The sequence below is a fragment of the Micromonospora sp. NPDC048894 genome (assembly GCF_040649765.1).
Taxonomy (GTDB): Bacteria; Actinomycetota; Actinomycetes; order Mycobacteriales; family Micromonosporaceae; genus Micromonospora; species Micromonospora antibiotica.
On record NZ_JBEZFY010000003.1, the window covers coordinates 525,737 to 583,407 of the forward strand.

Below are 57,671 nucleotides of genomic sequence, written 5' to 3' on the forward strand. Positions count from 1 at the left end.
TCGGGCTGGCCCGGGCGGCCCGGGAGTTCTTCCTGGAGCGGCTCGACCGCAAGATCACCTACACCGACTACGCGACGCAGCGGGAGGCCCCGGTCACCCACCTGCAGCTGGCCGAGGCGACCATGAAGATCGACGAGGCCGAGTTCCACGCCCAGCGGATCACCGACCTGGTCGACACCAAGGGCGTCAGCGGTGAGCCGTGGACGCTGGAGGAGCGGGCCCGGACCCGGGCCGACATCGGGGCGATCTGCCAGCTCGGGCGGGCCGCCGTCGACCTGCTCGGGATGGCCAGCGGTGGCTCGTCGATCCTGCGCCAGGCCCCGATGCAGCGGGTGGTCCGGGACATGTACGCGGTCAACCTGCACGCGCTGATGGTCCCGTCGACGAACCTCGAACTCTACGGTCGGGTGCTGTGCGGGCTGGAGCCCAACTCGCCGTACATCTGAGTGCCGCCCGCCGGGCACGGCGGACGGTGGGACGAAGAAACGGACCCGCGGCACCGGTCGGTGCCGCGGGTCCGCCCGCATGTGCGGGTCGTCACATGTCGGGGCCACCTGCGCCGAGCACCGGACGGACCTCGACGAGGCCGAAGTTGGCCTCCGGGATCCGGGCGGCGTGCCCGACCGCCTGCTCGATGGTGTCGCACTCGATCAGGTAGATCCCGGCGACGTACTCCTTGACCTCGGGGAACGGGCCGTCGGTGGTGGTGACCTTGCCGTCGCTGACCAGGACCTTCTTGGCCTGACCCTGGTCGGCGAGGGCCTCGGAGACGATCAGCTCGCCCGACTCGGCCAGATCCTCCACCAGCGACATGTGCGCCTTGAAACCCAGCTCCCGCTCGGTGTCGGACATGTTCTGCCAGGCGTCCCGGGTCTGCTGGTTGTGGCTGATCATGATCAGGTACTTCATGGGTGCCTCCTGAAGGCTCGAACTATTTGCTTACCCGTATGTCGAAACCAACGAGCCAGCTTCGACATCCAGGCAGAAGCGCACGTGACGTGCGCCGATGTCGAGGAGGGCACATGAGCACCGGTACCACACCGAGTTCGGACGAGGCGCTTGACGCGTCCGCGGACCGGCCGGATCCCCGTCGGTGGAAGGCGCTGGCGCTGCTCGGCTTCGTCCAGTTCATGTTCGTCATCGACATGACCGTGGTCAGCGTCGCGCTGCCGCGCATCCAGGGCGAACTCGACATGTCCCGGACCGGGCTGGCCTGGGTCGTCAACGGCTACGTGCTGATGGCCGGCGGTCTGCTGCTGTTCGGCGGCCGGCTCGCCGACCTGTTCGGTCGGCGGCGGATCTTCGTCACCGGCGTGGTCATCTTCGCCATCGCCTCGGTCATCTCCGGGGCCGCGATGAACCCCGAGATGCTCATCTACAGCCGCTTCCTCCAGGGCGTCGGTGAGGCGCTGGCCGCCCCGGCCGCGCTGGGCATCGTCTTCCTGCTCTTCTCGGCCCCGGCCGACCGGGTCAAGGCGGTCGGCATCTGGGGTGGCCTGTCGGGCCTGGCCGGCACGCTCGGCCCGGTCGTCGGTGGGCTCATCGTCGCCGACGCCAGCTGGCGCTGGATCTTCTACGTCAACGTCCCGGTCGCGGTGATCGCGCTGGCCCTGGTGGGCCGGCTGGTCGGCGAGACCCGGATGGAGCGCACCGGGCAGAAGTTCAACTTCGCCGGCGTGCTGACGGCCACGGCGGGTCTGGTGGCCATCGTCTACGGCCTGCTCCAGGCCGCCGAGCGGTCCTGGCTGTCGACGCAGGTGCTGCTGCCGCTCTTCGGCGGTCTGGCGCTGATCGGGCTGATGCTGCTGATCGAGTCGCGGGCCGCCGCACCGCTGATCCCGCTGCGGTTCTTCACCAACCGCACCCGCGCGGTGGGTTACCTGGTCGGTCTGACCCTCTCCTGCGCCTTCTTCGGGTTCACCTTCCTGACCACCCTCTTCGAGCAGCAGGTGCTCGGCTACTCGCCGCTCAAGGGCGGCCTCTCCTTCATCCCGGTGGGTCTGGGCATCGCCTTCGGCGTCGGGCTGTCCACCGGCATGATCCCGAAGTTCGGCGTCAAGCCGGTGATCATCGTGGGTCTGCTCGGGGTCACCGGCGGCCTGTTGCTGCTCAGCGGGATCTCCGTCGACACCCACTACGCCAGCGGCATCCTGCCCGGCATGCTGGTGCTGGGCGTCTTCTTCGGCCTGGCGATGCCCGGCACCGCCAACACCGCGCTCTACAAGGTGGGCACCCAGGACACCGGGCTCGCCTCCGCCATGCAGAACGTGATGCAGCAGGTCGGTGGCGCGCTCGGCCTGTCGGTCCTGGTGGCGCTGGCCCTGCGGTTGGGCGGGGACCGGCTCGCCGAGGGGGTGAACGCGAGGGTCGCGGCCACCGAGGGGTACGTGCTGTCCTACCGGGTCTCCGCGGTGCTGCTCCTGGTCGTCGCCCTCGTCGTGCTCCTGCTGCTGGAGAAGATCGGCATCCAGGGCGACTGGGCCACCCCCGACGACAAGACGCCGTCCGACAAGACCACCGCCGACGCCCCGTTGGCCGGTACCGGCGACGCCGACACCCCGTCGGGTGCCCCGGCCGCCGCCGACGACCGGACCGGTGCTCCACCCGCACGTTGACCGGTCGGCGTCCGGGTGGTTGCCGCCGCCCGGACGCCGTTCCCGCCCCGCACTGACCCACCCCCCCGGGTCGGTGCGGGACGGGCCGGCCGGCCCTTCCCCCGGGCCGGCCGGCAGCCCGGGACCGGCCGCACCGGTCCCGGTGTGCCACCCGGACCGTCCCCCCGGTCCGGGCCGGAGAACCTGCCGTCCCCCCGGCAGGCGTCAGCCCCGCCGGATCCCCCTTCCGGCGGGGCTGACTCGGCCCACGCGACCACCGGCGCCCGCGCGGCGCGGCGGCCGGTGTGCGGCGGTCAGTGTGCGGCGGTCTGCGGCACGGCCACCTCGGCCGGCTCCGTGCTCCGGCGACGCCGCCCGTTGAGCAGCGCCCCGATGAACGTGTAACGGACCAGGTAGCGGTAGCTGAGCAGGGTGAGGGGATAGGTGACCAGCAGGATGGCCGGGAACTTGACGAACCACGGCACCGCCACCTGCGACACCGCCGCCTGTAGCGCCATCACCAGCGGGAGGTGGACGACATAGACCCAGTACGACGCGTCGGCCACGTACCGGATCGACGGGTTCGGCCGGGACAGGTGCCGCATGGCCGCCCCGATCAGGCCCATCGTCCACGCCCACACGGCCAGCGTGTAGACGACCGCGTAGCCGATCTTGTGCCAGCCCAGCGACTCGGGTTCGGTGTCCGGGGTGAGCCCCACCATGGCCAGCGCGATCGCGGTGAGCACGACCGCCGCCACCAGGTTACGGGGGTACCGCCGCTCCCACACCCGGATCACGTCCACCTGGCGGTTGAGCAGCCAGCCGAAGCCGAACGCGCACCCGTAGGCGACCAGGCCCACCGGGTTGGGGATCAGCCCGTTCTCGGCCGGCGGCACCCCGTACCAGAGCAGCCAGTCCTGCTTGAGCAGGAAGGCGACGCAGAGCGGGGCGCCGACGACCAGCGGGGTGAGGTCACGGGCGACGACGTTCCGGACGATCGGGTCGACCAGTCCGCTGCGCCGGCTGCCGTCGGGGTCGAGCAGGTTGACCACCGCGCGGACGACCAGTGCCAGCACGTAGAGGACCAGCAGCCAGTAGAGGAACCACAGGTGGGTCAGCGGGAAGGTGTGCAGGGTCATCGGGGTGGCCCCGGGCACCTCCTCACCGGCCAGGTTCGCCGCGATGATGATCGCCACCACGGTGGAGACCATCACCACCGGCCAGAAGATCGCCAGTGGGGCGAGGATGCGCACGGCCCGGTTGCGGACGAACCCGGCGGTGCCGCGCCGGTGCAGCAGCAGCCGGGCGAAGAAGCCGGCGATCAGGAAGAACAGCGTCATCCGGAACACGTGGATGACGAAGTAGGTGCCGTTCATCACCGGGCTCGTCGACACGTCCCCCACCACCCAGGTGCGGGGCTCCAGGAAGGACAGTGTCGTGTGCAGCACGACGCCGAGGAGCAGGGCTCCCGCGCGTACCGCGTCGAGGGCGTGCAGTCGTTCGGAGGCGCTCGTGGCGGCGCCGGGGACAGGGGTCGAGGGGATGGCCATGTTCTGCTCTCCACTACCCGCGGTCTCGGGTCCGTCCCGATTCCGCGCGTTCGTCGGGCGTCGGGAATAGGCGGCGCCGGTAGCCCCGGAAGAGGCGGTGCGTGCTCCGGGCCGACCGGCCGGACAGCACTGAGGGAGTTGCTGTCGACCGCTACGGGGAGGCTATAAAACATAGACAATCATGGTCATCCGCGCTTGCGTCAAAATTGTTTCATCTTTCGGTTGCCGGCATCGGCCTTTCGGCCTTTCCGGCTAATTCGTCGTTTCTGCGTCTCGGTCGGGAGCGAATTCGGGAGCCCGTGGGCCGCCGGACTCACCGACCGGTCAGGCCCGTTGGGTCGCGCGTAGCCGCAGGAACCGCTGCTCCGGGACGCTGAGCGTCGCCTGGGCGGCCAGCAGGTAGTGCCGCCGGGCCTCCGCCCGGTCACCGAGCAGGTCGAGCAGATGGGCCCGCACGACGTGCACCCGGTGGTTACCGGCCAGCACCGGATCGGTCTGGGCGGCGGTCAGCTCCGCGAGCGCGGCCTCCGGCCCGTCCACCATGGCGACCGCCACGATCCGGTTCAGGGCGACCATCGGACCGGGCGCGATGCGCCGCAACAGGTTGTAGAGCCCGAGGATCTGGGGCCAGTCGGTGTCCTCGGCACGGGCCGCCTCGTCGTGCACCGCCGCGATCGCCGCCTGCACCTGGTACGGCCCGACCGGCGCAGTCGCCAGGGTGCGGGTGATCAACGCGACGCCCTCCGCGATGGCCCGCCCGTCCCACCGGGACCGGTCCTGCTCGGCCAGCGGAATGAGCGCCCCGTCCGGGCCGGTGCGGGCCGGCCGTCGGGCGTCGGTGAGCAGCATCAGCGCCAGCAGCCCGGTGACCTCCGGTTCGTCGGGCAGGCGCTCGTGCAGTTGCCGGGTCAGCCGGATCGCCTCGGCGGTCAGCTCGATCCGGTTGAGCGCCGGCCCCGAACTGGCCGTGTAACCCTCGTTGAAGATCAGGTAGAGGACCTCCATCACGGCGGCCACCCGGGCCGGCCGATCCTCGGGCGCCGGCATCCGGAACTCGGCGCCACTGGCCCGGATGCGCTGCTTGGCCCGGCTGATCCGTTGGGCGACGGTGGACTCCGGCACCAGGAACGCCCGGGCGATCTCGGCGGTGCTGAGCCCGCCGACCGCCCGCAGGGTGAGCGCCACCTGGGAAACCCGGGTGAGCGCCGGATGGCAGCAGAGCATCAGCAGGGTCAGCGTGTCGTCCACGGCGGAGACCCGACCGGGCTCCGGGGCGGTCAGGGCGGCCACCGCACGTTCCCGGCGGCGGCGGGCGGCGTCGTTGCGCCACAACTCCGTCCAGCGGCGGGAGGCGACCGTGGTCAGCCAGCCCCGGGGGTTGGCCGGCAACCCTTCCTCCGGCCACTGCACGGCCGCCGCGAGCAGGGCCTCCTGCACGGCGTCCTCACAGGTGTCGAAGCCGCCGTGCAGGCGTACCAGGGTGGAGAGCACCTGCGGCGCGTGCTCGCGCAGCAGGTCCTCGACGTCGGTGGTGACGGTCACGCGTCCGGCCGGGCGGCGTCGAGGACCGGGCGCACCTCGACCAGGCCGAGTTGCGCCTCCGGCACCCGGGCCGCGTGCGCCACCGCCTGCTCGATGGTGTCGCACTCCACCAGGTAGAAGCCGGCGAGATACTCCTTCACCTCGGGAAACGGGCCGTCGGTGGCGATGGTGCGGCCCCGGTCGACCCGGACCCGACGGGCCGTCGCCGGATCGGCCAGCGCTTCGGAGACGATCAGTTCACCGGCGGCGGCGAGGTCTTCGACGAGGGCGGCGTGGGCCTTGACGCCCAGTTGCCGTTCGGTGTCGGACATGTCCTGCCACGCGTCACGAGCCTGCTCGTTGTGGCTGATCAGGATCAGATATTTCACCGCACCTCCAAGGTCGGAGATGATTGTCCCACCGGTAGGTCACAACCAGCACCGTCGCTACGACACAATACAGACGTGCAGCTCAGCGTGGGTAGGTCGACGCGGCCACAGGGTGCCGCGTCGTTTTCGTCGGTGGGGTCGGCGACATCGGGTCGGCTGGTCGGCGAGGGCAGCCGAAAAGGAATTCGTCCTCTCGACTTCAGGCGTTTCCCCGTCGGTCATCCCCGGGCGGCGACGAAATCCAGGATCGACGCTCCGACATAGTCGATCATCTCGTCGGTGAGTGCCGGATAGACCCCCACCCAGAGGGTCTGCTCGGTGACGATGTCGCTGTTGGTCAGCTCGCCGACCACCCGGTAATGCTGGTTCAGGTAGGCCGGGTGCCGGGTCAGGTTGCCGGCGAACAGCTGCCGGGTGCCGATCCGCCGGTCCTCCAGGAACGCCACCAGCTCGGAGCGGGTGAACGGCGCCGCCGGGTCGACGGTGATGACGAACCCGAACCAACTCGGCTCGCTGTTCGGGGTGGCCTCGGGCAGCAGCAGGTGCGGCACCCCGTCGAGGCGCTCGCGCAGCCGACGCCAGTTGCGCCGCCGCAGCGCGGTGAACTCGTCCAGCTTGGCCAACTGGGTCAACCCCAACGCGGCCTGCAGGTCGGTCGCCTTCAGGTTGTAGCCGACGTGCGAGTAGATGTACTTGTGGTCGTAGCCCTGGGGGAGCGTGCCGAGCTGGTACTTGAACCGCTTCAGGCAGGTGTTCGACTCGCCCGGCGGACACCAGCAGTCCCGACCCCAGTCGCGCAGCGACTCGACGATCCGGGCCAACGCCAGGTTCGAGGTGAGCACGCAGCCACCCTCACCCATGGTCAGGTGGTGGGCCGGATAGAAACTCACCGTGGACAGGTCGCCGAACGTGCCGGTCAGCGCACCGTCGTAGGTGGAGCCCACCGCGTCACAGTTGTCCTCGACGAAGAACAGGTCGTGCGCGTCCGCCAGCTCCGCCATCTCCCGGGCCGGATACGGGTTGCCCAGCGTGTGGGCCAGGATGATCGCCCGGGTCTTCGGGCCGATCGCCGCGGCCACCCGCTCCACGCTGGTGTTGTAGGTGCCCAGATCGATGTCGACGAAGACCGGCACCAACCCGTTCTGCAGGATCGGGTTGACCGTGGTGGGGAACCCGGCGGCCACCGTGACCACCTCGTCGCCGGGGCGCAGCTGCCGGTCCTCCAGCAGGTCGGAGGTGAGCGCGCTCACCGCCAGCAGGTTCGCCGACGAGCCGGAGTTGGTCAGGTGCGCCTTGCGGCGGTGCATCTTGCGGGCGAACTCCGACTCGAACCTGCGGGCCAGCGGGCCGGCCGCGATCCGCATGTCCAGCGCGGCCTCCACCAGCGCCACCCGGTCCTCGGCGTCGAGCAGCGCCCCGGAGGGCCAGATCTCGGTCACCCCCGGGATGAAGGGCTGGTTGGGCTGTGCGTCCTGGTGGAACTTACGGACCTCGTCGAGCAGCAGCGCTCTACGGTCACTCATGCCCGGACTCCTTCTCGTGATCGCGACAGGTGTGCGTACCGGTGGTGGGGCCGCGCCGGTCGCCGGTCGGGCCGGATGCCGGCGGGACCCGGCGGCCGTCGGCGCTCACCGCGGCCACCGGACGGCCGACCCGCCGGCCGGCGCGGCATCGGCGGTCTCCCGCCGGGCCAACCGCGTGAGCGCCCGGACGGTCTCGGCCGGGGACGGCTGTGCCGCGACCTCGTCGGCCACCGCACCGGCCGCGACCGCGAACCGGGACTGGCCCAGCACCAGCCCCGCCGCGTCGGCCACCCCGCGCGGGGTCGCCACGTCCAACCGGACGGCCAACCCCACCCCGGCGGCGGCGATCGCCTCCGCGTTGTCCAACGCGTCGTCGAACTTGGGCAGCACGAGCTGCGGACAACCCGCGGCCAGCGCGGTCAGGGCGGAACCCTGTCCGCCGTGGTGGATCAGCAACCGGCAGGTCGCCACCAGCTCCGACAGCGGAATCCGGCCCGCGTACCGGACCGCCGACGGCAGCGGTGGCAGCTGACGGGCGGCCTCGTCGTCGATGGCCAGGACCAGTTCGGCGTCGAGGGTCGCCAGCTCCTCGACCAGCCCGGTGAGCAGACCACCCATCCCGGCGTCGGTCAGGTGCGGCAGGACGGTCCCCATGGTCAGCCCGATCCGGGGCCGCGGCGGCGGGTCGAGCAGCCACTCCGGCACCCGGGCGGCACCGTTGTACGGCACCGGCCGCAACCCCAGGTGGGCCCGGGCGTGCGGCAGCCGCAGGCTCGGCGGCCACGGGTCGAGCACCAGATCGGCCCGGGGCAGCCGGGTCAACCCGAGCCGGTGCAGGTCACCCCGGAGCACCGTCTCGGCGGCGGCCCGGTACTCGACGAGTTCCGCGACACCCCAGTGCAGCTCGACGTACGGGACACCGGCGGCGCGGGCGGCCACCGGGCCGGCGTACTCGGAGCGCTCGGCGAGCACCAGGTCCGGTCGCCAGGACCGGACGGTCGCCAGGGTACCGGCGAGGTTCCGCGACGCCATTGTCGCGAAGACCTCGCCGTGTCCGTAGGGGTCGTCCTCGATGCCGTGCGGCGAATCCGGCCGCACCAGCTCGCGGATGTCCATCCCCGGCCCGGCGGAGACCGCCGGCAGACCCGCCTGGGTCACGGTCGGCACGAAGTGCTCGGTGCAGGCGACCAGCACCTCGTGCCCCGCCGCCCGCAGCGCCCAGGCGAGCGGCACCAACGGGAATAGGTGGCCGTGCATCGGTGCGCTGGTGATCAGCACGCGCATCTGCGGCTCCGACGGCTCAGGGCGCCGCCGGAACTGCGCGGCGACGGATACCGGTAGTGACCATTACCAGTAGATCGTGGCAGAGGCCGGGAGGCCGGACACCTCCCAGCGTGCCGTCGTACCCCGCCGCCCGTACGACCACTGTGGACCGGCGGTGGTCAGCCGGCCGGGCGGACCGTCACCACGCTCGGCAGCCCGTTGTCGGCCGCCGCCTCCAGCGGGGCGACCCGGGTGCCGGTCACCGCGATACCGTCCATCCGCACCACCGGGGCGAACCAGGCCAGTTCGGTGAGCCGGGCCACCGCCTGCTGGAACAACCCCGCCTGGGTGGTCGGCTCCGGCTCGGCGACCGCCCGCTGCAGCAACTGCTTCAACTGCGCGTCGTCGGTGGCATACGGGTTGAACGGGTTGGCCACCGGCCGCATGAAGTCCAGTGAGGACAGGTAGGTCGGCAGGTTGCCGTAGCCGAACGCGGTGACCGGGAACTTGCGCGACATCACGTGCTCCAGCCACTGCGGCACCTGGGTGTCGGTGGTCAGCTCGACGGTCACCCCGATCTTCTTCCACTGCCCGGCCACCACCTGCGCGACGGCGGCGATGCCGGGGGTGTGCGCCTCGGCCTTCACGGTGAAGCCGTTCGGGTAACCCGCCTCGGTGAGCAGCGCCTTGGCCCGGTCCGGGTCGTACGGGTAGCGGTCGTCCAGGGCCGCCTGGTAGCCGTCGAAGCCGGGGGCGGCGATCTGGCTGGTCGGGTGCGCGAACTCGCCGAAGATGGTCTTGGCGATCGTGGCCCGGTCGATGGCGTGGTTCAACGCCTGGCGTACCCGCACGTCGCGCAGCGGCGCGGCGACGGTGCCGTCGCGGTCGGCGAGCACCATGCCGAGCACCGCCACGCTCGCCGTGATGTGCTTGAGCCCGGCGGCGACGACGGCCGGACCGGCGTCGGCGTTGAGCGCGGCGTAGTCGATCTGCCCCGCCTGGATGGCCTGCACGGTGGCGTTCGCGTCCGGCAGCACCCGGACCACGACCTTCTTCCAGTGCTGCCCCTCCTTGTTCCAGTACCGGGGGTTGGGCAGGTAGGTGTAGTGGTCGCCGGCCACCGTGCCGGCCGGGTCGAGCTGGTACGGGCCGGCCCCGAAGGTGCGCTGGGCGAGCTGGCCCGGATCGGTCAGCCCGGCGGGGGAGACCACCGAGCCGGACAGGATCGCCTGGCTGAACAGCTGCCGCATCACCGGGTTCGGGGCGCTGTTGGTGACCACCACCGTGGCGGCGTCGGGTGCGGTGACGCTGGTGATGGTGGCCGCCCAGGTCTTCGCCTTCGGGCTGACCGTCCGCATGTACTCCAGCGACTTGACCACCGCCGGGGCGTCCAGCGGGGTGCCGTCGGCGAAGGTCAGCCCCGGGCGCAGCTTGAGCTGGAAGACCTTGTTCTGCCGGTCGACGTAGCCGAACGACTCGGCCAGCTCCCCGGTGAACGTCCGGTCGGCGTTCATCCGGATCAGTGGGGCGTACGCCAGCGCCACCGTCGGAATGTTGTTCAGGTCGATGTTGGCCTTGTAGGGGTCCAGCGTCGGCGGGGCCGCCACCGCCATGGTCAGGACGGCGTCGTCGGCGCCGCCCCCCGGCTCGGCGGTGCCGGAACAGGCGGTCAGCGAGCCGACCGTGAGCAGCGCGGCGGCGACCAGGACTCGTACCTGGTGGACGCTTCGGCGCGGACGATGCGCGAACATGGCCATCCTTTCCCGGCGGACGCCGGTGTCGAGGGGGAGCAGGGTGTGTGGTCAGGAGGTCGGGTGCCGGTCGGCTGCCGGGTCGACCCCGAGGTCGGGGGCCGGACCGGCCGGGGGCGGCTGCCGGGCGAAGGCGGCCAGCGCGGCGCGGGCCCGGACGGGGTCCGGCACCGGCACGGCGGCCAACAGCGCACGGGTGTACGGGTGCGTGGGCCGCCGGTACACGGTCTCGGCGTCACCGGCCTCGACCACCCGTCCCCGGTGCAGCACCACCATCCGGTGCGACAGGTGCCGCACCACCGCCAGGTCGTGGGCGATGAACAGGTGACCGAAACCGAGCTCGGCCTGCAGATCGGCGAGCAGGTTGATGATCTGGGCGCGGACGGACAGGTCCAGCGCGGACACCGGCTCGTCGGTGACCAGCAGGCGGGGGCTGCCGACCAGGGCCCGCGCCAGGGCGATGCGCTGCCGCTGCCCACCGGAGAACTGCCCCGGATAGCGGTGCGCCGCCTCGGCCGGCAGGCCCACCCGGTGCAGCGCCTCGGCGACCAGCACCCGCCGCCGCGCCGGGTCGACGCCCCGCCGGTTGAGCAGCGGCTCGACCAGGCTGTCGCCGATCCGGCGGGCCGGGTTGAGCGAGCTGAACGGGTCCTGGAACACCAGCTGCACGTCGCCGCTGAGCGCCCGGCGCTGCCGCCGGCCGGCACGGGTGACGTCCACCCCGTCGATGAGGATCCGGCCGTCGGTCACCGGCGTCAGGCCCAGGACCGCGCGGGCGATCGTCGACTTGCCCGAACCGGACTCACCGACCAGCCCGACCGTCTCACCGGCGGCCACGGTCAGGCTCACCCCGTCCACCACCCGCGTCGCCGACCGTCGGTGTCCGAGGTCGACCACCAGGTCGTGCACCGCGAGCAACGGCCGCCCGCTCACGCCGCCGCCCGGTCCTCGTCCGGCCGTACGCAGCGTACGGCGTGGGCCGGGCCGAGCCGGTCCAGCGGCACCGGGGCGTGCCGGCAGGACTCGGTGGCCAGCGGGCAGCGCGGCGCGAACCGGCACCCCGTCGGCCACTGCCCGGGGGCGGGCACCGTGCCGGTGATCGTGGGCAGCCGGCCCGCCCGGGACGCCCGGTGCGGATCGGCCGCCAGCAACCCCCGGGTGTACGGGTGCCGGGGGCGGGCGAACAGCTCGGTCACCGGGCAGGACTCGACGACCTGACCGGCGTACATCACCACCGCCCGGTCACAGAGCGCCGCGACCACCCCCAGGTCGTGGGTCACCAGCAGCACGGCCAACCGCCGTTCCCGGCTGGTCCGGGCGAGCAGGGCCAGGATCTCGGCCTGCCGGGTCACGTCCAACGCGGTGGTCGGCTCGTCGGCGATCAGCAGCTCCGGGTCCCCGGCCAACGCGAACGCGATCGCCACCCGCTGGGCCATCCCGCCGGACAACTGGTGCGGATACCGTCGCGCGGCGGTATCCGGTTCGGGTAGGCCGACGTCGCGCAGCAGCGCCAGCACCCGGGCCCGGGCCGGTCGTCGACCCAGCCCGGTGTGCCGGCGGACCGCCTCGGCGAGTTGCACGCCGACGCGCAGGGTCGGGTCCAGGCTCACCATCGGGTCCTGCGCGACGTAGCCGATCCGGCGGCCCCGCACCGTGCGCCACTGCCGGTCGCCGGCCCTGACCAGGTCGAGGCCGGCGAAGTGGCAGCTGCCGGTGAGCTGCCCGTCACCCGGGGGCAGCCCGAGGATGCTCAGCGCGGTGACCGTCTTGCCGCAGCCCGACTCGCCGACCAGTCCGACGATCTCCCCCGGACCGACGTCGAGGTCGACGTCGCTGACCACGGTGGTGCCGGTCCGCGCCCCCCGGCCGGGACCACCCGGGAGCTGGACCGACAGGCGGCGTACCGACAGCAACGTGTCGGCGTGGCCCGGCCGGCCGGCCGGCGGCGGTTCGACGGGGTGGGCGGGCGCGGACCCCACGGGGTGGGGCGGTGCGGACCCCGTGGGGTGGGTTCCGCGCCGGCCGGACCGCCGGCGTCGGCGGGCCAGTTTCGTCGTCGCCCAGGCGGCGGTCGCGCCGTCGCGGGCGGCGTCGCCGAGCAGCACGAAGGAGAGCACGGTCAACGCGACCGCCAGCCCCGGCGGAACCAGGGCCCACGGGTGGCGGACGATGACCATCCGGGCCTCGTCGATCATGCCGCCCCAGCTCGGCTCCGGCGGTGGGGGCCCGAACCCGAGGAAGGCCAGGCTCGCCTGCATCACCAGGGCGATCGCCGCGACCAGGGACGCCTGGACGATGACCAGGCCGCGCAGCCGGGGCAGCACGTGGCGGCGCAGGATCTGCGGCGTGGAGAGCCCGGCCAGCCGGGCCGCCGCGATGAACAGCTCCTCCCGGGTCGACCGGGTGGCGGCCCGGACCACCCGGATCAGGCCGGAGGAGAGCAGCAACCCGAAGGTCAGCATGGCGGTCGTGACGTCGCCCGGGAAGACGGCCACCACCACCAGCAGGATCACGATGGCCGGCAACGAGAACAGCAGGTCGGCCAGCCGGCCGACCAGCGCGTCGACGACCCCGCCGAGGTAGCCGGCGAGCAGGCCCAGACCCACCCCGACCACGGTGGCCGTCAGCACCGCCACCAGCACCCCCCACAGCGTGCCCGCCGCGCCGTACGCGAGCCGGCTGAGCAGGTCCTGGCCGAGGCGGTCGGTGCCCAGCGGGTGGGCGGCCGACGGCCCCCCCAGGGCGGCCGGCAGGTCCTGGTCGACCGGGTCCCGGCCGGTGACCAGCTCAGGGTGCAGGGCGCAGGCCAGCACCAGCAGCAGCCACAGCACGGCGAGCAGCACCAGCGGGCGGCGCGACACCCGCACCGCCACCGCCGCCGGCCGGCTCACCGGGCCCCCACCCGGGGGTCCAACCACGCCTGGGCGAGGTCGGCGAGCAGGCCGATCACCACGACGATCAGGGTGTAGCAGACCACCGCCCCCTGGAGGACCGGAATGTCGTGCTGGGCGGCGGCGAGCGCGGCCCCGGAGCCCAGGCCGGGCAGGCCGAAGATGTTCTCGATCAGCACGGTCGCGCCGAGCAGGCTGGCGGAGATCACTCCCAGCAGCGCGACCACCGGCACCGCGGCGGTGCGCAACGCGTGCCGGTAGACGATCGAGCGGATGGACAGGCCGTTGGCCTGCATCACCCGTACGAAGTCGCGGCTCAACACGTCCAACATGGAGTCGCGGGTCTGTTTGGCCACCGCGGTGACCGCCGCCAGCGACGTCGCGGCCACCGGCAACGCCAGCGACCGCAGCCACCCCACCGGGGACTCCCCGAAGGGGACGTAGCCGGTGGCCGGGAACAGCCGCCACCGCACCGCCAACCAGGTGATCAGCACCAGGGCCAGCCAGAATCCGGGTACGGCGAGACCCACCACGGAGGCCACGTCGACCAGCCGCCCGAGCGGTCCACCCCGGACGGCGCTGAGCACGCCGAGGGCGGTGCCGACCACCCCGACGGTCAGCGTGGCCAGCAGGATCAGCGACAGCGTCGGGGCCAACCGGCTGGCGATCAGCGGGCCGACCGCGGTGCCGGTGCTCACCGACCGGCCCAGGTCACCGTGCACGGCGTCGACCAGCCAGCTGAGGTACTGCACGGTCAGCGGGCGGTCCAGCCCCATCTGCCGGTGCAGGGCCTCGACCTGTTCGGGCGGGGCCAGCGGGCCGAGCACCGTGCGGGCCGGGTCACCGGGCACCAGGGAGATCAGCAGGAAGCACAGGACCGACACGACGAACAGCAACGGCCCGGTCCAGGCCAGCCGGCGCAGGACTAGCCGGACCATGGCCACCGGTGGCCGTCCGCACCGGCACCCCGCCGGGTGTCGATCCCCCCTGTGGACGTACGGCCGGCCGGGTCGCCGACGTGGTCGAATCTGATGGCGTCACGCTCCAGCCGTCGGTGGTCAGGGTCGACCCACCGACGTCCGTGATCAGCGGCGCGTCAGGGGCCGTGTCCACGCTGGCAGAGCGGAGGCGCGGTTGTCTTCCGCAGACGTGCTCACCCGGTGGGTTTCCCGGGGCCGCCACCGGTGTGCGCCAGGACTGCCGGCACGAGCGTGTCCCACGTCGCGCGGGGCGGCATCTGGTGCCCCACCCCGGGCAGCGGCAGCAGCCGGGCGACCGGGAGTTCGTCGGCCAGCGCCTGCCCGTGCCCGTACGGGAAGAGCGGGTCCTCGGTGCCGTGCACCACCAGGGCCGGTACGGTGATCCCGCCCAGCGCGTCGCGGTACTCCGCCCCGCCGTCGATCGACCAGTGGTTGGCCAGGCTGGCCCGGATGTCGACGGTCCGCGCCACCGCCCGCGCCACGAGTTCCCGAAGCTCCGCCCCGGCCAGCGCGACGCTGCCGGTCAACGGTCGCTGACCGGTGGCGATGTGCTCCACGACGGAGTCCGGGTCGGCCCAGTCCGGGTCGGGGCGGGACTCGCCGAAGCTGGCCATCAGCGACTTCGACATCGGCGGCAGGTCGTTGTAGGGGCGCTCGCCGATCCGCAGGGCGGGACTGGTCGAACTCAACGTCAGCGAGGCGACCCGCTGTGGATGCTCCACGGCCAGCCGCTGCGCGATCGCGCCGCCCATCGAGATGCCCCACACGTGGGCGGCCCCCAGGTCGAGCTGCTCCACCAGGGCGGCGGCGTCGGCGACCAGGTCGTCGAAGTGGTAGTCGGGGGAGCCGGCCGGCCAGCCGGTGGACCGGCCGGTGTCGCGGTGGTCGTAGCGCACCACGTACCGGCCGCCGTCGGCGAGGCGCCGGCACAGCCCGTCGGCCCACCAGTCCATCGAGTTGGACGCCCCGCTGACCAGCAGCAGGGCCGGGTGCTCCGGCGAGCCGAAGGTGCCCACGCAGAGCCGCACGCCGTTGGCGGGGACGTGTCGTTCCGTCCCCGCCAACAGGTCCTCGTCGCCAACGGTCCGATGTGTACTCAAGATGGTCTCCTCATGCCTCGGACCACGCGCGGGAATTCCGCGACCACCGCCGGTCACCGTGCGGGATGATTATCCGCCCCGCCGCCTGAGCAAACCGCGTAAAACGCCGGCTATGCCACGAGATGTTCCAACGAGCGGAGCAACTCGTCGAGGTCGTCGGTGACCACGGTCCCGTCCCGCCAGCGGGCCAACGGGTCCGTCCGTACCGCCGCCCGCAGCCGCCCGGCCCGCTGCACCGTCGGCTCCGGGTCCGTCCCGTCCCCGGTGGCCCGGTGGGCCAGGGCCGCGTCGATCCGGTCCAACCGCGCCCCGGCCGTCTCCCACACCGCCTCCGCCGCCGTCACCACCTCGGCGATACCCCGGAACAGCTCGTCCATCCGGGCCACCGCCGCCGCGACCGTCAACTCCACCCGGCCGTCGTCGGTGATCCGCCGCCGCGCCAGCGGCGGAGGCGGGCCGGTGACCACCACCGACGCCTGGTCGAGCAGGGCACTGACCCGGGCCAGCTCCGCCCCCGAAGGCTGGCCGGGGCCGGCGAACGGCCCGACCACCTCGTCGACCACCGCCGAGTAGGCGTGGTAGACGGTCCACAACTGCGCCAGATCCGCCCGCGCGGCGGCCCACCGGCGGGCCGACTCCCCGGTCAGCTCGGCGGCGGCCAGCAGATGCCGGTCCAGGTGCCGTTCCAGGTCCACCAGATTGGCCTGGATGGCGTCCCGGTCGGTGACCGCCGCCGCCACCGCCGCCCCGGCCTGTGGCGGGGACAGCACGTCGACGGTGGCGGCCGCCAGCAGCGGAGCCCGCAGCAGCGCCGGTGGTCGCGGCGTCGACCGCCGTCGCCGGGCCAGCGCGGCGTCCACCAGGGCGGCCAGCGGCTGCTCGAACAGCCGGTGGCTGAGCGTGGCCAGCAGCACCGCACCGAGCAGGGTCACCGTCTCCAACTCCCAGAACCCGGCCGTGCCGTACAGCTCGCGGATCGGGCGGACGGCGCCGCTGAACACCGCCCCCGGCTGGAGGTAGAAGTGCATCACCGCGAAGTGCCACAGGTAGACGCCGTAGGAGACCTTGCCGAGATGGACCACCGGGCGGGCGGTCAGCACCGCGTCCACCATCCGGGTCCGGGCCGCGCCCGGCGACACCAGCGGCAGCGACGCGAACAACCCGAACAGGGCCACCATCAGGTACGTCATGAACAGGCCACTGGTCGAGTAGATCGCGTCCATCCCGATCACACTGAACGGGCGGGCGCAGTTGACCAGGTAGACCGCGATCGCGGCGACCCAGAACAGCCCCGGGCGCAGCGCGGCGAACCGCAGCAGCCGGGGGGTGTCCCCGGGCGACACCTGCGACAACGCCAGCAGCACGGCCAAGCCGAGGCCGATGCCGATGGTCGGCGCGAACCCCTGCGGCCACCAGAACACCATCCGGTTGTCCCAGCCGTTGCCCTTGACGAAGAAGAGCCAACCGACACCGATGGCGATCAGCACCGGCACCGGCAACAGCAGCCGTCGCGCCCGCGCCACCGGGGTCGCCCCCCGGGCGGCGAAGCGGTGGCTCGCCCAGGCGATCAGCGGCAGCGCCAGGTACCACTGCACCATGCTCGGCACCGTCCAGCTGACCTCCATCCCGTTGATGAAGTGCGGCGCGAACGGGCTCGGCGAGTAGATCTGCAACAGCAGCAGCGGGCGCAGCACGTACCAGGGGCCGTCGATGGCGTCCCGGTTCAACGCCACCAGCACCACCAGGTACATCAGGTAGTACGCCGGCAGCAGCCGCATCAGCCGGCGGACCATCGTCGCGCCCTGCGGCGGACGCGGCCGGCCCGCGATGATCGCCCGCGCCAGCGGCAGGTAGAGGTAGAGCGCGGGCAGGACGAAGAACACCCCGATGAACGAGGGCAGCCCGCTGACGAAGAACGCGCCGAGGAAGTTGCTCGGTGGTCGGGGCGTACCCAGCGCCTTGGTGCCCAACAGCCCGGAGAACATCGCCACGTGCACCGTCAGCAGTGCCAACGCCGCCAACCCGCGGATGCCGAAGATCGACGGGTCCCGGTCACCACCCGCCCTGCCCGCGGTGGCCGAGGCCCCGCCGTCCCTGGTCGTCACGCTCATCTACTCGTCCTTTCGGTCCGGCCGGCGGTGCGCCGACCGGAAGCCGGCCGGGACCCACGGCACGCGGGATGGTCGTCGCCGGCGTCCTGCGGGCCGGAGGTCAGCGGATGACGGACCGCACGAACCGCAGCGTCGTGCGCACCTCGGGGCTCTCCGCCAGCTCCACCGCCCGCTTCAGCTCGGGCACCCGGTCGAGGACCAGGTCCCGCAGCCGGCGCAGCTCGGCGGAGTTGATGCTGAAGGTCGTGGTCCCGTCCTCGTTCTCGGTCACCTGCGGCACGTGTCCGCCTCCTCGTCTCGGCCGTCCGCGCGGTGCCGGTGCCGGTACCGCGCCGCCGGGGCCGCGACTGTCGGCGGCACCCGTCGTACCCGGTTCGAGGATGGAACCGCCGAGGTGGGGGGTCATCTCCGAGCGTGCTCAGCCCCGGCGGGCCGACCCCGCCGGCCGGCCCGCGCCGTGCCGACCGGCGGGGCCGCCGCAGCACCGGTGACCGTCCGCATTGGGCACGTTCGAGGACGTGCGGCACCCGCGTCCTCTGCTTCCATGGGCAGCACACCTGGCGAGCCGCACGCCCGGCGGTGTGCGCGGCGGGGCGCTTCCCGTCCCCGCCCCGCGTGGGCCGCCGACCGAGTTCAGGGAGGCACCGCAGATGGGCGACCACGTCGCAGCGAGCAGTACCGCGCGAAGCGGTGGGGTGACCGACCGGCTACGCGCCGTCTTCGGCGGTCGGCCGTCGGCCCCGGTGACGCCACGCATCCTGGGCGACCGGGCGGTGGTGGCCGGCGGCAGCATCGCCGGCACGCTGGCCGCCCGGGTGCTGTCCGACTGGTACCGCGAGGTCGTCGTCGTGGACCGCGACGAGGTGCTCGGGGTCACCGGCATGCGCAAGGGCGCGTCGCACGCCGTGCACGCGCACGGGCTGCACGCCCGGGGCTACCTGATCCTGTCCGACCTCTTCCCCGGCCTGCTCGACGACGCCAAGGAGTTGGGCCTGCCGGTACGCGACTTCGGGCTGATGCGCTGGTACTTCAACGCCCGCCCGATCGCCCGCACGGAGACCGGGCTGCTCTCCGTCGCCGGTAACCGGCCGGTGCTGGAGAACTACCTGCGCTCCCGGGTGGCCGGGCTGCCCAACGTGACCTACCGGCAGCACACCGACGTGCTGGGGCTGGTGGCCACCGGGGACCGGGGCCGGGTCACCGGAATCCGCATCCAGGAACGCACCCCGGGCAGCCCCGAGGAACGCCTCGACGCCGACCTGGTGGTCGACGCCACGGGCCGGGGGTCCCGGCTGCCCGTCTGGCTGACCGAGCTGGGCTACGAACGGCCGGTCGAGGAGCGGATGACGATCGGGCTGGCGTACACCACCCGCACCTACCGCAGACGGCCCGGCACCTTCGACGGGCCGGTGGCGATCAACCCGGTGGCCTCTCCCGAGCACCCCCGGGGGGCGTTCTTCGGGCAGACCGCCACCGGCGACTTCCGGCTCAGCCTCACCGGCATCCTCGGCGACCACCCGCCGACCGACCCGACGGGCTTCGAGGAGTACGTCCGGACCCTGCCGGTGGCCGACATCCACCAGGCGGTCCGCGACGCCGACCCGACCGGCGACGCGGTGTCGTTCACCTTCCCGGCCAGCGTCTGGCGGCACTACGAGCGGCTGTCCCGGTTCCCCGCCGGGCTGGCCGTGCTCGGCGACGCGGTGTGCAGCTTCAATCCGGTCTACGGCCAGGGGATGACCGCGGCAGCGATGCAGGTGACCGCGCTGCGCCGGTTCCTCGACCGGCAACCGGCCGCCGACGGCCGTTCCTACCTGCGGGACGTTGCACGGCTGATGCGCCACCCGTGGCAGCTGTCCACCCGCACCGACCTGGACTTCCCCGGGGTGGGGCCGCGGTCGCTGCCGATCCGGCTGCACAACGCCTATCTGGTCCGCCTCCAGTACGCGATGACCAAGGACCCGGAGGTCACCCGGGCGTACATGCGGGTCGCCGGGCTGGTCGACCCGCCGCGCACACTGTGGCGGCTGCCGCTGCTGGTGCGGGTGCTCCGCCTGGCCCGGGACATGCCGGCCACCTCCCCTGTCCCGCCACCCGCACCGGCGCCCGCACCGGGTCTCTCGCCCGCGCCGGTCCTGTCGGCCACGCCGGATTCCTCACCCAAGCCGGTCCTGTCGCCTCCGTCGGGTGGCCCGTCCATGCCGGTCCCGTCACCTGCGGCTGCCCCGGTGCCCTCGACGGGTGCCGCGTCGACGCCGCCGTCGGCCCCGTCGGCGACCGGGGTGGAGGACGGCCCGGTGGACGCCGGGCAACGGTCGGGGTCCTGACCGGCCCAGGGACAGCAGCCGGAGCCGGCGCGGGAACCGGCTCCGGCTGCGCCCTGCCCGCCCACCCCGACCGCCGCCGAGCTGCGTAGGACCGGATCGCCGCTTGAGCTGCCCGCCGAGACCCAGGACGACGACGAGTGCCGCAAGGCGAGCCGGCCAGCCGGTGTGCCGGGAGGGCATGGTGTGCCGGGAAGGTGTCATGCCTGGGCGTCATCGATGCGGCACTAGGTTTGGGGTGCGAGGACCTGCACAGGGGTGGGACGCCATGTTGTGGTGCCGTCACCGAGTTGGCGTTGGGCGTTGTAACCCCAGGCGGCCACCGTATAGTCAGGCTGTAGAGCCAGACTATGGGCTGTGCCAGCCGCGATGGATCTGATCCCGCTCAGGAACCGGTCGCAGGGAGCAGCCTCCCCCACAGCGCAGACCCGGGTGGCCTGCAAACGGGTGTCCCATGTGCCGTTGCCGAGTTGGCCATAACCGTTGAACCCCCAGCCCAGGACGCCACCGCTACTCAGCTGCGCCATGCTGTGCGACGCGCCGACCGTGATGTGCCGGATTCCGTACAGGAAGCGGTGGCAGGGAGCGATCTCTCCCATCGCACACACCCGCACGGGAATGGCCCGGTTGACGACGGTGCCGTCACCAAGCTGATTGACATAGTTCGCGCCCCAACCGACAGGGCCACCGTCACCCCGCAGCGACATGCTATGAAGTTCGCCACCTGCTATGGCTTTCACCGCGTACAGAAATTGGTCGCAGGGCGCGACCTGTCCCACCGCGCATACCCGTACCGGGGTGGTGCGGCCGACGGTGGTGCCGTCACCAAGCTGACCTTCGTAGTTCCGACCCCAGGCCACGGCCAGGGCGTTACCCACCACCGCCAGGCTGTGACCCCAGCCGGCCGCGATGGATCTGACTCCGCTCAGGAACTTGCCACAGGGTGCGACCTGCCCCACCGCACATACCCGTACCGGAGTGGTGCGGTTGGTCCAGGTGCCGTCGCCAAGCTGCCCAGAACTGTTGTGGCCCCAGGCGACGACCGTGTGGTCCCTGAGCAAGGCGAGGTTGTCGTTCCGGTTGGCGGCGATAGCGATCACGCCGGTGAGGGACCTGGAGCAGGGGGCGCTCTGGCCGACGGCGCACACTCGTACCGCAGTGGTGCGGCGGGCGTTGGTGCCGTCGCCAAGCTGCCCGAAAAAGTTCTCGCCCCAGGTGACGACGGTGCCGTCCGAGAGCAGGGCGATGCTGTGCGCGTCGCCGGCGGCGATGGCTCTCACGCCGCCGAGTTTCGCTGGAACCTGTTGCGTCCCGGGGTTGGGTGGCATCGCGAAGGCGACTGCACGGCCGGCCGTTGCGCCGAGAGCATCACCGATCATCAGGACCACGGCCAGCGCCACCACCGTGGCGAGGAATTCCGACCGCCGGCGATGGGCGGACGTTGCGGCTGGCGTAGGATGAAAATCATTTCCTGTGCCCATCTGCTCTCCTTCCCGAGGCAGCTTTTGGATTCGATGCAGTCCGATCGCAAGAGCCGGTCAGCCGTGCGACAGAGAAGGTCTACGCTCTTCCCGAGGTCCGAAAGAGGCCGGGAGCGACAACGGTGCGAGTCGAGGGAACGCGACCGAGATTCAGCTTGTCGACCCGGGGGCGCTGCCCGGGTTTGATGGAAATATAAGTCAAGGCAGCATGATCAGCGAATAGGCTTCCTGAACGAGTTAAGTACTCACAAGTAGGCGGGACTCGCCGGTGCGCGAAGTCGACCACGGCGCGTGCGTCGCGCGTATCGAGCCATTTCATCCTGCGTAGCGGTTGGTTTCGACGTGGTGCAGGACGAGGACGGCTTGCCCACACGAGTCGGCCGGCGGCGTCCGCGATGACCTGCACGTTCACGCCGTGGCGTTTGTGCTTGCCGCTGTAGTAGGGCCTCGAAGCCGGCCGCGAGTCGGTGGAGGTGTCACCGTTACGCAGATGGGCCAGAGCCAGCAGCGCCTGCCGGCCCGGCTCAAGGCGCCGCCGCCGGGATCGGCGCTGTCTACGGTGGCCGCGGATCCGTTCGGCCAGGTAGTTCAGGGCGCGGCTGGACAACGGAATCGCGGCGGGGTAGGACAGCATGGCGAGACCCCCGGTCGGGGCTTCGAGTCTTGGTCGACAGCTGTCCTGAGCCGGGGCCGGAGCCAGGGCCAGGGCCGGGCCGGAGCCAGGGCCAAAGCCGGGGCCGGGCCGGAGCCAGGGCCGGAGGATCAGGTGCCGGGGGTCGGAGCCGGGGCCGGGGGATCAGGTGCCGGGGCACCGAGGGCTTGGGCGAGGGCTGGGGTCAGCTGGTCGGGTCCGGCACGTCCGGGACACCGGCCAGTGCCGGGCCGTAGCGGCGGGCCGCGGTCAGGGCCGCCCAGGCGGTGAGCGTCACCAGGGCGTCGTCGCCGGGGTGGTGCGCCCGGAAGTCCGCCACCACGGCGTCGGTGACCTGATAGGAGGCGAACGCGGTGAGCAGGGCGAGTCGTCCCGCCGGGCGCTCCACCGGGGACAGACCGGCGACGACGTCCTCCACCCAGGGGCGGGCGCTGATGCCGGTCGGACCGTCCTTCGGGTCGGCGCAGCGGGCGGCGACCAGCTCCCGTACCCCGGCGGGGACGACCTGCCGGCCGCCGTCCTCGATCGCGGCGTAACCACGGGCCAGCGCCTCGGCGAGCACCGTCGGACCGGCCCAGACCAGGTCGGCCGGGCGTGGGGCGGCCGGGAGCAACGCCACCGCCGCCCCCGGCGGGCAGGGCCGGCGGGCCAGCGCCCCCATCACCCGGGCCGCCGTCCGCTGCACGACACCCCGGGCCACCGACGGGGTCTCGGGCAGCGGGGAGTCCCGCAGGAACACGTTGACCATCCGGTTCAGGTAGTGGAAGACCACCGCCACGCCGACCAGCTCCGGCAGCTGGTCCGGGGGTGCCGGCGGCGGCCCGGCCGGGCCGTGCGGGGACGGCCGCCGGGCCCAACGGGCCAACGGCCCCCACGGCCCGTCGTCGAGCCCCGCCACCGCCGGGCCGGCCCCGCCGCCACCGGGCAGCAGCCCGACCAGGGCCGCCCCGTGCACGTCGACGCAGTACGGGCAGCGGTTCGCCGCGGAGACCGCCGCCGCCACCGCCTCCTTCGCCGGCCGGCCGGCCGGACCGGTGGCCACCAGGGTCTCCCGCAGCATCGTCCAGCTCGCCGCCAGCACCTCCGGGGCGGGGGAGTGCAGCGCCACCGGTGGCGCCAACATGCCGAAGTCCCGCTCGACCTGCCCGTACACCTGGGCGACGAGGCCGTCCGCCCGATGGGGGGCGACCGGGCGGACGTGCCGGACGTGGGCGAGCACGGTGCGCCGGGTGGCGCGGGCCAACAGGGTCGCCACGGTCATCCCCTTCCAGGTCGGGGCGGTCCCCCGGCCGGATGCCGGGGGACCGTGGTCGGGTCAGCGGGCCTGGAGCACGGCGCGGCGGCCGGCGGTCGCGCCGTCCGGCGCGGGAGCGCCGTAGGTGACCGCGACCCCACGTTCCCGGGCGGCCCGGACGATGCCGGGGACGGCCCGTTCGGCCAGCGCGCTGATCGTCAGGGCCGGGTTGACGGTGAGGGCGCCGGGCACCGCAGACCCGTCGGTGACGAAGATGCCCGGGTGCCCGCGCAGTTCGTGCCGGTCGTCCAGGGCCGACGTCGCCGGGTCGTCACCGATGCGGCACGACGCCAGCGGGTGCACGGTGTACGCGCCCACCAGGTCGTTGGTCCACGGCATCACCTTCGCCAGGCCGTCGCGTTCGACGATGTCCTTGACGTCGGCGTCGGACAGGTTCCAGCCCCGCCACGTGTTGGCGGTGGGCTGGTAGCGCAGCGGGCCGTGCCCCAGCATCTGCTGGGAGAAGCGGTGCGCGTTGCCGGTCTCCGGCGGCGGCCCGAACACGCCCTCGTTGTCGTCCTCGGACATGGTGAAGACGGTCAGCCACGACTTGAAGTGCCGCATCAGCTCCTTCTTCTCCACCCCGAACCAGCTCGGGCCGGTCGCGTCGGGCACCTGGGCGAGGATGGTGCCCAGGCCGGGCGGGAAGTAGAGCTGCTCCAACGAGTACCGCTCGTACTCGGGCAGGCTGGCGTCGAGCTTGTCCCAGCTGGCCACCGTCGGCCCCCGGCCGATCTGGTACGCCTCGTAGGCGACCCCGTCGCCCCGGTCCAGGCCCAGTACCTCACGGACCCGGTCCTCGTCGAACACGGCGGTGTTGAGCCGTTCCCCGTTGCCGGAGAAGTAGCGGCCGACCGCCGACGGCATCTTGCCCAGCGTCGGCTCGGAGCGTTGCAGGATGACCGGGGTCGCCCCGGCGCCGGCCGCGACGATGACGATCTTCGCGTCGATGGTGCCGGCGTCGTGCAGGACGCGGTAGTCCTCGTCGTCGACGACCCGGTAGTGCACCCGGTAGCCGCCGTCGTCGGTGCGCGACAGGTGCTGCACCTCGTGCAGCGGCCGGATCGTCGCCCCGTGGGCCAGCGCCGCCGGTAGGTAGTTCAGCAGCAGCGACCGTTTGGCGTCGAACCGGCAGCCGGCCATCATCCAGTTGCAGTTGGTGCACTTGTCCAGGTCGATCGCCGACGGCACCGGGTTGGCGGTGCGACCCGCGTGGGCGCAGGCCGCCGCCCACAGCCCGCCGGGGTACGGCACCTGGTCCCAGCTCTGGCCGGTGACCGGCAGGGCCTCGACCACCCGGTCGTACCACGGGTCCAGGGTGTCCCGGTTGATCGCGGCCGGCCACATCCGCCGGCCGATCGAGCCCTGGCGTTCGAAGACGAACCGGGGCGCCCGGGGCATGGTGGCGAAGTAGACGACGCTGCCGCCGCCCACGCAGTTGCCGCTGAGCACGCTCATCCCGTCCCCGACGACGAAGTCGAACGCCCGGGTGTACGACGAACCCAGCTCGAAGTCGTGGTCGAAGTCCTGACCGGACAGCCACGGCCCGCGCTCCAGGATCACCACCTTCGCGCCCCCGGCGGCCAGGTGGTAGGCGGTGATCGCGCCACCGAAACCACTGCCGATGATCAGGACGTCGGTCTTCTCGGTGCTGCTCATGCCGGGCTCCCGGTGGGGGTGGTGTCGGGGTGCAGGGGGGCCAGGGGACGGCCGTAGGAGTAGTTCGGGTAGCGCCACAACCCGTCGGCGTCCGGCCGGTGGTAGCCGATGTGCAGCAGGCCGGGGTGCCCGTCGGCGAGCGCCGCCACGGTCGGTAGGTGCGCCGCGCTGTCGAAGGCCATGTTGCTGAACAGCGCCAGGCCCACCCACATCTGCTTCTCCGGGTGCTCCGGGTCGGTCAGCCGGCGGACCAGCTCGGTGCGGTGTGCGAACGGCAGGGCCACGAACGCCGGCAGCGCCGGGTCCAGGGCGATCCCCTGCTCGGCGGCGTACTCGCCGGCGTGCATGTCGAGGGTGAGGGCCAGCCCGTCGAGCGAGTCGGCCAGGCCGCCGGCCGGCAACTCCAGCAGCTCCAGCGCCCCGGCGGCGACCGCACCGCCACCGGGGGCGGCGCCGGCCACGGCCTGGTCGTCCGGGCTTCTCTTCTCGCCCGGAACAATGGTGTCGGCAAAGGCCTCGATGGTCATAGTCCGCGAGTTGTCTGCGTCGGTGGTACTGGACTGCACGGCGACGCCTCCTGTCCGGTGCGAAATTGTTCCGGGCGGTTCCGGGGAAACTCTTTCTCCGCGTACACGACGGGTCGCGCGAATGTCGGTGCCGGCCGGTCGGCGGTGGAATCCGGGCACCGCCCCGCGCGATTCCGCTGCCGCACATCGTGCACGCATCGGGGGCACCGAAACACCTTCCGAAGTGCGGTGGGTGCCGTGACCCGACGCCGGTACGGCCGGCACCCCCCGGTGACCCGCCACCGACGGTCCGGTCCACCCCGCCGTGCACCGTCCGGGTGGACACCTGCGCACGTCGGGAGAAGCGGGGAAACGGGTGCGGCCCGGACGATGAGTGCACCCGTGACCGGCGTGCGCCCCGAGGTGCCCCGGCGGGTCCCGACCGTTGCCGACTCCGGCGTTGCCCAGGGAGATGCCCATGCCGACCACCCTTGGTTCGATCCGCAGGCTGCTGCTCACCCCGTCGTTGGCCGAGGTGAGCTTCGCCCGACGCGGCTTCCCCGTCGAGGAGTCGGCGGTCACCCGGCGGTTGGAGGCCATCCCGCAGACGGTGATCTGCGGGTTCGAGTGGGCGATCGACGCCCGCGACCAGTGGGAGGTGGAGCGTCGCCTGGAACTGGTCGACGTCGAGTTGCGCGGGTTCGCCTACGAGGGGGCGACGATGGCCTGCACGGTGCGTGACGCGATGGCCGGCGGACGTGGCCACCGGGCCCGGGACCTGCTGCGGGGCCGGGCCGAGCGGCACACCTTCCTCACCTACATCGGGATCGGCTTCGCGATGGCCCGGTTGCCCCGCCCGCTGTGGCGGCGGGTCCTGCCCGACCTGACCGGCATGCGGTACTACCCGACGATGAGCTGGCTGGCCGTCGACGGGTACGGCTTCGACCGGGCCTACTTCGACACCGACCGTTGGGTGGGTGGGCAGTACCGTCCGTCGCCGTACCCCTGGCAGGGGCACCCCGACTACTTCGCGCGCGCCTGCGACCAGGGCGTCGGCCGGGCGCTGTGGTTCATCCACGGTGCGCAGCCGACCCAGGTGGCGGCGGCCGTGCAGCGGTTCGACCGGTCCCGGCAGGCCGACCTGTGGAGCGGCGTCGGACTGGCGGCCACCTTCGCCGGTGGCTGCGACGCGGAGGGGTTGGCCCTGCTGGCCCGGCTCAGCGGCGTCGACCGCCCGCACCTCGGCCAGGGCGCGGTGTTCGCCGCGAAGGCCCGCGACTACTCGGGTCACATCCCCGGGCACACCGGGGTGGCGCTGCACGCCCTCGCCGGGATGACGGTGGAGCACGCCTCCGTGTTGGCCGACGAGGTCGCGGTGGACTCCGCCGCCGGGCCGGCCCTGCCGGCGTACGAGCTGTGGCGGGCCCGGGTGCGCGACCGGGTGCCGGTCGCCGACCCGGCGACCCCGGCCTGATCCGGTCGGTGCGCAGTCGGCGGCCCCCGTCCCGGCTCGGGACGGGGGCCGCCGGCCGGTCAGGCCCGGACGCTGTCGAACTGGCCCGGGGTGCGGCCGGGACCGGCCGGGCCCCGGTAGGCCTGCGCCAGGTCCAGCCAGCGGTCGGCTTCCGCCCCGACGGCGGTGAGCGCCAGGTCGGCGCGGTGCCGGCGGCGGGTGACGAGCAGGCACAGGTCGGCCGCCGGCCCGCTGATCCGCTCGGTGGCGTCCGCCGGCCCGAACTCCCAGACCGCGTCGCCGGAGGGGGCGGTGATCTCGAAGCGGAATGCGACGTCCGGGGTGTCCAGCCCGCGCGCCTGGTAGCCGAAGTCCCAGGTGCGGACGGCGAAGTCGACCAGGTGCCGGAGCCGGTCGGTGCGTTCGGGGCGCAGCCCGAGCGCGTCGGCGATGTCCTGCCCGTGGCCGAACAGTTCCATCATGCCGGCGGCGGCCAGCACCGGCGCGGGCAGCGGCCGGACCAGCCAGGGCACCGTCTGCCCGGCCGGCACCGCGGCCAGGGCCTGCTCGGCGGTGGCCCGTTCCGCGCGCCACTTGGCCAGCAGCGCCGGTGGCGGCGCGGACAGGTACGGCGACAGGGCGGTCCGTACGTTGCGGTTGAAGTCGGGCCCGAACTGCTGGGCGAGCGCGACGAACCCCGCCGGGTCCGCCGCGGCCAGTCCCGCCAGCCGGAAGGTCGCCGCCAGGTGGGCGATCTGGTGGGCGACGGTCCACTCCGGCGCGGGGGTGTCCAGCGCCCACTGCGCCTCGTCGAGGTCGGCGACCATCCGGTCGACGGCGTCACCCTCCAGGCCCAGGTCGACGAAGACGTCGTTTTGTGCGCTCACGCGGCTGTCCTCTCGCTCGTCAGCAGTGGCGAGCGTGGCCCGGCGCGTCCGAGGGCGCCGGTTGCCACGCACGACGCCGATCCCGTCGCCGCCGCGTCGGGCGGCCGGTGGCCGGGCCCGCGCCGACGGCGTCACGTCAGCACCAGCAGCATGCGGGCCGGGCGTGGGCGCTGTCTTCTCTCGTCATGCGCTGCGGCCGGGCCGTACCCCGGTGTCACCGCGGTCGCGGGCCGCGCCTGCGGTCGATGGTGGACCCGCGTCGACGGGGACGCATCCGGGCCCGTGCGCCGGGTTGCGCACCGTGGAAGAACCGCCGGCCGGGCCGCGCGGCGCATGCTGACCACGATGGGCCCGGCCGTCGACGTCCGGCCAACCCCGGCACGCCGGCGGGCCCGCCAGGGGGAGGGACCATGGTCGCCGCACGGGTCGCGTCATCGGTGGTACGCCGCCAGGTCAGGTACGTCGCGCCGGTGCCGGCCGGCACCGCCCGGGGCCTGGTGGCCGAGGTGTACGCCCAGGCGCAGGACGAGCAGAAGCTGGTGGTTCCGCCGGTGCTGCTGCACTCCCCGGCGCCGCCGGTGCTCGCCGCGTACTGGATGTTGATGCGGGAGCCGCTGATCGCGGGCCGGGTGGTGGACCGGCGCACCAAGGAGGCGGTGGCCGCCGGGGTGTCCGTGGCCAACACCTGCCCGTACTGCGTGGACATGCACAGCATCAGCCTGTACGACCTGGCCACCGAGGACGACGCGGAGGCCGTCGCCGACGACCGGATGGCCGACCTGGGTGATCCGGTGGTGCGGGCGGTGGCCGGTTGGGCCCGGCAGGCCCACACCGGTGCGACGGTCCCCCCGTTCCCGGCCGCCCACGGCCCGGAGCTGGTGGGCGTGGTGGTGGCCTTCCACTACCTGGCCCGGGTGGTCAACGTCTTCCTGCCCGACCATCTGCTGCCCGCCGGCCTGTCCGGTGCCGCCCGCCGCCGGTTCAAGCGGGCCGTCGGTCGGTTGCTGCGACCCACCCTGCGGGCCGCGCCCCGGCCGGGTCGGTCGCTGGCGTTGCTGCCGGTGGCTGCGCTGCCGCTCGACGCCGGGTGGGCCGCCGCCGATCCGGTGGTCGCCGGTGCGGCGGCCCGCGCCTACCGGGCGTTCGACCTGGCCGGTGCGGAGGCGGTGCCGGCGTCGGTACGGGCGCTGGTGCGCGACCGGCTCGACGGTTGGGACGGGCAGCCGCCGGGACCCGGTCGACGCTGGTGCGACGAGGCCGTCGGCGGGCTGCCGGAGCGGGACCGGGCGGCCGGTCGACTGGCGCTGCTGACCGCGTTCGCCTCCTACCTGGTCGACGACGAGGTGGTCGCGGGGTTCCGCCGGGTCGAGCCGACCGACCGGGCGCTGGTGCAGGCGGTGGCCTGGGCGGCGTACGCGGCGGCGCGGGAGGTCGGTCGACGCTGTGCCGGCCCCGTCACCCGATGACGTCGCCGATCAATTCCGGGGCCATCGGGTAATGCGCCGGTGGCGCACCTTTGAAGTAGACGATCTGTTTCGCCGCTGAAAACATAACTTCAGGAGGCATCCCTCCTGACGTGCGAGAAGATAGGGGGACGCCAGGTGTCGAATACATTCCGGAGATTGCGGCGACGCATTCTCACGCCCTCGTTGTCGGAGACCAAACTGGATGTGCGCGGTTTCCACCGTAAGGACCCGGCCGCCGTCGAACTGTTGGAAACCGTCGGTGAGTCATTTCTGACCGGGTACGCCGCAGCGGCCGAGGCCCGGGAGCCCGCCGACGCGGAGCCGGCGCTGGAGGCGGTGCGCGCGCAGTTCCGCGGCTTCGCCTACGAGGGTGCCGCGATGGGCTTCGCCGTGCTGGACGCCCTGCCCGGCGGCCGGTCGGACCGGGTGGCGACGTTCCTGTCCGGCCGGGGTGCCGACCACGTCTACATGGCCTACGTCGGTGTCGGCTGGGCGATGGCCCGGGTGCCCCGGTTCCGCTGGTCGAAGCTGTCCGCCCCGGACCCGCTGCTGCGCTGGCTGGTGCTCGACGGGTACGGCTTCCACCAGGCGTACTTCCACACCCGTCGGTACGTGCACGAGCACTACCAGGAGTCGGACTTCCCGTGGCCTGCCGACGGCCCCCGCTGGTACGCCCAACGCGCCATCGACCAGGGCATCGGTCGGGCGATGTGGTTCGTCGGCGGCACCGACGCGGCGGTGGTCGCCGATCTGATCGACAGGTTCCCGGCCGAGCGCCGGGCCGACCTCTACGGCGGTGCCGGCCTGGCCGCCACGTACGCCGGTGGCGTCGACGCCGACGAACTGCGCGTGTTCCTCGACCGGGCCGGTTCGCACCGTGCCCAGGTCGCCCAGGGCAGCGCGTTCGCGGCGACCGCCCGGCTGACGGCCGGCCTCCAGACCCCGCACACGGCCCGGGCCACGGCGGTGCTGGCCGGTACCACCCCGGCGGAGGCGGACCGGATCTGCGCCGCACAGCGGCCGACCGGCGCCGACAGCCCGCTGGAGCCCGCCTACGAGGTCTGGCGTCGTGCCATCGCCGACGAGCTGCGGGTACGCGGAAGGCACTGACCGGGACTCCGTCCCCGTCCCTGTTCCCGTCCCGCCGGCCGCCGGGTGGTCCCGGCGCAGCCTCCCCACACCTGCCCACGACTCGGCAGGCGCCTCGCCACGCCCGTGGCGACCCGAACGGTAAGGAGATCGTGCCCGCATGACCAGGATCGCCATCGTTGGCATGGCGTGCCGATACCCGGACGCCACCTCGCCCCGAGAACTGTGGGAGAACGCCCTCGCCGGTCGCCGGGCCTTCCGCGCGCTGCCCGACGTCCGTATGCGGTTGGCGGACTACTGGGACGCGGACCCGAGCGCCCCGGACCGGTTCTACGCCCGCACCGCCGCCGTCATCGAGGGGTACGAGTTCGACAGGCTCGCCTACAAGATCGCCGGTAGCACCTACCGCTCCACCGACCTGACCCACTGGCTCGCCCTGGACATGGCCACCAAGGCGTTGGGCGACGCGGGCTTCCCGCTGGGGGAGGGGCTGCCCCGCGACCGCACCGGTGTGGTCGTGGGCAACACCCTCACCGGTGAGTTCGCCCGCGCCAACGTCATGCGGCTGCGCTGGCCGTTCGTCCGTCGTACCGTCGCCACCGCGCTGCAACAGCAGGGCTGGGACGACGACCGGTTGGCGACCTTCCTCGACGGGTTGGAGCAGCGCTACAAGGCGCCCTTCCCGGAGATCGACGAGGACACCCTCGCCGGTGGCCTGTCCAACACCATCGCCGGCCGGATCTGCAACTACTTCGACCTCAACGGCGGCGGGTACACCGTCGACGGCGCCTGTTCCTCGTCGTTGCTGTCGGTCGCCACCGCCTGCCGGGCCCTGCTCGACGGTGACCTCGACGTCGCGGTGGCCGGTGGGGTGGACCTGTCGATCGACCCGTTCGAGATCGTCGGCTTCGCCAAGACCGGCGCGTTGGCCCGCGACGAGATGCGGGTCTACGACCGGCACTCCAACGGCTTCTGGCCGGGGGAGGGGTGCGGGATGGTGGTGCTGATGCGGGAGGCCGACGCGCTCGCCGCCGGCCACCGCAGCTACGCCACCATCGCCGGCTGGGGCATCTCCTCCGACGGTAAGGGCGGCATCACCCGTCCCGAGGTCAACGGCTACCAGCTCGCCCTGCGCCGGGCGTACGAGCGGGCCGGGTTCGGCATCGAGTCGGTGCCGCTGTTCGAGGGGCACGGCACCGGTACGGCGGTCGGGGACGCCACCGAGTTGACCGCCCTGTCGGAGGCCCGCCGGCAGGCCGACCCGACCGCCCCGCCCGCCGTGATCACCTCGATCAAGGGCATGATCGGGCACACCAAGGCGGCTGCCGGGGTGGCCGGCCTGATCAAGGCGGCGCTGGCCGTGCACCACCAGGTGCTGCCGCCCGCGCTCGGCTGCGTCGACCCGCACGAGTTGCTCACCCGCGACGACGCGACGCTGCGGGTGCTGCGGGCGGCCGAACCGTGGCCGGAGGGTCAGCCGGTGCGTGCCGGCATCACCGCGATGGGGTTCGGCGGCATCAACACCCATGTGGTGCTGGAGCGGGCCGGGACGGCCCGTCGGGTCGCCTTCGACACCCGGACGGCCCGCCTCGCCACCTCCGTGCAGGACGTGGAGCTGTTCCTGGTCGACGGGTCCTCGCGGGACGAGCTGCGCGACCGGCTGGGGGAACTGCTCGAGCACGTGCCGACCTTGGCCCAGGGGCAGCTCGCCGACGTGGCGGCCACCCTGCACGACCAGTTGGCCGACCGACCGTACCGGGCGGCGGTGGTGGTTTCCTCGCCCACCGACGCGCAGCAGCGGCTGCGGCGGCTGTGTGAGTTGCTCGACTCCGGCGAGACCCGGCTGGTCGACGGCGACGGGCGCAGCTTCCTCGGCCACGTCGGCGGCGCCGGCCGCATCGGTTACCTCTTCCCCGGTCAGGGTGCCGGCCGCGGGACCAGCGGCGGGGCGCTGCGCCGCCGGCTGACCGAGGTGGACCAGGTGTTCCGCCGGGCCGACCTGCCGGTCACCGGGGACATGGTGGCCACCGCGCTGGCCCAGCCGCGCATCGTCACCGGGTCCCGGGCCGGCCTGGCCGCCCTGGACCTGCTGGGTCTGGACGCGACCGTCGCGGTCGGGCACAGCCTCGGTGAGTTGTCCGCCCTGCACTGGGCCGGCGCGATGGACGACGAGACCCTGCTGCGGGTGACCCGCGCCCGGGGCGCGACGATGACCGAGCACAGCTCCTCCGGGGTGATGGCCAGCGTCAACGCCGGGCCGGAGCGGGTCTCCGCGCTGGTGGCCGGCGTGCCCGTGGTGATCGCCGGGTACAACGGGCCGGAGCAGACGGTGGTGGCCGGCACCGAGGACGCGGTCCGGGCCGCCCTCGACCTGGCCGCCGACGCCGGGATCGGGGCGTCCCTGCTGCGGGTCTCGCACGCCTTCCACTCACCGCTGGTGGCACCGGCGGCGGACGCGTTCGCGGGGCACCTGACCCGGGAGTCCTTCGGCCCGGTCCGCCGCCGGGTGGTCTCCACCGTGACCGGCGAGACCCTGGCCGCCGAGACCGACCTGCGGGGGCTGCTGCACCGCCAGATCACCGACCCGGTGCTGTTCGCGCAGGCGGTGGCGTTGGCCGCCAAGGACATCGACCTGTTCGTGGAGGTCGGTCCGGGGCGCATCCTCAGCGGCCTGGCCGGGGCGATCACCGACGTGCCGGCGGTGGCCCTGGACACCGACGACGAGTCGCTGCGCGGGCTGCTGCGGGTGGCCGCCGCCGCGTTCGTGGTGGGTGCCGCGCACGACTACCCGGCGCTGTTCGACGACCGGCTGCGCCGGCCGCTGCGCATCGGGGCCGAGCAGCACTTCTTCGCCAGCCCCTGCGAGCAGGCACCGCTGGTCGATCTGCCGGAGGCGACCCGGGCGGACCGCCCCGCCCCGACCGACGCCGACGGGCCGGTCGACGGTGAGTCCACGGTGCAGATGCTGCGCCGGCTGGCCGCCGAGCGGGCCGAGTTGCCACTGACCATGGTGCACGGCGAGAGCCGACTCCTGGACGACCTGCACCTCAGCTCGATCACCGTCGGGCAGATCATCAACGAGGCGTCCCGGTTGGTGAACGTGCCGCCGGCCCAGGCCCCCACCAACTTCGCCACCGCCACCGTCGCGGAACTGGCCGTGGCGCTCGACGAACTGTCCGCGACCGGCCAGGCCGGCGACCACGACCGGTCGCCTGCCGTGACCGGCGCGGCGACCTGGACCCGGGCCTTCACCGTCGACCGGGAGCCGGCCGCACCACCGACCCCGGTGGGCGGTGGCGCACCCGGTCGGTGGCAGGTCTTCGCCCCCGACGGTCACCCGCTGGCCGCGCCGCTGCGGCACGCCCTGGAACGGGCCGCCGTCGACTCCGGTGTGCTGGTGTGCCTGCCGGCCGAGTGCACCGAGGAGCACCTCGCGCTGGCCCTGGACGGGGCGAAGCAGGCCCTGGCCGGGCCGGCCGGCACCCGGTTCGTGCTGGTGCAGCGGGGTCGGGGCGCGACCGGGGTGGCCAAGACGTTGCGCCTGGAGGCGCCGCAGCTGCGGGTGACAGTGGTGGACACCCCGGCGGGACCCGGGGCCGTCGAGCGGGTGGTCGCCGAGGTCGGTGCCACCACCGGCTACCAGGAGAGCCACTACGACGACGCGGGTACGCGCCAGCTGCCCGTGCTGCGGGCCCTGCCGGTACGCGCCGCGCAGACCCGGCCCGCCCTCGACGACTCCGACGTGCTGCTGGTCACCGGTGGGGGCAAGGGCATCACCGCCGAGTGCGCCCTGGCGGTGGCGGAGCAGACCGGGGCCCGGCTGGGGCTGGTCGGCCGCTCCGATCCGGCCGAGGACACCGAGCTGGCGGACAACCTGCGGCGGATGGCCGCCCGTGGGGTGACCCTGCACTACACCCGGGCCGACGTCACCGACGCCGGGCAGGTCGCCGCCGCGGTGGCCGAGGTGCGGGCGGCGTTGGGTCCGGTGACCGCGGTGCTGCACGGCGCGGGACGCAACGAGCCGGCCGCGCTGACCGCGCTGGACCAGGCGGCGGTCCGGCGGACCTTCGCCCCCAAGCTGGACGGCCTACGGGCGGTGCTCGCCGCGGTCGACCCCGGGCAGCTGCGCCTGCTGGTCACCTTCGGCAGCATCATCGGCCGGGCCGGCCTGCGTGGTGAGGCGCACTACGCCACCGCCAACGACTGGCTGGCCGGCCTCACCGAGGAGACCGGCCGACAGTTCCCCCGATGCCGGGCGCTGTGCCTGGAGTGGTCGGTCTGGTCCGGGGTGGGGATGGGTGAACGGCTGTCGGTGGTGGAGTCGCTCAGCCGGGAGGGGGTCGTCCCGATCAGCCCCGACCAGGGCGTCGAGGTGCTGCTGCGGCTGCTCGCCGACCCGGATGTGCCGCCCGTGGTGGTGGTCAGCGGCCGGGCCGAGGGGATGGACACCCTGCGCTACGACCGTCCGCCGCTGCCGTTGCTGCGGTTCGTGGACAAACCGCTGGCGTACTACCCGGGTGTCGAACTGGTCAGTGAGGTCGAGCTGACCGCCGGCACCGACCGCTACCTCGCCGACCACCTGCTCGACGGCAACCTGCTCTTCCCGGCGGTCTTCGGGATGGAGGCGATGACGCAGGTGGCGGTCGCGGTCACCGGCCGGTCCACGGTGCCGGTCGTCGAGCAGGTGGAGTTCCCCCGGCCGATCGTGGTGCCGCCCGACGGCAGCACCGTCATCCGGGTGGCGGCCACCGTCACCGACGACGCCGTCGTCCAGGTGGCGATCCGCAGCGCCGAGACCGGGTACGCCACCGACCACTTCCGGGCCCGGCTGCGGTTCACCGACACCGCCGTCCCCGACGGCCCGCCCGGACGCACCGACCCGGGCCTGCCGCAGGTGCCGCTGGCACCCGAGCGGGACCTCTACGGCGAGTGGCTGTTCCAGGGTGGCCGGTTCCAACGGCTGCGCGGGTTCCACCGGGCCGCCGCCCGCGACGTGGACGCCGAGGTGGCCGTCGGTGGGGGTGACGCCTGGTTCGCCGGCTTCCTCCCCGACGAGCTGCTGCTCGGCGACCCCGGCACCCGGGACGCGTTCATGCACGGCAACCAGGTCTGCGTACCCGACGCCACCCTGCTGCCGGTGGGCGTGGAGCGGATCTGGCCGGCCGGGGCACGGATGTCGGGCACCGGCACGGTGCGCTGCTGCGCCACCGAACGCAGCCGCGACGGCGACACCTACGTCTACGACATCGCGGTGCGCGACGAGTCCGGGGCGGTCGTCGAACGCTGGGAGGGCCTGCGGTTGCAGGCGGTCCGGCACCGGGGTGGCCGGGGACCGTGGCTGCCGGTGCTGCTCGGCTCGCACCTGGAACGGGGGCTGGGCGACGTGCTCGGTGCCCGGGTCGCGGTCGCCGTGGAACCCGACGGCGCGGCGGACACTCCCCGCCGGGTCCGGACCGCCGTCGCCGTCGGCCGGGCCCTCGGCGCCCGGCACGAGGTGCGTTACCGCCCGGACGGCCGGCCGGAGGTCGACGGTGACCGCGGTGTCTCGGCGGCGCACGGTGCCGGGGTCACCCTCGCGGTCGCGGCGACCGGGACGGTCGGCTGTGACGTCGAGCCGGTGGCCGAGCGGTCGGCGGCGGACTGGGCGGGCCTGCTGGGCGTCCACGCCGGTCTGGCCGCGTTGGTCGCCGGGGACCGCGAGGAGAGCGCGCACACCGCGTCGACCCGGGTGTGGGGCGCGGTGGAGTGCCTGCGCAAGGTCGGCCTGCCGGCGGATTCGCCGCTGACCCTGACGCCTGGCGGCCCCGACGGCTGGGTGGTCCTGGCCTCGGGTGCGCTGCGTGTCGCCACGTTCGCCACGAGCCTGGTGGACATCCCGGAACCGGTGGTGTTCACCGTGCTCACCGACGGGTGGAGTTGATCATGGACAAGTTCTTCGAGTATCCGCACACGGTCGGTTTCGAGGAGACCAACATCGTCGGCAACGTCTACTACGTCAACTACCTGCGCTGGCAGGGACGGTGCCGGGAGATGTTCCTCAAGCAGCACGCCCCGGACGTGCTGGCCGACCTCCAGGACGACCTGAAGCTGTTCACCCTGAAGGTCGACTGCGAGTTCTTCGCCGAGATCACGGCCTTCGACGAGCTGTCGATCCGGATGCGCCTGGTCGACCTGGTGCAGACCCAGCTGGAGTTCAGCTTCGACTACGTACGCCTCGACCCGGGCGGCGGCGAGACACTGGTCGCCCGGGGTCGGCAGCGGGTGGCCTGCATGCGCGGGCCCAACAACCGGACCGCGCCCACCCGGGTGCCGGAGGCGCTGACCCGGGCGCTGGCGCCCTACACGGCCACCGTCCGGGCCCAGTGACGGCGAGGGGACCACGATGGACATCTCTGCGGGCGCTGACGACGCGGTGGTCGACCCGGCCGCGCTGCGGCGGGCCTTCGCCGCCTTCGCCACCGGCGTCACGGTGGTCACCGTCGGGGGACGCACCCCGCACGGGATGACCGCGAACGCCTTCACCTCGGTGTCGCTGGACCCACCGTTGCTGCTGGTCTGCGTGGACCGGGAGGCGGTCATGCACCGTCACCTGGTGGCCGCCGGCAGCTTCGCGGTGTCGGTGCTCGCCGCCGACCAGGAACACGTGGCGCGGCACTTCGCCGACCGCCGCCGGCCGCTCGGCGCCGCCCAGTTCGACGTCGTCGACTGGCGGCCGGGCCGGCTCACCGGAGCGCCGCTGATCACCGGCGCGCTGGCCTCCTTCGAGTGCGCACTGTGGCGCGACTACGAGGGCGGCGACCACACCATCTTCGTCGGCCGGTTGTTGTCGGCCGAGAAACTCCACGAGGAGGACGCGGTGCTGTTCCTGCACGGACGGTTCCGGCAGATCACCCCCATGCCGAGCGGGGTGGTCCGGTGACCACGGTCGCGCCCCGGGTGGTCCCCCGGGGCCCGACCGGGGTGGCGATGCTCGGCACACTGTGGAAGCTGGGCCGCGACCGGCTCGGCCTGATGCGCTCCGCCGCCGAGACCTACGGCGACGCGGTGCGCCTCGGCCCGGGGCGGGGGCTGCACTTCTTCAACCACCCCGACCACGCCAAGCACGTGCTGGCCGACAACAGTCAGAACTACCACAAGGGCATCGGGTTGATGCACGCCCGGCGGGCCCTGGGTGACGGGCTGCTGACCAGCGAGGGCGAGTTGTGGCGGGAGCAGCGTCGGGTGATCCAACCGGTGTTCCAGGCCCGCCGCATCGCCCAGCAGGCCGGAATCGTCGCCGAGGAGGCCGGCCGCCTGGTCGACCGGCTGGAGACGTACGCCGGTGGCGAGCCGGTCGACATGATGCGGGAGATGACCGGGCTCACCCTCGGGGTGCTCGGGCGTACCCTGCTCGACGCCGACCTCGGTGGCTTCCGGTCGCTCGGGGCGGCCTTCGAGTCGATGCAGGACCAGGCCATGTTCGAGATGGCGTCGATGAACATGGTGCCGATGTGGGTGCCGCTGCCGCAGCAGATGCGCTTCCGCCGGGCCCGCCGCGAGCTGGCGGAGATCGTCGACGAGTTGGCGGAGCGGCGGCGTGCCCGGCCCGGCCACGAGGACCACGACGACGCGCTGTCGCGGTTGCTGGCCTCGACCCGCCGGGAGCCGGACCCCGCGGTCGGCCGGCGGCGGCTGCGCGACGAGCTGACCACCCTGCTGCTGGCCGGGCACGAGACCACCGCCAGTACCCTCGGCTGGACCTTCCACCTGCTCGACCGGCACCCGCAGGTGTGGGAGCGGGTACGGGCCGAGGCGCTCGAGGTGCTCGGCGACCGGGCGCCGACCTATGAGGACCTGCCCCGGTTGACGTACACCTCGATGGTGCTCAGCGAGGCGATGCGTCTCTACCCGCCGGTGTGGATGCTGTCCCGCCGGGCGCAGGAGGCCGACGAGGTCGGCGGCTACGCGGTGCCCGCCGGTACCGACGTGCTGATCTGCCCGTACACCCTGCACCGGCACCGGGCCTACTGGGACGAGCCGGACCGGTTCGACCCGGAGCGGTTCTCGCCGTCGGTGTCGGCCGGCCGGCCCCGCTACGCCTACGTGCCGTTCGGCGCCGGCCCCCGGTTCTGCGTCGGCAACCACCTCGGTCTGATGGAGGCGGTCTTCGTGGTGGCCATGGTGAGCCGCCGGTTGCGGCTGCACACCCCGGCCGGGCACCGGGTGGTGCCCGAACCCATGCTGTCGCTGCGCATCCGGGGCGGTCTGCCGATGACGGTGCAGGCCCTGACGTGACCCTCGGGGCACAGCCACGAAGTGCGGTTCAGCAACATCGAATAACCGACACGCAGGCCACACTGGTTACTATTGCGCTGAGCAACTCTCAGGTTGCTCATCGTGCTGGGGGAGGTGCGATGAGTCCCGGATGCGCGGCGACCACCCCGGCCGGTGAGGCCCGAGGTGCCCGCCCTGTCCCAGGAGCCGCCGTCGCACCGACGGGCGGCTGCACCGCCGTCATCGCGAACGCGCCGACGGCCGTCACCCGCCGTGCTGTCCGGCGCCCGCTGTCCGCGGCGGCGTCACCGCCGATACGTTCGGACCGGCCGCTGCCGGGCGGCGCAGTCCCGCCGCTGGCGGCGTCCGGCGGTGGTCACCGGGACCCTGGGGGGACGGATGCGCATCTCAGATCTGGCCAGGATCAGTGGTGTTCCACTTCCGACGATCAAGTTCTACATCCGGGAGCGGCTGCTCCCACCGGGCCGACCCACCGCGCGTAACCAGGCGGAGTACGGCGAGGAGCACCTCGCCCGGCTCCAGCTGATCCGGGTGCTGGCCGGCATCGGGCGGCTGAGTCTGTCCTCGGTCCGTCGGGTGCTGGCCGCCCTCGACGACAAGGGGCTCTCGCTGGGCGCCCAGTGCCGGGCCACGATCTGGGCGCTCTTCCCGGACCAGCCCGAGGAGGACGCCCCGGACGTCGGCCCGGCCCGGGTCCAGGTCGACGACTTCATCGACCGCCTCGGCTGGGAGGTCGACGCCGCCTCACCCGGTCGGGACACCCTCGCCCATGTGCTGACCGCGTTGCAGCGGCTCGACGCCAACTGCGACATCGACGTGTTCAGTGAGCACGCCGAGAGCGCGGCGCGGATCGTGACGCACGAGTTCGGGCACGAGTCGGCGCACTCCGCCACCGCCATGGCGGTCTGGAACGTGCTGTCCGAGGTGGCCTTCGAGGCGATGCGCCGGATGGCGCAGGAGAGCCACCTGGCCCACTGCTGCGCGACCTCCGCCGACCGGGTGGCGGGTGCCTGAGCGGCCACCACCATGGAATGTCGGCACGCTGGAAGACGACAGTGGGTCACCCGGGCCCCAGCCTGAAGAGGCGGCGTGCTGCCGTCCCCCGGCCCGCTGCGGTGCCGGTGTCCGTCGACCGAGGGGGAGACCACCCGACATGTCCAACCAAGCCGTACCCCGCCCTTCCCGATCGGGCCCGCTCGGCCGGCTCAACGGCCCCTACCACCGCACGGCGCTGAACCTGTACATGGTCGTGGTGCTGGCGCACTGGGCCGAGCACCTCGTCCAGGCGTTCCAGATCTGGGTGCTGGGCTGGCCGGTGCCGCAGTCCCGGGGCGTCCTCGGGCTGGCCGTGCCGTGGCTGGTCACCTCGGAGTGGCTGCACTACGGGTACGCCATCGTGATGCTCATCGGGCTGGCCCTGCTGCGCCCCGGTTTCGTCGGTCGTGCGCGTACCTGGTGGACGGTGGCGCTGGCCATCCAGTTCTGGCACCACATCGAGCACCTGTTGCTGCTGCTCCAGGCGCAGACGGGGCACTTCCTGTTCGACCGTCCCGTGCCGACCAGCGTGCTGCAGCTGGTCTTTGCCCGGGTGGAGCTGCACCTGTTCTACAACACGATCGTCTTCCTGCCGATGGTGGTGGCGATGTACCTGCACCTGCGACCCACCCCCGCCGAGCAGGCGACGATGGCCTGCACCTGCGCCCCCCGCTCGGTCAGGGCGCTCACGCCGGCATGACCGCCGCCGGACAGGACGGCCGCCGCCGTGGCTTCGGGCCGCGCGCGGCGGCCGTCGCCGTGGTGCTGGTGACCGTGGTGACCGCGCTGTGGCTGCGTTCGCCGAACCCGCCGGGACCGGCCGAGACGGTCGCCGCCGTCGTGGTGCCTGCGGACGGCAGCCGGTTGCCCACCGGGCCGACCGAGGTGCGGCTGCGCCTGGCGGGAACTCCGGATCCGAACGAGGCGCACGTGTCGTTGACGCCGGCGGACGGCCCGCAGGTGCCCACCGGTGCCTCCCGCCGCGACGGCAGCGACCTGGTGGTGTCGGTGCCGGCCCTGCCGCAGGGCAGCTACACCGTCGCCTACCACGTGTGGCTCACCGACGGCCGGCAGAGCACCGGGCGCAGCGTGTTCGCCGTCGGCGCCGCAACGCTGCTGCCGCCGGCCGCCGTCGTGCCCGAGACCGGACACCAGCACGTCGGCACCGACCCCCTGGACGGTCTGCTGCTGGTGCTGGACCTGGTGCTGCTGATCGCGCTGTCGGTGCTCCTGCTGCGCCGGCCCCGGGTCGCGTCCGACCCGGAGGAGCCCCAGGACCGCTGATCCGCCGCCTGGCGTCCGGGCCCGCTGGTGGTCCCGGGCGTCGGGTGGTCCACCGTGCGGGCCCCTCGAACCCCTGTGGTCCGGCGCGTGTGGTCCGGCCGGCCGGTGGTCACCTCGACCGCCCGTGGTCCCGGCCCGGCGCGACCGGGGTCGAACCGCCGGGCCGTGCCCGGCCGACCGTGACCCGTCCGGCGGGGCCCGGCCTGTGCGGCGGGGCCCGGCCTGTGCGGCGGGGCCCGGCCTGTGCGGCGGGGCCCGGCCTGTGCGGCGGGGCCCGGCCTGTGCGGCGGCGCCCGGTCTGGCCCGACTCGGCCCGGTTCGACCGGCTGACACGGCGATGCGGCGCATCCCACCTTTCGTGGGATGCGCCGCTGGCTCCGGTCGGTTCGCGGTCCGACCCGCCGTCAGGCCGCTTCGACCCGGTAGCCGACCTGGTCCAGCGCCATCCGGCGGATGTCGAGCAGGGCGAGCAGCACCGGCGGGTCGATGGACCGGGCCGGCTTGAGGCCCATCTCGATCGGGGGTACGGCCTGGTCACGCCGGACGATGATCGGTCCGTGCGAGCCGACGAAGATGTCCTCGGGGTCCAGGTCGTGGGCGTCCGTGGGGGAGCCGTCGGTGCGTACCGACTGGACGAGCAGGTACCAGTGTCCCTCGGGGACCGTCTCCAGCTCGAACGCGCCCGCGCCGTTGAGCACCGCACAGCGGACGGGTCGGCCCTCGGGCAGCGGGTCGGGGAAGAGCCCGACGAAGACGAAACCGAGGTCCTCGTCGTCCGGTCCGGTGACGGTCCCCCGTACCGTCGAGGTGCGTCCGGCCGAGCCGCCCCTGGTCTCGTCCTGCGGAATGCGCGTGCTGAAGCCCCGGTAGCGCCGGTAGGCGGTGGGGGACATGCCGACGCTGCGGGTGAAACGTGAGCTGAAGGTGCCGACACTGTTGTAGCCGACCCGCAGGCTGATGTCGGCGACGTTCAGGGTGGTGGAGACGAGCAGGTGCTTCGCCTCCTGGAGGCGGATGGCGGAGAGGAAGCGTCCGGGCGAGACGCCGGTGACCCGGCGGAAGATCCTTGAGAAGTGGAACTTGCTGAACATTGCGGCACGGGCCATGTCGTCGATGGTGAGCGGCTCGGCGATGTTGTCCCGCATCGTGACGATGGCCCGCTCCACCGCCCGTTCAATGACGTCTTCCACGGTCTCCCCCAGGTGTTCGATTCGTCGGTCGGTGGCATCCCCGGGCACAGTTGTGGCGACTGCGTGCCTACGGTGTCTATGCCGGCTGATTGACGGAGCGTTAAATCTCGATCAATGCATAAACGCGGATGCGGCCGTCGAAATTGCCTTGGCCGTCGGGGCCGTGTTGATGCTAGCGCGACCAAAGATAGGCGGCAATGAGCGCCGATGCCGGCGGTATGGATAGCCATGCTATCGATCCCGGCCGTATTTGCCAGCGGAGATCCTCGCTATCCGTCCGACCGCCCCCGATGTCGTCCGCGCAGCGTACGGCCATTGTTGGGTTGGGTGTACCGGGCGGGCCGGGGGCGGTGCGAGATGATTCGTCCGATCTGCTGGGTGGGCTGGAGGCGCTCCCAATCGGCAGGCATTAAACCGGCAATAGCCATATTTTGGGGTGTATCGAGGCAGCCGCATCGCGGTCAAGCGGGCGTTCAGGAGAGCAAAGTCAGAGAACTTTGACGCATCGCGATCGGCGAGAGACTCGCTGTGATGGCACGACCGAGCCCCGCTCGTCCGGTCCGTGCCGGCGGGAGAGCACGCTCTGAGAAGACTCCATTGGTCTTCTGGCTGACGATGTTCGTGGCCCCCGAAAGGGCTCCAGTCATCTGATGGGCGGTTAATCCGTTGGTTATTCACCCCGCCGCGGAGGGTGGTAATCATCAGTATCCCCGCCCCGGTCGGTGGCACTTCCGAGTGACCAGTCAACGGGCGAACGACGCGCCCACTAAAACGTAGGGGGACTGTTGCCGTCTCAATCTGCCGGCTTCCTTCGCCGCGCAACTCCCGCAGCCTTTGTGCTCGTTCTGCTGAGCATTCTCTTCGTCGTGGCACAGCGCCCTGCGGCGTCCGCTGCCGAGCGGTCGGAGCTGGCCGCACGGTTCCAGTTCGCCGAGCTGCCGATCGCGCTGCCACCCGCACCCGCCGCCCGCCAGGTCCGCGAGGTCAATCCGGAGTACGAGCACATCAAGTCCTGGGTGTCCTCGGTCGGGGCCGCGATCGCCCTCAACGACCTGGACGGTAACGGGGTGGCCGACGACCTCTGCCTGGTCGACACCCGTAGCGACACGGCCGTGGTGACTCCGGCACCGGACAGCGGGGCCCGCTACCAGCCCTTCGTCCTCGATCCCCGGCCCCTGCCCACCGACACCACCATGGCTCCGATGGGCTGTGTGCCCGGCGACTACAACCTCGACGGCCGCACCGACCTGCTGGTCTACTACTGGGGTCGGACGCCGGTGCTCTTCCTGCACCGGGCCGCCGCCACCGACCTGCGCCTGGGCAGCTACGCGCCGACCGAGCTGATTCCCACCCAGCCCGGTCCGGCCAACCGCTACCAGGGTGCACTGTGGAACACCAACGCGGTGGCGGTCGCCGACTTCGACGGCGACGGTCGGCCGGACATCGGCGTGTTCAACTACTTCCCCGACACCCAGGTGCTCGATCCGGACGGGCAGCCCAACGTCCAGATGAACGCCTCCATGTCGCACGCCCGCAACTCCGGCGGGGCGCACGTGCTGCGCTGGGACGCGGCCACCGGTGGTGACCAGCCCTCGGTGCGGTACGTCGAGCAGAAGGCGGTCCCCGGCCCGGTCTCCACCGGCTGGACCCTCGGCGCGGCGTCGGCCGACATCGACGGTGACCTGCTGCCCGAGCTGTACCTGGCCAACGACTTCGGCCACGACCACCTGCTGCACAACGTCTCGACCCCGGGCCGGATCAGGTTCGCCCAGACGCAGGGCCGGCGGGGCGCGTTCACCCCGAAGTCGATGGTGCTCGGTCAGGACTCCTTCAAGGGCATGTCGATCGACTTCGGTGACCTCGACAACCGGGGCAGGTTCGACATGTTCGTCAGCAACATCACCAGCTCCTGGGGGCTGGAGGAGAGCAACTTCGTCTGGATGAACAACGCCGGCAGTCCGCAGGACGCGCGGGCCAAGCTCACCCGCGGGGTGGCGCCGTACGACAACAAGGCGTCCAAACTGAACATGGCCTGGACCGGCTGGGGCTGGGACGCCAAGATGGCCGACTTCGACAACAACGGTTCGCTGGAGGTGGTGCAGGCCGACGGGTTCATCAAGGGCACCACCAGCCGGTGGGCCTGGCTCCAGGAGTTGGCGATGTCCAACGACCTGATGCTGCGCAACCCGGCGATGTGGCCGAAGGCGGAGCCGGGCGACGACATCGCCGGTAACGACAAGCTGGCGTTCTGGGTGCGGCAGGGCAAGACGTTCGTCAACCTCAACGCCGAGCTTGGCCTCGACGTGCCCATCCCGACCCGGGGCGTGGCGGTGGCCGACACCAACGCCGACGGGGTGCAGGACTTCGCCGTGGCCCGCCAGTGGGGTCCGCCGGCGTTCTACCGCAACACCGCCGCGTCCCCGGGTGGCTTCCTCGGTCTGCGCCTGCACCGGCCGACGGTGGGTGGCCCGGCCGACGCCCGGACGCCGGCCTACGGCGCCCAGGTCAAGATCCGTACCGCCGACGGGCTCACCCAGGTCGCCCAGCTCGACGGCGGCGGCGGGCACTCGGGCAAGCGCAGCTTCGACGTCTTCTTCGGGCTGGGCTCCGCCGGGGACCGCCCGGTGTCGGCCGAGGTGTGCTGGCGTGACCTGACCGGCGCGACCCACAAGCAGACCCTCTCGCTCACCTCCGGTTGGCACGACCTGATGCTGACCGCCGACGCCCAGGAGATCACCCGATGACTGACGTCAGACAGGAAGGCGTGACCGACGCCGCGGTGCGTACGGTCCCGGGCGGGGTCCGGCCCGTCGATGCGGCGACCCCGCCCACGGCCCGACCGGCGGTGCCCCGGGTGGACGGCAAGGACCCGCGCTATCTGGCGCTGCGCAACTTCGCCATGTCGATGTCGATCTTCAACATCATCGGCTACACCCTGCTCGGTTTCGAGCAGCCGTGGACCTGGCCGTTCTTCGCCCTGCTGGTGGGTTACACCGCCGAGATCGGGATCGAGATGGTGTCGGCGTGGGCCGGCAAGCGGCGACCCGCCTTCAGCGGCAACGGGGTGTGGGGGATGTACACCTTCCTGCTGCCCACCCACATCACCGCGCTGGCGGCGAACATGCTGCTCTACGCCAACGACCGGTTCTGGCCGGTGGCGTTCGCCGTGGTCGTCGCGATCGGGGCGAAGACCGCCCTGCGGGCGCCGGTCAACGGGCGGATGCGGCACTTCATGAACCCGTCGAACTTCGGGATCACGGTGACGCTGCTGGCCTTCTCCTGGGTCAACATCGCGCCGCCCTACCAGTTCACCGAGAACGTGCCGGACGCGATCAGCATCATGGTCCCGCTGGTCATCATCACCGCCGGTACGGTGCTCAACGCCATGCTCACCCGCAAGGTGCTGCTGATCGTCGGTTGGCTCGGCGGTTTCGTCATCCAGGCGGTGGTCCGGGCGTTGGTGCTGGACGTGGCGATCTGGGCCGCGCTGGTGCCGATGACCGGGGTGGCCTTCGTCCTGTTCACCAACTACATGATCACCGACCCGGGTACGACGCCGTCGCGGGGCCGCAACCAGTTCATGTTCGGCTCCGCGGTGGCCGGGGTCTACGGGGTGCTGGTCGCGTTCAACGTGGTCTACACCCTCTTCTTCGCCGTCACCATCGTCTGTGCCGTCCGTGGCCTGATGTGGTGGGGCATCTGGTGGCGTGACCGCAGTCGCGAGCGCGCTCGGGGGTCGGTGCCGGTCAGTCCGGCGGCGCCGGCGCTGGTTCGCTGATCCGGTCCGTGACGACGTGGGGCCGTCCCGCCGGGGCGGCCCCACGTCCGTCCCGGCGGGACGGATCGCCGCGACCGGCTGCCGGCCGGGGCGGGGGAGCCCGGTGTGCCGCCCGGTCAGCCGGTGCGCAGCAGCGGCGGCAGGCCGGCCGCGTGCACCACGGGCGGATCGAAGGTGCGCATGGGGCGCAGGGTGAGGTCGGCCCGGATCGACCGGGACGGGCAGCCGACCGTCACCGGCCCGTGGTGGCCGACCAGCAGCGGTCGCACCCCGGTGGTCGACCGGCGGCGGTGCACCGCGTGGGCCAGGACGAACCAGGTGCCCGGCGGCACCGGGCCCAGCAGGTACGCGCCGGGGCCGGGCAGGACCGTGGAGCTGACCGGCTTTCCCTGCTGGATCCGCTCCGGGAACAGCCCCACGAAGATCCAGTCGGGCGCCTCGCCGGGAAGCGTCCTGATCTGTCCCCGCACGGTCGGGCCGGTGGCGTCGGTCGGGTCGGGGCGGATCGGGCACGGCGGCCGGTAGGGCAACTCCCGGCCGAGGGCGCGGCCGAGCCGGCGGAAGCTGGAGGGGGGCAGACCGACGCTGCTGCTGAACCGCGCGCTGAACGTGCCGACACTGGTGTAACCGACCTGGTGGCTGATGTCGGTGACACTCCACGAGGTGGCCAGCAGCAGGTGTTTGGCCCGCTGGAATCGGATCGCCGACAGAAAGCGCCCGGGTGACACTCCGGTTACCCTGTGGAACACCCGGCAGAAGTGGTACTTGCTCAGCAGGGCGGTTCGCGCCATCTCGTCCACGCTGAATTGCTTCCCCAGATTCTGGTGCATTTCGGCGATGACCCGCCGGACCGCCCTGCTGCTGTGGTCTTCCATCGTGCCCCCGGCGAGCGTAATGGTGGGTGCTGGTCTGTACGACGTGGATCGTCTGGCTGAGCTGCGACGATGCAGCGTCGTTCCGGTTCCGCGACGTCCCCCGGGGCGGAATCGGCAAATGGCGGTTGACGCCGACAAAAGGGTTTTGTCGGTTTTGTCGAATCAGCTGACCTCAATGCTAGGGCACCCTCTGAGCATGGTCAACGGCGCGAAATCCGAATGGCACTAACAGGTGTCTTTTCCGGATGCGTACCCCCTGTCTATCCGGTGATGATTGCCGTCATGGCCCGATGCGCCCGGCTCAATGATTGATGTCGGAAAAGCGCTGCGGGCGGATCGCCCGTCGCCATCCGGCGATTCGACCGTTGACCTGGGCAACGAGGAAGGTGCGCCGGACCCGGTGCCGGCGTCACGATGAGAGGCGTCCGCAAATGGGCAACGTGAGGACCGACAACGCCGACGACGACGAGGCCCGCCCCCGGCCCGGCCGACCCCGTACCGCCGCAGCGGACGGGGCGCACCGGACGCCCTCCGCCCTGGACGCCTGGGCGCGGGCGAACCGGCGTGGGCAGTGCGACTGGGCCGACCCGGAGACCGAGCCGCACCTGATCCGCGGTCTCGACTGAACCGGACCACCACGTCCGCGCCGGCCGCTGGAGGGAGAAGGACCGTGAAGGGAATCGTCCTGGCCGGAGGGTCGGGCACCCGGCTCTACCCGATGACCGTGCCGGTGTCCAAGCAGCTCCTGCCCGTCGGTGACAAGCCCATGATCTACTACCCGCTGTCGGTGCTCATGCTGGCCGGCGTCCGGGACATCCTGGTCATCGCCAAGCCGGCCGACCTGCCGCAGTTCCGCCTGCTGCTCGGCGACGGCTCCCGGCTCGGCCTGGCCATCTCCTACGCCGCGCAACCCGAGCCACGCGGCATCGCCGAGGCGTTCCTGATCGGGGCGGACCACGTCGCAGGCCACCCCAGCGCGCTGATCCTGGGCGACAACATCTTCCACGGCACCGCGTTCTCCCGGCTGCTGCGCGAGGAGACCGCCGCGGTCAGCGGCTGCACCCTGTTCGGCTACCCGGTCCACGACCCGCAGCGCTACGGCGTCGGCGTCACCGGCCCCGACGGCACCCTGCGCGACATCCAGGAGAAACCGTCCCAACCGCACTCCAACCGCGCCATCACCGGCCTGTACCTCTACGACCACGAGGTCGTCGACATCGCCAAGAACATCAGGCCGTCCCGCCGGGGAGAACTGGAGATCACCGACGTCAACCGGGTGTACGTCGACCGGGGTCGGGCCCGCCTGGTCGACCTCGGGCGCGGCTTCGCCTGGCTGGACACCGGCACCCCGGAGTCACTGCTACAGGCCAGCGTCTACGTGCAGACCATGCAGGAACGCCAGGGCGTCCGGATCGCCTGCCTGGAGGAGACGGCGCTGCGGATGGGCTACATCGACGCGGCGGCCTGCCACCGGCTCGGCGCCGCCATGGCCGGCTCCGACTACGGCCGCTACGTGATGGACATCGCCGAGGAGTTCGGCGCCTGACCCGTGCGGTGCCGCCCGTGCGGTCCGGCGTCGCGCCGCAGGCCCCCCCGCCCGCCGCCGTCAGCCGGTGGCCAACGGCAGCCGGACGACGAACCGGCAGCCCTCGGCGACGTTGTGCACGTCCACCCGGCCGCCGTGCGCCTCGACCAGGCCGCGCACGATGGCCAGCCCCAACCCGCCGGAACCCGCCATCGGGCCGTTGCCCGCGTGCGGGGTGCGGGCCGGCTCGCCCCGGAACGCCACGTCGAACAACCGGGGCAGGTCGGCCTCGGGAATGCCGCCGCAGGTGTCGGCGACGGCCAGCCAGGCGACGTCGCCGTCGCGCCCGGCGTCGACCCGGACGGTGCCGTCGGCCGGCGTGTAGCGCACCGCGTTGAGCAGCAGGTTGCCCACCACCCGGCTCAGCTCGCGCTCGCTGGCGGTCACCGTGGGCCAGCCCGACTCGGCGGACAGCAGCCGGATGCGGCGCGCGGCGGCCAGCGGCGCGGTCCCGGCCAGGGCGTCGGAGACCACGTCACCCAGCGGCACCGCCGACAGTGACAGCCGCAATGCCCCGGCGTTGATCCGGGACAGCTCGAACAGGTCGTCGACCAGCCGGGTCATCCGGTCGGTCTCCACCCGGATCCGGCGGTGGTACTCGTCGACCGTCACCGGGTCGGCGACCACCCGGTCCTCCAGCGCCTCCGCCATCGCCCGTAACCCGGCCAGCGGGGTCCGCAGGTCGTGCGACACCCAGGCGACCAGGTCCCGGCGGCCCTTCTCGATCCGCCGCTCCCGGGCCCGCGCCTGGTCGGCCCAGACCGCCGCGGTGGCGAGCCGGCGGGCGAACAGCCAACCCACCGCGAGGCTGACCAGCGCCGCCGCCGAGACGGTGATCAGCACCACCTCCAGGTCGTGCGGGGAGAGGAACATCGCCTCGGCGATCACCGCGACCCCGGCCACCACGGCGCTCACCGTCATCGCCAGCAGCACCGTGACGTGCACGGTGATGGACCGGCCGCGCAGCAGCCGCAGCATCCCCGCGCCGAGCAGCCCCACCCCGCCGGCCGCGGCCAGCGCCGCCCCGAAGATCAACGCCAGGTCAGTCATCGGCCGGCTCGTACCGGTAACCCACACCCCAGACCGTGACGATGCGGCGCGGGTTGGCCGGGTCGTCCTCGATCTTCTCCCGCAGCCGGCGGACGTGCACGGTCACCGTGGACTGGTCGCCGAACCGCCACCCCCAGACCCGTTCCAGCAGCTCAGCGCGCGACAGCGCCCGGGCGGGATGCCCCATCAGGTGGGCGAGCAGGTCGAACTCGCGCAGGGTCAACGCCAGGTCGCGACCGTGCAACCGGGCCACCCGGGGACCGGTCAGCACGCTCAACCCGCCGTCGGTGAGCACCTGCGCCGTCGCCGTGACCGGCTCACCGCCGGCCCGGCGCAGCACCGAACGGACCCGCAGCACCAGCTCCCGGGGGGAGAACGGCTTGCTCAGGTAGTCGTCCGCACCCAGTTGCAGGCCGAGGATCCGGTCCGCCTCGTCACCCCGGGCCGTCAACATCACGATGGGTACGCCGTCCGGGCGCTGCCGCAACCGACGGCACACCTCCAACCCGTCCAGCACCGGCAGCATCACGTCCAGGACGACCAGCTGCGGAGGCGAGGCAGCCACCGCGGCGAGCGCGGCGGCCCCGTCCCCCACGTGGTCCACCTGGTAGCCGGCGTGCTCCAGATAGCGGCACACCACGTCGCTGACCGTCCGGTCGTCGTCGACCACCAGCACCCGTTGCGCCACCGGCACCTCCCTCTCGTGCCGGCCAGCGTAACGGCGCGACGGGCCGCCGAACCTTGCCAGCTGATTACGGTGCGCCGCTCAGGCCGCCCGGCGGTCCCGGGCCTGCGCGCCGTAGGGCTGCACCACGGCCCGGCCGGGCTCGTCCAGCTCGTCGAGACGCAGCCGCCATCGGGACCGGCCGGCCCGTCGTCCCTGCGGTGGGCCGCTCGGACGCGGACCGAGCCGGAACAACAGCACCGTGATCAGGTAACCGCCGACCAGGAACCCGTGGCTGACCAGCCGGGGCACCGCCACCTGCGCGGTGACCACGTCGTTGACCGACAGCAGGACCAGGGTCGCGACGAAGGCGCTCAGCATCGGCAGCAACCCGGCCGGCGGGGTACGGCGCAGCGCGACGAACAGGAAACCGGCGCCCACCGCGACGTTCCACGCCGCCGACTCGTGCCACAGGTGCTGCCCGGTCGGGTGCAGGTGCTCGGCGTTGACGCCCTGGCCCACCTGGGCCAGCCCGAGGGCGAGCTGGACCGCGCCGAGCAGCCCCAGGGCGACCCGCAGGCCGGCGGTCGACCCGCCACGCCACCGCTCGAACCGTCGTCGCCCCGGTGGCGGCACGGCGGCGAGGATCGACTCGGTCAGGTCGGGCACCGCCGCCACCACCCGGGTACGCGCCCGCCGGGTCACCATGGCGGCGACCTCGTGCCAGGCGCGGCAGTCCGGGCAACCGTCGAGGTGCGCCTGGACCGCGCCCCGCTCCTCGGCGGTCTCCTCCCCGTCGAGCTGGGCCGACAGGATCTCCCGCCAGGACGCGCACCGGTCGCTCATCCCGCCACTCCTCGTCCGTACCGTCGGCCGCTACCACGCAGCGTAGTGAACCGGACGGTCCCCTCGTCCGCATGGTACGGACCGGACCCGTCCGCCGGTTCACCCGTCGGCGCAGCGCTCCGAGAGGGCGTAGCGGACCAGCACCACGTCGCCGATCTGGCGTACCTCGGCGACCCGGGCCCGGCGACCCGGGTGCCACGGGAACGCACCGTCGCCGACGAACCGGGGGGCCCGTCGGTCGCCGACGAAGAACGGGGCGACCACCAGGTGCAGCTCGTCGGCGAGCCCGGCGGTGAGGAACTGGGCGTGCACCGTCGCGCCGCCCTCCACCATCAGCCGCTGCACCCCCCGGCCGGCCAGGTCCGCCAGGGCACGGGCCGGGTCCAGCGGGTCACCCGCGTCGACCACGGTGGCCGCTCCGGCGAGCAGCTCGGTGGTCTTGTCCACCGCCGGCCCCGCGCAGTAGACGATCTTCTCGGCGTCACCGACGGTGAAGAACCGGGCCGCCGGGTCCAGTAACCCCCGGGCGGTCATGGTCACCTTCACCGGTGACGGCGACAGGCCGGCGGCCTGCCGGGCGGCCCGCAGCCGCGCCGAGCGGACCACCAGCCGGGGGTCGTCCGCCCGGATCGTGCCCGCGCCGACCAGGATGGCGTCGCAACCGGCCCGGACGGCGTCGATGCGGTCCATGTCCTCCGCGTTGGACAGCAGCAGCCGCTGCTCGGTGGCGTCGTCGATGTAACCGTCGATCGACGTGGCGCAGCTGAGCAGCACGTACGGCCGCCCGGTCGACGCCGGCACGGCGGTGGTCGCCGTCCCCGCCGGTACGACACCCATCAGTTCAACGACGGCAGGTCGACGGCCCGGGCCGCGGCCCGGCTCGCCTTGGCCGCCAGGTAGTCGGCGTTGGCGGGGGACAGGAACACCCCGGTCGGCACCACATCGGCCACCGCCACGCCCAGCCGGGCCAGCTGTTCGGCCTTGTCCGGGTTGCTGCTCAGCAGCACCAGCTCCGGCACACCGAGCACCGCCAGCATCTGCGCGGCGGCCCGGTAGTCCCGTTCGTCCTCGTCGTGCCCGAGCGCCACGTTCGCCTCGTAGGTGTCCAACCCGGCGTCCTGCAGGGCGTACGCGTCCAGCTTCGGGTAGAGGCCGATGCCGCGTCCCTCCTGACGCAGGTAGAGCAGGAAACCGCCCGCCTCGGTGATCCGCTGCACCGCCTCGCGCAGCTGCGGACCGCAGTCGCAGCGCTGGCTGCCGAAGACGTCCCCGGTCAGGCACTCACTGTGCGGGCGGACCAGCGGCGCCGCCCCGCCCGCCGCGTGCCTGCGCAGCGCGCCCGACCAGTCGCCCAGCCCGAACGCCAGGTGCTCCCGGCCGTCCACCAGCCCGTCGAACGAGAAGACCCGGGCCGTGGTGGCGAACCCGTCGGAGAACCGCAGGGGGACCGTGACCTGTGTCCGGACCGTCGCGGCCGGCAGTGCGTCGTACATGTGTCTCCTCTGTCAGGCGCTGCCGGCCAGCCCGGCAGCGGGTACCGGTGAGGAACCACCCTGAGTTCCCACCGTACGGTCACCCCGTCGTTCCCGCAGCGCGGACGGGCGACCCCGCAGCACCAGCACGGCGGCGCCCGGCAGGGCTGCCACCAGCACCAGCGCCCCGTACACCAGGGCGGTCGCCACCCCCTCGGCGGCACCGAGGCCGGCTGCCCCGAACGCCCAGGCGGCCATGCCCTCGCGCGGCCCGAAGCCCGCCATGTTGGCGGGCAGCCCCATCGCCAGCAGCGCGAGCAGCGTCAGCGGCACCAGCACCGACAGCGGCGCGGTGACCCCGGCCACCCGGCCCGCCAGCACGAACGTCGCCAGGTGGCAGCCGACCACCACGGTCGAGGCCAGCAGCACCCCCGGCCCGGTGCGCCGACCCAGCAGCCCGGCCCGCACGTCGGCGACGACGGCGCGCACCGCGCGGGCCCGCCGTGACGGCCCCGACCGGGGCAGCGCCCGGACCAGCACCACCAGCACCAGGCCCACCGCGACCGCCACCCCCGTCACCATCGGCAGGTACGGCCGCACCGGCGACGGCAGGGCCAGCAGCAGCACCACCGCGAGCACCACCTGGACCACCTGCCCGGCGGTCCGCTCCCAGACCACCGCCCGCACGGCCCGACCCAGGTCACCGGCCTCCCGGCCGTGGCGGACCGCCCGGTGTACGTCGCCGAGCACCCCACCGGGCAGTGTCGCGTTGAGGAAGACCGCCCGGTAGCAGTCGGCCACCGCCGTGCCCAGCGGCAGCCGGATGCCGAGCGCCTCGGCGACCAGCCGCCACCGCCACGCGCAGGCGACCGTGGCCAGCGCGCCCAACGCCAGCGCGGTCAGCACCGCCGGGGTGTCGATCCGCCGCAGCCCGGCCAGCGCCGGGCCGGTGCCCAACCACCACAGTAGCGCCCCCACCAGGCCCACCCCGGCGAGGTTGCTCAGCCAGGCCCAGGCCGAGGAGCCCCGGGCCGCGGGGGAGGACGGGGTACGGGCGACAGCTGTGCCGGTGGGGTCCGGTGACACGCGGTTCCTCCTCGGGGATCTTGTCCTTTCTCACGTACCGGCCGGCGAACCGGTTCATTCCACCCCGGCGAGCAGGTCGTCGTGGCCGACGGTGACGGTGAGTCGACCGGCCAGCGCCTCGGCCCGTCGCCACCGGACGTAGTCGGCGGTCCGGTCGGCCAGCTCGGGCTGCTGCGCGAGCGCCGCGTCGAGCCAGCCGTCGAACCACTCGACGAGCAGCTCCGCCCGGTCCGGCCCGAGCCGCCACGGGCTCGGCCGCACGGTCACCGGTAGCCCGTGCCGGCCGAACTCCGCGACGGTCGCCGCCGCGGCGTCCGGCCCGAGCAGGTCCCGGCCGTCGACGGTACGCCGCTGGTGGGCGTCGAAGGCGGCGGCGATCTCGGCGTCCAGCGGGTCGGCCGGGTCGAACGCCACCCGACCGACCACGGAGAGCACGAACAGGCTCGGGCAGCCGACGCCCGCGCAGGCGCCCACCACCCGGCCGATCTCGTCGGCGCTGAACATGTCCAGCAGCGCCGACGCGGTGACCAGGTCGGCGTCGGCGAGGTCGGCGGCGGTCAACCGGGTGAGGTCGCCCTGCCGGGTGGTCACCTCGACCGGGCTGCCGTCGGCGGCGACCGGCACCGCCGCGCCGGCCCGCTCCAGCAACCCCGGGTCCCGGTCGTGCAGCACCCAGCGCTGCGGGCCGGGCAGCAACGGGGCCAGCCAGCGCAGCATCGAACCGGTCCCGCTGCCCAGGTCGTGCACCACCCACGGGCGGTCCCCGCGCAGCGACGTGACGGAACCGACCCCGGTCACCTGCATCCCGGGTCCCCCCTCACCGGCCGGCGACAGGCCCGCCGCACCGCCGGTTGCCGCACCCGGGCCGCCGGTGGCGGTCGTCGGCAGGCCGGAACCACCGGCACCCGCCGTGCCGGTGCCGGTGAGCCGGGCGCGGAGCAGGTCGACCAGCTCCCCGCTGCGGGCCTCGGCGTCGGCGGGCTCCCGCAGCCGCAGCCAGTCGGCGAACGGTTCGGTGGCGTACGCGGTCATGTCCTCACTCCGTCCAGCACCTGGGAGATCACGGTCGTGGTGGCCGGCCAGCCGGGCAGGTCGACCCGCCGGTCCCGGGCCGCCCGGCGGAGGCGGTCCCGCAGGTCGGCCGAGTGCAGCCAGCGCCGCAGGGCGCCGGCCAGGGCCACCGGGTCCTCCGGGGGCACCAGCATCCCGGGCGGGGTGCCGTCGCCGGCCCGGCCCAGCGCCTCGGGAACCCCACCGGCGGTGGTGCCCAGCACCGGCAGCCCCCGGGCCAGGGCCTCGACCACCACCATCCCGTACGTCTCGGCCCGCGACGGCAGGACCAGCAGATCCGCCCCCGCGTACGCCGCCGCCAACGCCGGCCCGGTCAGCGGACCGTGCCAGCGCACCCGCCCGGCCAGCCCGCCCCGGTCGACCCGCTGCCGCAGCGCCGCCACGAAGGCCGGATCGCGGTCCAGCGCGCCGACGCAGTCCAGGGTCCATGGCCGGCCGGCTAGCCCGGTCACGGCGTCGACCAGCACGTCGTGCCCCTTGACCGGGGTGACCGCCGCGACGCAGAGCAGCGCCGTGCCGGTGGCCGTGCCGGCGGCGACGTCCGCCGGGTCGACACCGGGAACGGCCACCGTCACCCGGTCCGGGTCGATCCGGTGCCGGGCCAGCAGCAGCTCCCGGGTCCAGCCACTGGTGGTGACGAGCGCGTCGGCGTGCGGCAGCCCGCGCGCCTCGGCGTCGTCACCGAGCGGCATGTGCACCAGCACCACCTGACGCAGCCGGCCGGCCTGCGCCGCCAGCAGCTCCGGCACGGCCGAGGCGACCAACCCGTCGTAGAGCACCGTCGTGCCCTCCGGCAGGGCCGCGAGCACCCCGGCCAGCCGGGCCCGCGCCGCCTCGTCGGGGTGCGGCCACGCCCCGGGCACCCCGTGCTCGCGCACCGTCCACCCGGTCGCCGCGAGCCCGGCGCAGACCCGCCGGTCGTAGGCGTTGCCGCCGCTGGGGGTGGCTGGATCGTCGATGTCGCCGGGCAGGACGACGTGCACCGCCGGCACGGGTTACAGCGACCGCTCGTAGCTGGCCCAGGCGATGTGCGACTCGTGCAGGGTGACGGTGATCCCGGCCAGCTCCCGGGCGCCCTCGCCCAACCCACCGGCGTGCACCCGGTCGGCGAGCCGGTCGGCGACGGCCCGGCACAGCACCTCGGTGGTGGTGTTCTGCCCGGCGAAGGCCGGCTCCTCGTCCAGGTTGCGGTACGTCAGGTCGGCCAGCACCGCCTTCAGCTCGTCGATCGCCCGGCCGATGTCCACCACGATGCCGTCGGCGTCCAGCTCCGGGCGGCGGAAGGTGGCGTCGACGACGAAGGTCGCCCCGTGCAGCTTCTGGGCCGGCCCGAACACCTCGCCCCGGAAGCTGTGGGCGATCATGATGTGGTCCCGTACGGTCACGCTGAACACGGTGTCTCCTCGTCGTAGCTGATCAGATGGCACAGCGCGGGCAGCTCCCCCGAGGCCAGGCGGCCGAGCACCTCGGGCAGCTCCGCGAAGCGGGACCGCCCGGTCAGCAGCGCGTCGAACACCGGGTCGGCGAGCAGCTCCAGGGCGAGCGCCAGCCGGTCGGCGAAACCGCGCCGGGACGCCCGCGCCGGGGAGACCGTGCCGACCTGACTGCTGCGGACGGTCAACCGCCCGGCGTGGAACGCCCCACCCAGCGACAGCTCGACCGGCCGGTCGCCGTACCAGCTCAGCTCGACCACGGTGCCCTCCGGGGCGAGCAGGTCCAGGCTGCGCTGCAACCCGGCGGCGGTGGCGCTGGCGTGCACCACCAGGTCCCGCCCACCGGTCGCCGCCGCCGGCAGCGCGAAGTCGACGCCCAGCGCCGAGGCGACCGCCGCCCGCGCCGGATCGGCGTCGACCAGCTCCACCCGCACCCCGGGGAAACGGGCCAGCAGGGCCGCCACACTGCACCCCACCATCCCGCCGCCGACCACGCTGACCCGGTCGCCGACCAGCGGCGCGGCGTCCCACAGGGCGTTGACCGCCGTCTCCACCGTGCCGGCCAGCACCGCGCGGGCCGCCGGCACGTCGTCCGGCACCGGGGTCACCGCCGACGCCGGCACCACGTACGCGCTCTGGTGCGGGTGCAGGCAGAACACCGTCCGCCCGCGCAGCGCCGCCGGGCCGACCTCGACCACGCCGACGCTGAGGTAGCCATACTTGACCGGGGCGGGGAAGTCGCCCTCCTGGAACGGGGCACGCATCGCCGTGTACTGGCTCTCCGGCACGCCGCCGGTGAAGACCAGCGTCTCGGTGCCGCGGCTCACCCCGGAGTAGCGGCTGCGGACCAGCACGTCGTCGGGGCCGGGCGTGGGCAGGGTCACCGGCCGCAGCTCACCGACGCCGGGGGAGCGGAGCCAGAAGGCCCGGGCATCGCGGATCACGCGGGTTTTCTCCTCTTCTGCCGGCGGAACCGAACGAAACGGCCGCGTCCTGCGTACCCACTGCCGAGGTCGTCGATCATAAACACGGAGGCAGGGTGTCCAGGGTTCGAACCGGTCCGGTGCTCGGCCTGACCGTACAGACCGTCCTGCTGGCAGGGCTGGCCGCGACCGTCGGGCTCGACGTCGCCGGTTGGCTGGCCGGCCTCGGGTACGGCGTGGTCACCTGCGTCGCGTTGCAGCGCGGTCTGCGCCGCCGGGGGGTCGACCGGCTCGGGCCGGCCGACCGGGTGACGCTGACCCGGGGGGTGCTGGTCGGCGGGGTGACCGCCCTGGTCGTCACCGGTTTTTCCGAACCGGCCCCGCTGGCGGTGCTGGTGCCGATGACCGCGGTGGCGTTGGCGCTGGACGCGGTGGACGGCTGGGTGGCCCGGCGCACCGGCACGGTCAGCGCCCTCGGCGCACGTTTCGACATGGAGGTCGACGCGTTCCTCATCCTGGTGCTCAGCATCCAGGTGGCGCCGGCGGTGGGGCCGTGGGTGCTTGCCATCGGCGGCCTGCGGTACGCCTTCGTCGCCGCCGGCTGGTTGCTGCCCTGGATGC

At 73.1% G+C, this 57,671-nt stretch carries 46 protein-coding genes and 3 pseudogenes (2 of these 49 running past the window's edge); 18 read left to right on the forward strand and 31 right to left on the reverse strand.

The window, feature by feature from the left end; all coding sequences use genetic code 11:
- On the forward strand, window positions 1-446 hold the 3' portion of the coding sequence (locus AB0C22_RS09190) for an acyl-CoA dehydrogenase family protein (RefSeq protein WP_208566649.1). It extends 742 nt beyond the left edge of the window; only the last 446 of its 1,188 coding nucleotides appear in the window; the start codon falls outside the window, past its left edge; the stop codon is at window positions 444-446.
- Between the two features lie 91 nt (window positions 447-537).
- On the opposite strand, the gene AB0C22_RS09195 is transcribed toward AB0C22_RS09190, so the two are convergent.
- Window positions 538-909: a YciI family protein gene (locus AB0C22_RS09195; RefSeq protein WP_219462671.1), complete on the reverse strand. Its 372-nt coding sequence runs from the start codon at window positions 907-909 to the stop codon at window positions 538-540.
- Window positions 910-1,022: 113 nt separating this feature from the next.
- Between AB0C22_RS09195 and AB0C22_RS09200 the strand changes: the two genes are divergently transcribed.
- A complete protein-coding gene (locus AB0C22_RS09200; RefSeq protein WP_208566647.1) occupies window positions 1,023-2,615 on the forward strand; it encodes a DHA2 family efflux MFS transporter permease subunit in 1,593 nt (530 codons plus the stop codon).
- A gap of 293 nt (window positions 2,616-2,908) precedes the next feature.
- On the opposite strand, the gene AB0C22_RS09205 is transcribed toward AB0C22_RS09200, so the two are convergent.
- From AB0C22_RS09205 to AB0C22_RS09260, 12 genes are all read right to left on the reverse strand, one after another.
- Complete coding sequence (locus AB0C22_RS09205; protein WP_357534392.1) at window positions 2,909-4,144, reverse strand: acyltransferase family protein; 1,236 nt, start codon at window positions 4,142-4,144, stop codon at window positions 2,909-2,911.
- A gap of 324 nt (window positions 4,145-4,468) precedes the next feature.
- Window positions 4,469-5,686: a DUF6596 domain-containing protein gene (locus AB0C22_RS09210; RefSeq protein ID WP_219462668.1), complete on the reverse strand. Its 1,218-nt coding sequence runs from the start codon at window positions 5,684-5,686 to the stop codon at window positions 4,469-4,471.
- Window positions 5,683-6,054 carry a YciI family protein gene (locus tag AB0C22_RS09215; RefSeq protein WP_219462666.1) on the reverse strand — a complete coding sequence of 124 codons (372 nt, stop codon included), beginning with the start codon at window positions 6,052-6,054 and terminating at the stop codon, window positions 5,683-5,685. The genes AB0C22_RS09210 and AB0C22_RS09215 overlap by 4 nt, the downstream gene beginning before the upstream one ends.
- Window positions 6,055-6,272: 218 nt before the next feature.
- Window positions 6,273-7,577 carry a lipopolysaccharide biosynthesis protein RfbH gene (gene rfbH, locus AB0C22_RS09220; protein ID WP_208566643.1) on the reverse strand — a complete coding sequence of 435 codons (1,305 nt, stop codon included), beginning with the start codon at window positions 7,575-7,577 and terminating at the stop codon, window positions 6,273-6,275.
- Window positions 7,578-7,682: 105 nt separating this feature from the next.
- Complete coding sequence (locus tag AB0C22_RS09225; RefSeq protein WP_219462662.1) at window positions 7,683-8,861, reverse strand: nucleotide disphospho-sugar-binding domain-containing protein; 1,179 nt, start codon at window positions 8,859-8,861, stop codon at window positions 7,683-7,685.
- 158 nt (window positions 8,862-9,019) lie between these two features.
- Entirely contained in the window at window positions 9,020-10,591 is a 1,572-nt protein-coding gene (locus AB0C22_RS09230) for an ABC transporter substrate-binding protein (RefSeq protein ID WP_219462660.1), read from the reverse strand.
- 51 nt (window positions 10,592-10,642) lie between these two features.
- A complete protein-coding gene (locus AB0C22_RS09235; protein ID WP_357534395.1) occupies window positions 10,643-11,524 on the reverse strand; it encodes an ATP-binding cassette domain-containing protein in 882 nt (293 codons plus the stop codon).
- A complete protein-coding gene (locus AB0C22_RS09240) occupies window positions 11,521-13,482 on the reverse strand; it encodes a dipeptide/oligopeptide/nickel ABC transporter permease/ATP-binding protein (protein ID WP_219462656.1) in 1,962 nt (653 codons plus the stop codon). Before AB0C22_RS09240 ends, AB0C22_RS09235 begins: the two co-directional genes overlap by 4 nt.
- Window positions 13,479-14,420: an ABC transporter permease gene (locus AB0C22_RS09245; protein WP_357534398.1), complete on the reverse strand. Its 942-nt coding sequence runs from the start codon at window positions 14,418-14,420 to the stop codon at window positions 13,479-13,481. The genes AB0C22_RS09240 and AB0C22_RS09245 overlap by 4 nt, the downstream gene beginning before the upstream one ends.
- 215 nt (window positions 14,421-14,635) lie before the next feature.
- Complete coding sequence (locus AB0C22_RS09250; protein WP_219462652.1) at window positions 14,636-15,562, reverse strand: alpha/beta fold hydrolase; 927 nt, start codon at window positions 15,560-15,562, stop codon at window positions 14,636-14,638.
- A gap of 110 nt (window positions 15,563-15,672) precedes the next feature.
- The gene (locus AB0C22_RS09255) at window positions 15,673-17,673 is read right to left on the reverse strand and encodes an acyltransferase (RefSeq protein WP_219462650.1); all 2,001 of its coding nucleotides are present in this window, start codon (window positions 17,671-17,673) and stop codon (window positions 15,673-15,675) included.
- Window positions 17,674-17,773: 100 nt separating this feature from the next.
- Window positions 17,774-17,953 (reverse strand): hypothetical protein, encoded by a 180-nt coding sequence (locus AB0C22_RS09260; RefSeq protein WP_204960481.1) that lies wholly within the window; start codon window positions 17,951-17,953, stop codon window positions 17,774-17,776.
- A 370-nt stretch (window positions 17,954-18,323) separates the two neighbouring features.
- Between AB0C22_RS09260 and AB0C22_RS09265 the strand changes: the two genes are divergently transcribed.
- Entirely contained in the window at window positions 18,324-20,000 is a 1,677-nt protein-coding gene (locus tag AB0C22_RS09265) for an FAD-dependent monooxygenase (RefSeq protein WP_357534400.1), read from the forward strand.
- 224 nt (window positions 20,001-20,224) lie between these two features.
- Here AB0C22_RS09265 and AB0C22_RS09270 read toward each other — a convergent pair whose 3' ends face one another.
- From AB0C22_RS09270 to AB0C22_RS09290, 5 genes and pseudogenes are all read right to left on the reverse strand, one after another.
- Window positions 20,225-21,478: a hypothetical protein gene (locus AB0C22_RS09270; protein WP_357534402.1), complete on the reverse strand. Its 1,254-nt coding sequence runs from the start codon at window positions 21,476-21,478 to the stop codon at window positions 20,225-20,227.
- A 361-nt stretch (window positions 21,479-21,839) separates the two neighbouring features.
- Window positions 21,840-22,112 (reverse strand): annotated as a pseudogene (locus AB0C22_RS09275) (IS5/IS1182 family transposase); the annotation flags it as partial.
- Between the two features lie 202 nt (window positions 22,113-22,314).
- Window positions 22,315-23,385: a carboxymuconolactone decarboxylase family protein gene (locus AB0C22_RS09280; protein WP_308290783.1), complete on the reverse strand. Its 1,071-nt coding sequence runs from the start codon at window positions 23,383-23,385 to the stop codon at window positions 22,315-22,317.
- A 60-nt stretch (window positions 23,386-23,445) separates the two neighbouring features.
- Window positions 23,446-25,083, reverse strand: coding sequence for a GMC family oxidoreductase (locus tag AB0C22_RS09285; protein WP_219462644.1), 1,638 nt, complete (start codon window positions 25,081-25,083; stop codon window positions 23,446-23,448).
- Window positions 25,080-25,649, reverse strand: coding sequence for a DUF5987 family protein (locus tag AB0C22_RS09290; protein ID WP_357534405.1), 570 nt, complete (start codon window positions 25,647-25,649; stop codon window positions 25,080-25,082). Before AB0C22_RS09290 ends, AB0C22_RS09285 begins: the two co-directional genes overlap by 4 nt.
- A gap of 418 nt (window positions 25,650-26,067) precedes the next feature.
- Between AB0C22_RS09290 and AB0C22_RS09295 the strand changes: the two genes are divergently transcribed.
- On the forward strand, window positions 26,068-27,063 hold the full coding sequence (locus tag AB0C22_RS09295; protein ID WP_357534407.1) for a DUF1702 family protein: 996 nt from the start codon (window positions 26,068-26,070) through the stop codon (window positions 27,061-27,063).
- A 59-nt stretch (window positions 27,064-27,122) separates the two neighbouring features.
- On the opposite strand, the gene AB0C22_RS09300 is transcribed toward AB0C22_RS09295, so the two are convergent.
- Window positions 27,123-27,929 carry a TIGR03084 family metal-binding protein gene (locus AB0C22_RS09300; RefSeq protein ID WP_357534409.1) on the reverse strand — a complete coding sequence of 269 codons (807 nt, stop codon included), beginning with the start codon at window positions 27,927-27,929 and terminating at the stop codon, window positions 27,123-27,125.
- 410 nt (window positions 27,930-28,339) lie between these two features.
- On the opposite strand from AB0C22_RS09300, the gene AB0C22_RS09305 reads away from it, so the two are divergent.
- The 9 genes from AB0C22_RS09305 (at window position 28,340) to AB0C22_RS09345 (ending at window position 41,077) form a co-directional block, all read left to right on the forward strand.
- Window positions 28,340-29,395 carry a carboxymuconolactone decarboxylase family protein gene (locus AB0C22_RS09305; RefSeq protein WP_357534411.1) on the forward strand — a complete coding sequence of 352 codons (1,056 nt, stop codon included), beginning with the start codon at window positions 28,340-28,342 and terminating at the stop codon, window positions 29,393-29,395.
- Between the two features lie 135 nt (window positions 29,396-29,530).
- A complete protein-coding gene (locus tag AB0C22_RS09310; protein ID WP_219462636.1) occupies window positions 29,531-30,505 on the forward strand; it encodes a DUF1702 family protein in 975 nt (324 codons plus the stop codon).
- 139 nt (window positions 30,506-30,644) lie between these two features.
- Complete coding sequence (locus tag AB0C22_RS09315) at window positions 30,645-36,404, forward strand: type I polyketide synthase (RefSeq protein WP_219462633.1); 5,760 nt, start codon at window positions 30,645-30,647, stop codon at window positions 36,402-36,404.
- Between the two features lie 2 nt (window positions 36,405-36,406).
- Window positions 36,407-36,850 (forward strand): acyl-CoA thioesterase, encoded by a 444-nt coding sequence (locus AB0C22_RS09320; RefSeq protein ID WP_208566627.1) that lies wholly within the window; start codon window positions 36,407-36,409, stop codon window positions 36,848-36,850.
- A 16-nt stretch (window positions 36,851-36,866) separates the two neighbouring features.
- Window positions 36,867-37,403, forward strand: a complete 537-nt coding sequence (locus tag AB0C22_RS09325; protein ID WP_208566626.1) for a flavin reductase family protein — start codon at window positions 36,867-36,869, stop codon at window positions 37,401-37,403.
- Window positions 37,400-38,758 carry a cytochrome P450 gene (locus tag AB0C22_RS09330; RefSeq protein WP_357534414.1) on the forward strand — a complete coding sequence of 453 codons (1,359 nt, stop codon included), beginning with the start codon at window positions 37,400-37,402 and terminating at the stop codon, window positions 38,756-38,758. Before AB0C22_RS09325 ends, AB0C22_RS09330 begins: the two co-directional genes overlap by 4 nt.
- A gap of 378 nt (window positions 38,759-39,136) precedes the next feature.
- Window positions 39,137-39,772: a MerR family transcriptional regulator gene (locus AB0C22_RS09335; protein WP_219462629.1), complete on the forward strand. Its 636-nt coding sequence runs from the start codon at window positions 39,137-39,139 to the stop codon at window positions 39,770-39,772.
- Between the two features lie 139 nt (window positions 39,773-39,911).
- Window positions 39,912-40,493: a hypothetical protein gene (locus AB0C22_RS09340; RefSeq protein WP_208566623.1), complete on the forward strand. Its 582-nt coding sequence runs from the start codon at window positions 39,912-39,914 to the stop codon at window positions 40,491-40,493.
- Window positions 40,490-41,077 (forward strand): copper resistance CopC family protein, encoded by a 588-nt coding sequence (locus AB0C22_RS09345; protein WP_219462627.1) that lies wholly within the window; start codon window positions 40,490-40,492, stop codon window positions 41,075-41,077. Before AB0C22_RS09340 ends, AB0C22_RS09345 begins: the two co-directional genes overlap by 4 nt.
- Before the next feature lie 404 nt (window positions 41,078-41,481).
- Here the strand turns inward: AB0C22_RS09345 and AB0C22_RS09350 are convergent, their stop codons facing one another.
- Window positions 41,482-42,267, reverse strand: coding sequence for an AraC family transcriptional regulator (locus AB0C22_RS09350; protein WP_208566621.1), 786 nt, complete (start codon window positions 42,265-42,267; stop codon window positions 41,482-41,484).
- Between the two features lie 836 nt (window positions 42,268-43,103).
- On the opposite strand from AB0C22_RS09350, the gene AB0C22_RS09355 reads away from it, so the two are divergent.
- Together AB0C22_RS09355 and AB0C22_RS09360 are read left to right on the forward strand one after the other, a co-directional pair.
- A complete protein-coding gene (locus tag AB0C22_RS09355; RefSeq protein ID WP_219462625.1) occupies window positions 43,104-45,011 on the forward strand; it encodes a CRTAC1 family protein in 1,908 nt (635 codons plus the stop codon).
- A gap of 155 nt (window positions 45,012-45,166) precedes the next feature.
- Window positions 45,167-46,045: an enediyne biosynthesis protein gene (locus AB0C22_RS09360; RefSeq protein WP_244252125.1), complete on the forward strand. Its 879-nt coding sequence runs from the start codon at window positions 45,167-45,169 to the stop codon at window positions 46,043-46,045.
- Window positions 46,046-46,161: 116 nt separating this feature from the next.
- On the opposite strand, the gene AB0C22_RS09365 is transcribed toward AB0C22_RS09360, so the two are convergent.
- Complete coding sequence (locus AB0C22_RS09365; protein WP_357534417.1) at window positions 46,162-46,920, reverse strand: AraC family transcriptional regulator; 759 nt, start codon at window positions 46,918-46,920, stop codon at window positions 46,162-46,164.
- A gap of 431 nt (window positions 46,921-47,351) precedes the next feature.
- Here AB0C22_RS09365 and AB0C22_RS09370 point away from each other — a divergent pair, with 431 nt between their 5' ends.
- Window positions 47,352-47,546, forward strand: coding sequence for a hypothetical protein (locus tag AB0C22_RS09370; protein ID WP_219462621.1), 195 nt, complete (start codon window positions 47,352-47,354; stop codon window positions 47,544-47,546).
- A 44-nt stretch (window positions 47,547-47,590) separates the two neighbouring features.
- Complete coding sequence (rfbA, locus tag AB0C22_RS09375; protein WP_219462618.1) at window positions 47,591-48,466, forward strand: glucose-1-phosphate thymidylyltransferase RfbA; 876 nt, start codon at window positions 47,591-47,593, stop codon at window positions 48,464-48,466.
- 60 nt (window positions 48,467-48,526) lie between these two features.
- On the opposite strand, the gene AB0C22_RS09380 is transcribed toward rfbA, so the two are convergent.
- The 10 genes and pseudogenes from AB0C22_RS09380 to AB0C22_RS09425 form a co-directional block, all read right to left on the reverse strand.
- Complete coding sequence (locus AB0C22_RS09380) at window positions 48,527-49,555, reverse strand: HAMP domain-containing sensor histidine kinase (RefSeq protein WP_219462615.1); 1,029 nt, start codon at window positions 49,553-49,555, stop codon at window positions 48,527-48,529.
- Window positions 49,548-50,243, reverse strand: a complete 696-nt coding sequence (locus AB0C22_RS09385; protein ID WP_208566612.1) for a response regulator transcription factor — start codon at window positions 50,241-50,243, stop codon at window positions 49,548-49,550. The genes AB0C22_RS09380 and AB0C22_RS09385 overlap by 8 nt, the downstream gene beginning before the upstream one ends.
- Before the next feature lie 78 nt (window positions 50,244-50,321).
- Complete coding sequence (locus AB0C22_RS09390; protein WP_219462613.1) at window positions 50,322-51,065, reverse strand: zf-HC2 domain-containing protein; 744 nt, start codon at window positions 51,063-51,065, stop codon at window positions 50,322-50,324.
- A gap of 99 nt (window positions 51,066-51,164) precedes the next feature.
- Window positions 51,165-51,902 carry a dihydrofolate reductase family protein gene (locus AB0C22_RS09395; RefSeq protein ID WP_219462611.1) on the reverse strand — a complete coding sequence of 246 codons (738 nt, stop codon included), beginning with the start codon at window positions 51,900-51,902 and terminating at the stop codon, window positions 51,165-51,167.
- The gene (gene ribA / locus AB0C22_RS09400) at window positions 51,902-52,558 is read right to left on the reverse strand and encodes a GTP cyclohydrolase II (protein ID WP_219462608.1); all 657 of its coding nucleotides are present in this window, start codon (window positions 52,556-52,558) and stop codon (window positions 51,902-51,904) included. Before ribA ends, AB0C22_RS09395 begins: the two co-directional genes overlap by 1 nt.
- A gap of 114 nt (window positions 52,559-52,672) precedes the next feature.
- A pseudogene (locus tag AB0C22_RS09405) lies at window positions 52,673-53,542 on the reverse strand (lysylphosphatidylglycerol synthase domain-containing protein); the annotation flags it as partial.
- 135 nt (window positions 53,543-53,677) lie between these two features.
- Complete coding sequence (locus AB0C22_RS09410) at window positions 53,678-54,655, reverse strand: class I SAM-dependent methyltransferase (protein ID WP_357534421.1); 978 nt, start codon at window positions 54,653-54,655, stop codon at window positions 53,678-53,680.
- On the reverse strand, window positions 54,652-55,686 hold the full coding sequence (locus AB0C22_RS09415) for a glycosyltransferase family 4 protein (protein ID WP_357534423.1): 1,035 nt from the start codon (window positions 55,684-55,686) through the stop codon (window positions 54,652-54,654). The genes AB0C22_RS09410 and AB0C22_RS09415 overlap by 4 nt, the downstream gene beginning before the upstream one ends.
- 3 nt (window positions 55,687-55,689) lie before the next feature.
- Window positions 55,690-56,088, reverse strand: a complete 399-nt coding sequence (locus tag AB0C22_RS09420) for a 6-carboxytetrahydropterin synthase (RefSeq protein WP_219462602.1) — start codon at window positions 56,086-56,088, stop codon at window positions 55,690-55,692.
- Window positions 56,076-57,071 carry a zinc-binding alcohol dehydrogenase gene (locus AB0C22_RS09425; RefSeq protein ID WP_208566604.1) on the reverse strand — a complete coding sequence of 332 codons (996 nt, stop codon included), beginning with the start codon at window positions 57,069-57,071 and terminating at the stop codon, window positions 56,076-56,078. Before AB0C22_RS09425 ends, AB0C22_RS09420 begins: the two co-directional genes overlap by 13 nt.
- 95 nt (window positions 57,072-57,166) lie before the next feature.
- On the opposite strand from AB0C22_RS09425, the pseudogene AB0C22_RS09430 reads away from it, so the two are divergent.
- Window positions 57,167-57,671: pseudogene (locus AB0C22_RS09430) on the forward strand (CDP-alcohol phosphatidyltransferase family protein) (its annotated part continues 194 nt past the right edge of the window); the annotation flags it as partial.

Bases quoted from the DNA above. Each gene is read 5' to 3' on its own strand.
- AB0C22_RS09195 (WP_219462671.1), bottom strand. From the start codon at position 909: ATGAAGTACCTGATCATGATCAGCCACAACCAGCAGACCCGGGACGCC.
- AB0C22_RS09200 (WP_208566647.1), top strand. From the start codon at position 1,023: ATGAGCACCGGTACCACACCGAGTTCGGACGAGGCGCTTGACGCGTCC.
- AB0C22_RS09205 (WP_357534392.1), bottom strand. From the start codon at position 4,144: ATGGCCATCCCCTCGACCCCTGTCCCCGGCGCCGCCACGAGCGCCTCC.
- rfbH (WP_208566643.1), bottom strand. From the start codon at position 7,577: ATGAGTGACCGTAGAGCGCTGCTGCTCGACGAGGTCCGTAAGTTCCAC.
- AB0C22_RS09225 (WP_219462662.1), bottom strand. From the start codon at position 8,861: ATGCGCGTGCTGATCACCAGCGCACCGATGCACGGCCACCTATTCCCG.
- AB0C22_RS09230 (WP_219462660.1), bottom strand. From the start codon at position 10,591: ATGTTCGCGCATCGTCCGCGCCGAAGCGTCCACCAGGTACGAGTCCTG.
- AB0C22_RS09245 (WP_357534398.1), bottom strand. From the start codon at position 14,420: ATGGTCCGGCTAGTCCTGCGCCGGCTGGCCTGGACCGGGCCGTTGCTG.
- AB0C22_RS09255 (WP_219462650.1), bottom strand. From the start codon at position 17,673: ATGAGCGTGACGACCAGGGACGGCGGGGCCTCGGCCACCGCGGGCAGG.
- AB0C22_RS09265 (WP_357534400.1), top strand. From the start codon at position 18,324: ATGGGCGACCACGTCGCAGCGAGCAGTACCGCGCGAAGCGGTGGGGTG.
- AB0C22_RS09270 (WP_357534402.1), bottom strand. From the start codon at position 21,478: ATGGGCACAGGAAATGATTTTCATCCTACGCCAGCCGCAACGTCCGCC.
- AB0C22_RS09285 (WP_219462644.1), bottom strand. From the start codon at position 25,083: ATGAGCAGCACCGAGAAGACCGACGTCCTGATCATCGGCAGTGGTTTC.
- AB0C22_RS09295 (WP_357534407.1), top strand. From the start codon at position 26,068: ATGCCGACCACCCTTGGTTCGATCCGCAGGCTGCTGCTCACCCCGTCG.
- AB0C22_RS09305 (WP_357534411.1), top strand. From the start codon at position 28,340: ATGGTCGCCGCACGGGTCGCGTCATCGGTGGTACGCCGCCAGGTCAGG.
- AB0C22_RS09315 (WP_219462633.1), top strand. From the start codon at position 30,645: ATGACCAGGATCGCCATCGTTGGCATGGCGTGCCGATACCCGGACGCC.
- AB0C22_RS09320 (WP_208566627.1), top strand. From the start codon at position 36,407: ATGGACAAGTTCTTCGAGTATCCGCACACGGTCGGTTTCGAGGAGACC.
- AB0C22_RS09325 (WP_208566626.1), top strand. From the start codon at position 36,867: ATGGACATCTCTGCGGGCGCTGACGACGCGGTGGTCGACCCGGCCGCG.
- AB0C22_RS09335 (WP_219462629.1), top strand. From the start codon at position 39,137: ATGCGCATCTCAGATCTGGCCAGGATCAGTGGTGTTCCACTTCCGACG.
- AB0C22_RS09340 (WP_208566623.1), top strand. From the start codon at position 39,912: ATGTCCAACCAAGCCGTACCCCGCCCTTCCCGATCGGGCCCGCTCGGC.
- AB0C22_RS09345 (WP_219462627.1), top strand. From the start codon at position 40,490: ATGACCGCCGCCGGACAGGACGGCCGCCGCCGTGGCTTCGGGCCGCGC.
- AB0C22_RS09360 (WP_244252125.1), top strand. From the start codon at position 45,167: ATGTCGATGTCGATCTTCAACATCATCGGCTACACCCTGCTCGGTTTC.
- AB0C22_RS09365 (WP_357534417.1), bottom strand. From the start codon at position 46,920: ATGGAAGACCACAGCAGCAGGGCGGTCCGGCGGGTCATCGCCGAAATG.
- AB0C22_RS09370 (WP_219462621.1), top strand. From the start codon at position 47,352: ATGGGCAACGTGAGGACCGACAACGCCGACGACGACGAGGCCCGCCCC.
- AB0C22_RS09380 (WP_219462615.1), bottom strand. From the start codon at position 49,555: ATGACTGACCTGGCGTTGATCTTCGGGGCGGCGCTGGCCGCGGCCGGC.
- AB0C22_RS09390 (WP_219462613.1), bottom strand. From the start codon at position 51,065: ATGAGCGACCGGTGCGCGTCCTGGCGGGAGATCCTGTCGGCCCAGCTC.
- AB0C22_RS09395 (WP_219462611.1), bottom strand. From the start codon at position 51,902: ATGGGTGTCGTACCGGCGGGGACGGCGACCACCGCCGTGCCGGCGTCG.
- ribA (WP_219462608.1), bottom strand. From the start codon at position 52,558: ATGTACGACGCACTGCCGGCCGCGACGGTCCGGACACAGGTCACGGTC.
- AB0C22_RS09410 (WP_357534421.1), bottom strand. From the start codon at position 54,655: ATGACCGCGTACGCCACCGAACCGTTCGCCGACTGGCTGCGGCTGCGG.